At 66.3% G+C, this 56896-nt stretch carries 52 protein-coding genes and 1 tRNA gene (2 of these 53 running past the window's edge); 23 read left to right on the top strand and 30 right to left on the bottom strand.

Going from position 1 to position 56896, the window contains the following annotated elements:
• The 3 genes from AB7F10_RS00815 to AB7F10_RS00805 form a co-directional block, all read right to left on the bottom strand.
• Positions 1 to 443: the start of a M3 family oligoendopeptidase gene (locus AB7F10_RS00815; protein WP_428558217.1), read on the bottom strand. It extends 1489 nt beyond the left edge of the window; 443 of the gene's 1932 nt are visible here — the first part of the coding sequence; its start codon is at positions 441 to 443; its stop codon lies beyond the left edge, outside the window.
• A gap of 75 nt (positions 444 to 518) precedes the next feature.
• Positions 519 to 962 carry a hypothetical protein gene (locus AB7F10_RS00810; RefSeq protein WP_428558218.1) on the bottom strand — a complete coding sequence of 148 codons (444 nt, stop codon included), beginning with the start codon at positions 960 to 962 and terminating at the stop codon, positions 519 to 521.
• Positions 959 to 1294, bottom strand: coding sequence for a helix-turn-helix domain-containing protein (locus tag AB7F10_RS00805; protein ID WP_428558219.1), 336 nt, complete (start codon positions 1292 to 1294; stop codon positions 959 to 961). The genes AB7F10_RS00810 and AB7F10_RS00805 overlap by 4 nt, the downstream gene beginning before the upstream one ends.
• Positions 1295 to 1466: 172 nt before the next feature.
• On the opposite strand from AB7F10_RS00805, the gene AB7F10_RS00800 reads away from it, so the two are divergent.
• From AB7F10_RS00800 to AB7F10_RS00780, 5 genes are all read left to right on the top strand, one after another.
• Entirely contained in the window at positions 1467 to 1802 is a 336-nt protein-coding gene (locus tag AB7F10_RS00800; protein ID WP_428558221.1) for a hypothetical protein, read from the top strand.
• Between the two features lie 84 nt (positions 1803 to 1886).
• Positions 1887 to 2570, top strand: a complete 684-nt coding sequence (locus tag AB7F10_RS00795; RefSeq protein ID WP_428558223.1) for a TerC family protein — start codon at positions 1887 to 1889, stop codon at positions 2568 to 2570.
• Positions 2571 to 2689: 119 nt separating this feature from the next.
• A complete protein-coding gene (locus tag AB7F10_RS00790; RefSeq protein WP_428558225.1) occupies positions 2690 to 4210 on the top strand; it encodes a sigma-54-dependent transcriptional regulator in 1521 nt (506 codons plus the stop codon).
• A 117-nt stretch (positions 4211 to 4327) separates the two neighbouring features.
• Entirely contained in the window at positions 4328 to 6394 is a 2067-nt protein-coding gene (locus tag AB7F10_RS00785) for a L,D-transpeptidase family protein (RefSeq protein ID WP_428558227.1), read from the top strand.
• 214 nt (positions 6395 to 6608) lie between these two features.
• Positions 6609 to 8342 carry a DUF882 domain-containing protein gene (locus AB7F10_RS00780; RefSeq protein ID WP_428558228.1) on the top strand — a complete coding sequence of 578 codons (1734 nt, stop codon included), beginning with the start codon at positions 6609 to 6611 and terminating at the stop codon, positions 8340 to 8342.
• An 11-nt stretch (positions 8343 to 8353) separates the two neighbouring features.
• On the opposite strand, the gene AB7F10_RS00775 is transcribed toward AB7F10_RS00780, so the two are convergent.
• From AB7F10_RS00775 to AB7F10_RS00750, 6 genes are all read right to left on the bottom strand, one after another.
• Complete coding sequence (locus tag AB7F10_RS00775) at positions 8354 to 8629, bottom strand: DUF2312 domain-containing protein (protein WP_428558229.1); 276 nt, start codon at positions 8627 to 8629, stop codon at positions 8354 to 8356.
• Positions 8630 to 8773: 144 nt separating this feature from the next.
• Positions 8774 to 9082 (bottom strand): DUF1244 domain-containing protein, encoded by a 309-nt coding sequence (locus AB7F10_RS00770; RefSeq protein ID WP_428558230.1) that lies wholly within the window; start codon positions 9080 to 9082, stop codon positions 8774 to 8776.
• Between the two features lie 28 nt (positions 9083 to 9110).
• Positions 9111 to 9836: an ABC transporter ATP-binding protein gene (locus AB7F10_RS00765; RefSeq protein ID WP_428558232.1), complete on the bottom strand. Its 726-nt coding sequence runs from the start codon at positions 9834 to 9836 to the stop codon at positions 9111 to 9113.
• Positions 9829 to 11556 carry an ABC transporter permease subunit gene (locus tag AB7F10_RS00760; RefSeq protein ID WP_428558233.1) on the bottom strand — a complete coding sequence of 576 codons (1728 nt, stop codon included), beginning with the start codon at positions 11554 to 11556 and terminating at the stop codon, positions 9829 to 9831. The genes AB7F10_RS00765 and AB7F10_RS00760 overlap by 8 nt, the downstream gene beginning before the upstream one ends.
• A complete protein-coding gene (locus AB7F10_RS00755) occupies positions 11553 to 12431 on the bottom strand; it encodes a branched-chain amino acid ABC transporter permease (RefSeq protein WP_428558235.1) in 879 nt (292 codons plus the stop codon). The genes AB7F10_RS00760 and AB7F10_RS00755 overlap by 4 nt, the downstream gene beginning before the upstream one ends.
• Positions 12432 to 12518: 87 nt before the next feature.
• Positions 12519 to 13727: an amino acid ABC transporter substrate-binding protein gene (locus AB7F10_RS00750; protein WP_428558237.1), complete on the bottom strand. Its 1209-nt coding sequence runs from the start codon at positions 13725 to 13727 to the stop codon at positions 12519 to 12521.
• Between the two features lie 241 nt (positions 13728 to 13968).
• On the opposite strand from AB7F10_RS00750, the gene AB7F10_RS00745 reads away from it, so the two are divergent.
• From AB7F10_RS00745 to pyk, 3 genes are all read left to right on the top strand, one after another.
• Entirely contained in the window at positions 13969 to 15261 is a 1293-nt protein-coding gene (locus AB7F10_RS00745) for a glycerate kinase type-2 family protein (protein WP_428558238.1), read from the top strand.
• 130 nt (positions 15262 to 15391) lie between these two features.
• A complete protein-coding gene (locus AB7F10_RS00740) occupies positions 15392 to 15856 on the top strand; it encodes a DUF1036 domain-containing protein (RefSeq protein ID WP_428558411.1) in 465 nt (154 codons plus the stop codon).
• The gene (gene pyk / locus AB7F10_RS00735; protein WP_428558240.1) at positions 15853 to 17289 is read left to right on the top strand and encodes a pyruvate kinase; all 1437 of its coding nucleotides are present in this window, start codon (positions 15853 to 15855) and stop codon (positions 17287 to 17289) included. The genes AB7F10_RS00740 and pyk overlap by 4 nt, the downstream gene beginning before the upstream one ends.
• Before the next feature lie 99 nt (positions 17290 to 17388).
• Here pyk and AB7F10_RS00730 read toward each other — a convergent pair whose 3' ends face one another.
• Positions 17389 to 18375, bottom strand: a complete 987-nt coding sequence (locus AB7F10_RS00730) for a Bug family tripartite tricarboxylate transporter substrate binding protein (RefSeq protein WP_428558241.1) — start codon at positions 18373 to 18375, stop codon at positions 17389 to 17391.
• Positions 18376 to 18509: 134 nt separating this feature from the next.
• Between AB7F10_RS00730 and AB7F10_RS00725 the strand changes: the two genes are divergently transcribed.
• Positions 18510 to 19388 carry a polysaccharide deacetylase family protein gene (locus AB7F10_RS00725; RefSeq protein WP_428558242.1) on the top strand — a complete coding sequence of 293 codons (879 nt, stop codon included), beginning with the start codon at positions 18510 to 18512 and terminating at the stop codon, positions 19386 to 19388.
• Positions 19389 to 19431: 43 nt separating this feature from the next.
• Here AB7F10_RS00725 and AB7F10_RS00720 read toward each other — a convergent pair whose 3' ends face one another.
• Together AB7F10_RS00720 and ykgO are read right to left on the bottom strand one after the other, a co-directional pair.
• A complete protein-coding gene (locus tag AB7F10_RS00720; protein ID WP_428558243.1) occupies positions 19432 to 20058 on the bottom strand; it encodes a tetratricopeptide repeat protein in 627 nt (208 codons plus the stop codon).
• 87 nt (positions 20059 to 20145) lie between these two features.
• A complete protein-coding gene (gene ykgO, locus AB7F10_RS00715; protein WP_055038661.1) occupies positions 20146 to 20271 on the bottom strand; it encodes a type B 50S ribosomal protein L36 in 126 nt (41 codons plus the stop codon).
• 153 nt (positions 20272 to 20424) lie between these two features.
• Between ykgO and AB7F10_RS00710 the strand changes: the two genes are divergently transcribed.
• The 7 genes from AB7F10_RS00710 (at position 20425) to AB7F10_RS00680 (ending at position 27026) form a co-directional block, all read left to right on the top strand.
• On the top strand, positions 20425 to 21570 hold the full coding sequence (locus AB7F10_RS00710) for a cobalamin-independent methionine synthase II family protein (protein WP_428558244.1): 1146 nt from the start codon (positions 20425 to 20427) through the stop codon (positions 21568 to 21570).
• 76 nt (positions 21571 to 21646) lie between these two features.
• Positions 21647 to 22537, top strand: coding sequence for a glycosyltransferase family 2 protein (locus AB7F10_RS00705; RefSeq protein WP_428558245.1), 891 nt, complete (start codon positions 21647 to 21649; stop codon positions 22535 to 22537).
• Positions 22538 to 22627: 90 nt separating this feature from the next.
• Positions 22628 to 23188 carry a dTDP-4-dehydrorhamnose 3,5-epimerase gene (rfbC, locus tag AB7F10_RS00700; RefSeq protein WP_428558246.1) on the top strand — a complete coding sequence of 187 codons (561 nt, stop codon included), beginning with the start codon at positions 22628 to 22630 and terminating at the stop codon, positions 23186 to 23188.
• A gap of 8 nt (positions 23189 to 23196) precedes the next feature.
• Positions 23197 to 24240 carry a dTDP-glucose 4,6-dehydratase gene (gene rfbB / locus AB7F10_RS00695; RefSeq protein WP_428558412.1) on the top strand — a complete coding sequence of 348 codons (1044 nt, stop codon included), beginning with the start codon at positions 23197 to 23199 and terminating at the stop codon, positions 24238 to 24240.
• Positions 24237 to 25124: a dTDP-4-dehydrorhamnose reductase gene (gene rfbD, locus AB7F10_RS00690; RefSeq protein ID WP_428558247.1), complete on the top strand. Its 888-nt coding sequence runs from the start codon at positions 24237 to 24239 to the stop codon at positions 25122 to 25124. The genes rfbB and rfbD overlap by 4 nt, the downstream gene beginning before the upstream one ends.
• 5 nt (positions 25125 to 25129) lie before the next feature.
• Positions 25130 to 26017 carry a glucose-1-phosphate thymidylyltransferase RfbA gene (gene rfbA, locus AB7F10_RS00685; RefSeq protein WP_428558248.1) on the top strand — a complete coding sequence of 296 codons (888 nt, stop codon included), beginning with the start codon at positions 25130 to 25132 and terminating at the stop codon, positions 26015 to 26017.
• Between the two features lies 1 nt (position 26018).
• The gene (locus AB7F10_RS00680) at positions 26019 to 27026 is read left to right on the top strand and encodes an NAD-dependent epimerase (RefSeq protein ID WP_428558249.1); all 1008 of its coding nucleotides are present in this window, start codon (positions 26019 to 26021) and stop codon (positions 27024 to 27026) included.
• Between the two features lie 13 nt (positions 27027 to 27039).
• Here the strand turns inward: AB7F10_RS00680 and AB7F10_RS00675 are convergent.
• Both AB7F10_RS00675 and cpdR read right to left on the bottom strand, forming a co-directional pair.
• A tRNA-Val gene (locus tag AB7F10_RS00675) sits at positions 27040 to 27114 on the bottom strand.
• 118 nt (positions 27115 to 27232) lie between these two features.
• Complete coding sequence (gene cpdR, locus AB7F10_RS00670) at positions 27233 to 27592, bottom strand: cell cycle two-component system response regulator CpdR (RefSeq protein ID WP_428558413.1); 360 nt, start codon at positions 27590 to 27592, stop codon at positions 27233 to 27235.
• 246 nt (positions 27593 to 27838) lie between these two features.
• On the opposite strand from cpdR, the gene AB7F10_RS00665 reads away from it, so the two are divergent.
• Together AB7F10_RS00665 and hisN are read left to right on the top strand one after the other, a co-directional pair.
• Entirely contained in the window at positions 27839 to 28726 is an 888-nt protein-coding gene (locus tag AB7F10_RS00665) for an N-formylglutamate amidohydrolase (RefSeq protein WP_428558414.1), read from the top strand.
• A gap of 373 nt (positions 28727 to 29099) precedes the next feature.
• A complete protein-coding gene (gene hisN, locus AB7F10_RS00660) occupies positions 29100 to 29882 on the top strand; it encodes a histidinol-phosphatase (RefSeq protein ID WP_428558250.1) in 783 nt (260 codons plus the stop codon).
• Between the two features lie 22 nt (positions 29883 to 29904).
• On the opposite strand, the gene AB7F10_RS00655 is transcribed toward hisN, so the two are convergent.
• Positions 29905 to 30849, bottom strand: a complete 945-nt coding sequence (locus AB7F10_RS00655; protein WP_428558251.1) for an alpha/beta fold hydrolase — start codon at positions 30847 to 30849, stop codon at positions 29905 to 29907.
• A 265-nt stretch (positions 30850 to 31114) separates the two neighbouring features.
• Here AB7F10_RS00655 and AB7F10_RS00650 point away from each other — a divergent pair, with 265 nt between their 5' ends.
• The gene (locus AB7F10_RS00650) at positions 31115 to 31576 is read left to right on the top strand and encodes an Hsp20 family protein (protein ID WP_428558252.1); all 462 of its coding nucleotides are present in this window, start codon (positions 31115 to 31117) and stop codon (positions 31574 to 31576) included.
• A gap of 214 nt (positions 31577 to 31790) precedes the next feature.
• On the opposite strand, the gene AB7F10_RS00645 is transcribed toward AB7F10_RS00650, so the two are convergent.
• Together AB7F10_RS00645 and AB7F10_RS00640 are read right to left on the bottom strand one after the other, a co-directional pair.
• A complete protein-coding gene (locus AB7F10_RS00645) occupies positions 31791 to 32642 on the bottom strand; it encodes a hypothetical protein (protein ID WP_428558253.1) in 852 nt (283 codons plus the stop codon).
• Between the two features lie 34 nt (positions 32643 to 32676).
• Positions 32677 to 33405, bottom strand: coding sequence for a DoxX family protein (locus AB7F10_RS00640; protein WP_428558254.1), 729 nt, complete (start codon positions 33403 to 33405; stop codon positions 32677 to 32679).
• 549 nt (positions 33406 to 33954) lie between these two features.
• Between AB7F10_RS00640 and gltB the strand changes: the two genes are divergently transcribed.
• Together gltB and AB7F10_RS00630 are read left to right on the top strand one after the other, a co-directional pair.
• Positions 33955 to 38631, top strand: coding sequence for a glutamate synthase large subunit (gene gltB / locus AB7F10_RS00635; RefSeq protein ID WP_428558415.1), 4677 nt, complete (start codon positions 33955 to 33957; stop codon positions 38629 to 38631).
• 3 nt (positions 38632 to 38634) lie between these two features.
• Complete coding sequence (locus AB7F10_RS00630) at positions 38635 to 40077, top strand: glutamate synthase subunit beta (protein ID WP_428558255.1); 1443 nt, start codon at positions 38635 to 38637, stop codon at positions 40075 to 40077.
• Positions 40078 to 40234: 157 nt separating this feature from the next.
• Here the strand turns inward: AB7F10_RS00630 and AB7F10_RS00625 are convergent, their stop codons facing one another.
• Together AB7F10_RS00625 and AB7F10_RS00620 are read right to left on the bottom strand one after the other, a co-directional pair.
• On the bottom strand, positions 40235 to 41899 hold the full coding sequence (locus AB7F10_RS00625) for an SGNH/GDSL hydrolase family protein (RefSeq protein WP_428558256.1): 1665 nt from the start codon (positions 41897 to 41899) through the stop codon (positions 40235 to 40237).
• Between the two features lie 178 nt (positions 41900 to 42077).
• A complete protein-coding gene (locus AB7F10_RS00620; RefSeq protein ID WP_428558257.1) occupies positions 42078 to 43385 on the bottom strand; it encodes a lytic murein transglycosylase in 1308 nt (435 codons plus the stop codon).
• A gap of 170 nt (positions 43386 to 43555) precedes the next feature.
• Between AB7F10_RS00620 and galU the strand changes: the two genes are divergently transcribed.
• Positions 43556 to 44437 carry a UTP--glucose-1-phosphate uridylyltransferase GalU gene (gene galU / locus AB7F10_RS00615; RefSeq protein ID WP_428558258.1) on the top strand — a complete coding sequence of 294 codons (882 nt, stop codon included), beginning with the start codon at positions 43556 to 43558 and terminating at the stop codon, positions 44435 to 44437.
• Positions 44438 to 44561: 124 nt separating this feature from the next.
• Here the strand turns inward: galU and AB7F10_RS00610 are convergent, their stop codons facing one another.
• Positions 44562 to 46193 (bottom strand): outer membrane beta-barrel protein, encoded by a 1632-nt coding sequence (locus AB7F10_RS00610; RefSeq protein ID WP_428558259.1) that lies wholly within the window; start codon positions 46191 to 46193, stop codon positions 44562 to 44564.
• Between the two features lie 309 nt (positions 46194 to 46502).
• Between AB7F10_RS00610 and AB7F10_RS00605 the strand changes: the two genes are divergently transcribed.
• A complete protein-coding gene (locus tag AB7F10_RS00605) occupies positions 46503 to 47522 on the top strand; it encodes a KpsF/GutQ family sugar-phosphate isomerase (protein ID WP_428558260.1) in 1020 nt (339 codons plus the stop codon).
• 81 nt (positions 47523 to 47603) lie between these two features.
• Here AB7F10_RS00605 and AB7F10_RS00600 read toward each other — a convergent pair whose 3' ends face one another.
• The 10 genes from AB7F10_RS00600 to AB7F10_RS00555 form a co-directional block, all read right to left on the bottom strand.
• Positions 47604 to 48047: an NfeD family protein gene (locus AB7F10_RS00600; RefSeq protein WP_428558416.1), complete on the bottom strand. Its 444-nt coding sequence runs from the start codon at positions 48045 to 48047 to the stop codon at positions 47604 to 47606.
• The gene (locus tag AB7F10_RS00595) at positions 48047 to 49018 is read right to left on the bottom strand and encodes an SPFH domain-containing protein (RefSeq protein WP_428558261.1); all 972 of its coding nucleotides are present in this window, start codon (positions 49016 to 49018) and stop codon (positions 48047 to 48049) included. Before AB7F10_RS00595 ends, AB7F10_RS00600 begins: the two co-directional genes overlap by 1 nt.
• A 126-nt stretch (positions 49019 to 49144) precedes the next feature.
• The gene (gene hemH, locus AB7F10_RS00590; RefSeq protein ID WP_428558262.1) at positions 49145 to 50182 is read right to left on the bottom strand and encodes a ferrochelatase; all 1038 of its coding nucleotides are present in this window, start codon (positions 50180 to 50182) and stop codon (positions 49145 to 49147) included.
• Positions 50183 to 50230: 48 nt separating this feature from the next.
• Positions 50231 to 51463 carry a phenylacetate--CoA ligase family protein gene (locus AB7F10_RS00585; protein WP_428558264.1) on the bottom strand — a complete coding sequence of 411 codons (1233 nt, stop codon included), beginning with the start codon at positions 51461 to 51463 and terminating at the stop codon, positions 50231 to 50233.
• A 65-nt stretch (positions 51464 to 51528) separates the two neighbouring features.
• Entirely contained in the window at positions 51529 to 52383 is an 855-nt protein-coding gene (locus tag AB7F10_RS00580; RefSeq protein ID WP_428558265.1) for an ABC transporter ATP-binding protein, read from the bottom strand.
• Between the two features lie 80 nt (positions 52384 to 52463).
• Positions 52464 to 53798, bottom strand: coding sequence for an ABC transporter substrate-binding protein (locus AB7F10_RS00575; RefSeq protein ID WP_428558266.1), 1335 nt, complete (start codon positions 53796 to 53798; stop codon positions 52464 to 52466).
• A gap of 130 nt (positions 53799 to 53928) precedes the next feature.
• Positions 53929 to 55005: a branched-chain amino acid ABC transporter permease gene (locus AB7F10_RS00570; RefSeq protein ID WP_428558267.1), complete on the bottom strand. Its 1077-nt coding sequence runs from the start codon at positions 55003 to 55005 to the stop codon at positions 53929 to 53931.
• Between the two features lie 85 nt (positions 55006 to 55090).
• Positions 55091 to 56047 (bottom strand): branched-chain amino acid ABC transporter permease, encoded by a 957-nt coding sequence (locus AB7F10_RS00565; protein ID WP_428558268.1) that lies wholly within the window; start codon positions 56045 to 56047, stop codon positions 55091 to 55093.
• 10 nt (positions 56048 to 56057) lie between these two features.
• Positions 56058 to 56858: an ABC transporter ATP-binding protein gene (locus AB7F10_RS00560; protein ID WP_428558270.1), complete on the bottom strand. Its 801-nt coding sequence runs from the start codon at positions 56856 to 56858 to the stop codon at positions 56058 to 56060.
• Positions 56855 to 56896, bottom strand: the final stretch of a protein-coding gene (locus tag AB7F10_RS00555) for an AMP-binding protein (protein WP_428558271.1). 1977 nt of this gene lie beyond the right edge of the window; the window shows 42 of its 2019 coding nt (coding positions 1978-2019); its start codon lies off the right edge, out of view; the stop codon is at positions 56855 to 56857. Before AB7F10_RS00555 ends, AB7F10_RS00560 begins: the two co-directional genes overlap by 4 nt.

Genomic DNA, 56896 nt, shown 5'->3' with positions numbered 1-56896 from the left:
TCCTGCACGTCACCATAGAACTTGGCGCGCGCGGGGTCCGTCGTGTTGCCGGCATAGAGCAGCGAAGCATAGGAAATGAGCCGGCCCAACAGATCGTCGATCGCCTCATAGCGCTGCACGGCTTCCGCGAGCGAGCCCGGATTGTTGACGGCGAGATCGGCGAGCTTGCCCTTGTAGTCGCGCTCGAAGGCGGCGCAGTCGGCGTCGGCCTTGTCGAGATCGGCAGTCAGCGCCGGCGAGTCCATCGCCGGATAGAGATCCGTCAGGTTCCACTCGGGAAGACCGGAAAGCTTGCCCGTCTTCGCAGACGTCTTTGTCGATACCTTGCGCGCCGGCTTGTGGCTCGGCTTGCGGGCGGCGGTGCTGGCGGACTTCTTCGCGGCTTTGCGGGCGGTGGCGGGCGACATTGAATCCTTTGGCGGCTGACGCGAGCGGGAATCCATAGGAGCAATATGACAACATAAACACAGCGCCACGCCCGGCAACCGCCGGGGACGCCGCCTGTGCAGAGCGTCAGTTCAGATCAAAGCCGCCAATTGCGGCGCAACGTGGGACACCGCTTCGAGCGGTTCGGCCATCACCGGCTCGACCTTCTCCTCGAAGGTTTCCTTCGCCGCCACCCAGACGGCGACCAGGCGGGCGAGGATCGCCGCCTTGCGGCGCGACAGCGCACCCTTCACCTGTTCGGCTAGCACCTCGAGCGCATCGTGCTCGAACAGGATGTGCCCGCGGCCGTCCTCCAGCACATAGTTGCGGCCAAGCCGCGAGATGCAGAGGAAACACTCCTGCTCCGGCGCGGGGCCGAGCACGTAAAGCTGCGGATCGCCGGCTTCGGTCTGGCCGTGCGCGCAGCCCGACAGGTCGCCGCGCGTGATCGGTCCGGCGCAGGCATCGGCCACCGCGCGGAGTTCGGCCGGCAGCCAGCCGGCCTGATCGCGCACCGGAAACGGGATGACGCTCACTTTTTCACCTCGAACAGCAGCCGGTGCATTTCCGGCTCATAGAAGGACAGGAGCTTGCGGGCGAATTCGGACGGATTTTGGCCGAGCGCGCGCGCCCAGGCTTCCATCTGATCGGTCGGCACGCGGCCGAAGCCGTTCTCCACCTGCGAAATGAACGTGTAGTAGCGAAGCGCCAGTTGCTGGGCGAGTTCGATCTGCGAGAGGCCCGCGGCGGCGCGCAGTTCCTTGAGCCAGGCGCCGGCTTCCCGGCGCTGGGGGTCGGATTTCGGCGGCTTGGTGCTGAGCTGCATCTTGGCCTTGACCTGCATGACGATCCACCGACGCGCCGGCACGCGCCGCGCGCCGGCTTGATTTCGCCCCGGTTCGGGACTATGTTTCAGAGTTACGAAACTAGTGAAACTGAATTCCAATTCCTGCGTTTCATCGTAACAAAATTCAGCCGCCGCGATAAGCCCCCAAGCCCCCAGCGGCGGCCGCCAGCAGGAGCGGACAGGAGAAGCGGACATGCCCAACCGGCAGACCATCCGGCACCCCGCACCCCGCAACGCCGCGGTGGTGTCCCCGCATATGGCGCTGGCGGTCATGGTCTCGATCGCGGCAACGCCGATCCTGCTGGCCTTCGCTCTGGTGCCCCGCATCGCCGTCCTGCCGGCGATCAGCTTCGCCGCGCTCGCGATGGCGGCCATCGCCGCCCTCGCGGCCTGGCTGCGCCGGGCGCCCCGTCACGGCGTGAAGGTGACGCTCTGGGACGTCGCGGGCGCCCTCGTCCTGATCGGCTGCGCGGCGGCGATGCTGACCGAAGCGGAACACCTCACGGAACTGTTCACGACGACCCACTAACGCAACGCCGTCCCAAGACCGGGCCCCTCTGGCAGCCACTGGCTGCGATGTCGGCTGGGACGCTGAACCTAAAAGGCCCGGTAAATGCTCGACCTCGTCACCTCGCAAGCTTTGATGGCCTTCTTCCAGGTCATCATGATCGACCTCGTGCTGGCCGGCGACAACGCCATCGTCATCGGCCTCGCCGCCGCCGGCCTGCCGGCCGAGCAGCGCGCCCGCGCGATCCTGGTCGGCATCGCCGCCGCGACCGTGATGCGCATCGGCTTCGCCGCCGCGACCACGCAGCTTCTGCAGATCGTCGGGCTGCTGCTCGCCGGCGGCATCCTGCTGCTGTGGGTCTGCTGGAAGATGTGGCGCGAACTGCGCACCGCGCCGCAGGCCGAGCTTGAAGCTGCCGAGGCGGTGACCGGCGTCGACATCAACGCCGACGGCACCATCGCCGCGCATGGCCCCGGCCCGCGCAAGACCTTCGGCCAGGCCGCGTTGCAGATCCTGATCGCGGATATCTCGATGTCGCTCGACAACGTGCTCGCGGTGGCCGGCGCTGCGCGCGAGCACCCTTATGTGCTGGTGTTCGGCCTCGTGCTCTCGATTGCGCTGATGGGCATCGCGGCGAATTTCATCGCCGGGCTGCTGCACCGGCATCGCTGGATCGCCTATGTCGGCCTCGCCATCATTCTCTATGTCGCAGTCGACATGATCTGGCGCGGATGGATCGACGTGCACCCGGTGGTCGTCGGCCTGCTCGCACAACTTCAGACGCCCTGACGCGACGGCGGCGCGCTTCCTTCCTGCCCGCTGCCCCGGCGCTCCCGTTTAAGGGGGCGTTAAGGCCGATCGGCGACAGTGCACCAAATCGGCACAGTTGCGTCCGGGGGAAGTGGTGCATGTCTGAAGTCGTGTTGGTGGTGGACGACGATCCCGTCCAGCGGCGTCTCATCGAAAACATGGTGCAGCGTTTCGGCTACCGGCCGGTCACCGCCGCGGGCGGCGACGAGGCGGTGGCCCTGCTCACCGGCTCCGACGCGCAGCCGATCGACTGCGTCATCCTCGACATGGTGATGCCCGACCTCGACGGCCTCGGCGTGCTGGCGCGCATGCGCGACGCCGGCCTCGCGATCCCGGTCATCGTGCAAACCGCGCATGGCGGCCTCGACAACGTCGTTTCGACGATGCGCGCCGGCGCGACCGACTTCGTGGTGAAGCCCGCCAGCGCCGAACGGCTTCAGGTTTCGCTGCGCAACGCGCTCACCGGCAAGGCGCTCGCCGGCGAACTCCAGCGCATCAAGCGCAGCCGCGACGGCACGCTTACCTTCAGCGACGTCATCACCCGCGCGCCGCGCATGAAGGCGACGCTCGCCGGCGCGACGAAAGCCGCCGGCTCCGACATTCCCGTGCTGATCGAAGGCGAGTCCGGCGTCGGCAAGGAATTGATCGCCCGCGCGATCCACGGCTCCAGCGCGCGGCGGGCCAAGCCCTTCGTCGCCGTCAATTGCGGCGCGCTGCCGGAGAACCTCGTCGAGTCGATCCTGTTCGGCCACGAGAAAGGCGCCTTCACCGGCGCGACCGAGCGGCACACGGGCAAGTTCATCGAGGCCGACGGCGGCACGCTGTTCCTCGACGAGATCGGCGAACTGCCGCTCGCCGCGCAGGTGAAGCTCTTGCGCGCGCTGCAGGAAGGCGAAGTCGAGCCGGTCGGCGCCAAACGCCCGGTGAAGGTCGAGGTGCGCATCGTCTCCGCGACCAACCGCGACCTGATCGCCGACGTGAAGGCCGGACGTTTCCGCGAAGACCTGTTCTATCGCCTGCATGTGTTCCCGATCGCAGTGCCGCCGCTGCGCGAGCGGCCCGAGGATATCCCCGAGCTCGCGCGCCACTTCGCGGCGCGGTTCGCAGCCGAGGAAGGCAAGCGCATCTCGGCGATCAGCACCGAGGCGCTGGCGCTGCTCGCGCAATACCGTTGGCCCGGCAACGTGCGGCAGATCGAAAATGCGGTGTTCCGCGCCGTGGTGCTGGCCGACGGCGAAACGCTCGGCGTCAACGAATTCCCGCACGTCGCGGCGCAGCTCGGCGACGACCGCGGCGTGCCGATGATGGGCGCGAACGCGGCAGCGCAATCCTTAACGGCGCTGGTGCCCGGCGACGCGTTGCCGGTCGAGCCGCCCGCGTTAACGTTTCCGACCTCGACGCTGAAATTAACCGGCGCCGACGGCCATGTCCGTGCACTCGACGAGATCGAGCGGGACGTCATCCGTTACGCCATATCGCATTACCGCGGGCAGATGTCGGAAGTCGCGCGACGGCTCAAGTTCGGCCGCTCGACGCTTTATCGCAAGCTCGAAGGCCTCGGCCTGCGCGACGAACATCCCGAAGACGCCGAAACCGGGCACGAGCGCTGGGCGGATTAACCAGTTCACGATCTCCGTTAGGCGTAAACGAAACTCTCCCGCGAAAGTGATCGAACGCGCGCGCCTTCGGCCGCATAATGCGCCGCGAAAACGCTTTCGTGTGTGGAGTTTCTTGTAATGCGTATCGTGCGGATCAACCGGCTGCTCGCCGGTACTGCGATGGTCGTGGCGTTCTACGGCCCGGCCGCGGAATTGCTCGCGCAGTCGACCTCGGTGCGGTCGATGGCGCCGCCGCCGCCGACCGTGCAGGTTCCGATCCATCGCAACATCGTGCAGTCGCCGCCGGAGCCGCGCCACCGCGCGCAGCGTCCCGCCGCAACGCGCGACGACGCGCCGGCCGCGCGCGCGCAAGTGAATACGCCGCCGATGCCGCCGGCCCGCGCACAGGCCGACACGCCGCTGCCGCCCGCGCGCGCCCAGATCGGACAAACTGCCGAACCGCAACGCGCCGCCGAACCGGCCGCGCCGCCCCAGGCGCATGCCGCGCCGGTCGTCGCGCCCGTGCAGGCGAATAACGCCGACGCCAACAGCAACGGCCTCGGCATCAAGGAAGCGATCGGCAAGCTGTTCGGCGCGAGCGACGCGCAGATCAGCGAGCAGTTGCGCGCGCAGGTCAGCGGCAAGGCGCTCGAGCGCCAGGTGTCTCACGCGCCGGAGCGCGCCGCGATGGAGAAGTTCTATGCCGCGCGCAACTACGCGCCGCTGTGGATCAAGGACGGCGCGCTGACGCCGCGCGCGCGCGACGTCATCGCCCGGCTGAAGAACGCCCGCGCCGATGGCCTCGATCCCGCCGACTATCAGGCGCCGGACTTCGCCGCGCTCGACAGCGCCGGAGCGCTCGCCTCCGGCGACATCAAGCTCACCGCCGACGTGCTGGAATTCGCGCGGCACCTGCAGAGCGGCCGCGTCTCGCCGCGCCGCGTGCTCGCCGAAGTGGACTATGGCGATCACACGCCGGACCCGGCCGACATTCTGAAGAAAGTGTCGGACAGCCGCGACATCAATGCGACGCTCGAAAGCTTCAACCCGCCGCATGACGGCTTCCGCCAGCTCAAGGCGAAGCTCGCGGGCCTCTCCGCGATGGCGAGCGCCGGCGACGCGGACGACCGCATTCCGTCCGGCCCGCTGCTCAAGCCCGGCATGAAGGACGCCCGCGTTCCGGCGCTGCGGCAGAAGCTGCGTACGCCGGGCAAGGCCGGCGACACTACCTATGACAAGCGGCTCGCCTATGCCGTGAAGCTCGAACAGCAGCGCGCCGGCCTCGCCGCCAACGCGATGGTCGACGGCAAGACGCTCGCCGCCATCAACGGACCGAATGTGAGCCAGCAGGTCGATATCGTCGCCGCCAACATGGAGCGCTGGCGCTGGCTGCCGCGTGACCTCGGCAAGACCTATGTGATGGTCAACATTCCCGACTATTCGCTGAAGGTCGTGCGCGGCAACGAGATCGTGTGGCGCACCAAGATCGTGGCCGGCAAGCCGAACACGCAGACGCCGCTGACCTCCGGGCCGATGCACGACGTCATCGTGAACCCGTCCTGGTATGTGCCGCAGTCGATCATCAACAACGAACTGCTGCCGCTCTACGAGAGCGACCCGAAGATCTTCGAGCGCATGGGCCTCGAGGTGAAGCGCGGCCCGGACGGCCATATCAACGTGGTGCAGCCGCCGGGCGCGGCCAACGCGCTCGGCCGCATCAAGTTCGCGTTCCACAACAAGTTCCAGGTCTATCTGCACGACACGCCGGAGAAGCGCCTGTTCTCGCACGAGCGCCGCGCCTTCAGTCACGGCTGCATGCGCGTGGAAGACCCGACCAAGTTCGGCGAGGTGATCCTGTCGCTCGCGATGAGCGGGCCGATGCCGGACTCGCGGCAGATCAACCAGATGTTCGGCCACGAGGAAAAGAGCTTCAAGCTGCAGCAGCGGCCGATGGTCCACCTGACCTATCAGACCGCTTTCGTCGACGACGCCGGCAAGCTGGAACTGCGCAACGACGTCTACGGCTTCGACCAGCGCATCCACACGATCCTGACCAGCAGCGAACGCAAGATCGCCGACGTTGCCCCGCCGCAGGAGGCAAAGCAGGATCTCGCGCAGGTGCGCACCACGCAGGACGCGCTGCGGCGCGTCGAGCGGCGCGAGGCCGGAAACCCGTTCGTGTTCTTCGAGCGGCTGTTCCGCTGATCTAGCAGGCTTGCCACAATCCCCGGACCGCCCCGCCCGCACCCGCCGGCGGGGCGTTTCGCTTCATGCGTATTTTTGCCACACTGGTTGCCATAATCGCCAAACCGGCTGAGGGCGACCGCTAAGTGCGCGTTAACCCATCCGGACAAGACTGCATTTTCACGGCTGCCGGGAACGGCGGCAGGGGACGTTGCCATCATCCCGGAACTCGGCAGTGCTCGGTAGTCACGCGCGCTCGTTCAGCCTCTTGTCGCGCCTTTACGGATCGTCGCGTCTCGCGACGATCGGACGCTGCACGGGCATCGCGGTTGCGCTGATGGCGGCCGGCGGCAGCTCGTTGCAGATCGCGAGCGCCGAGAGCGACACCCGCACCCTCTCGTTCCACAACGTCCACACCGGCGAAGACCTCACCGTCACCTTCAAGCGCAACGGCCGCTACGACGAGGCCGCGCTGAAGCGTCTCAACTGGTATCTGCGCGACTGGCGCAAGTCCGAAGACGTGAAGATGGACCCCCATTTGTTCGATCTGCTGTGGGTGGCCTACCAAGAGACCGGCGCGACCCAGCCGATCAACGTGATCTGCGGCTACCGCTCGCCGTCCACCAACGCGATGCTGCGCGCCCGCTCGAGCGGCGTCGCGCAGGGCAGCCTGCACACCCACGGCCAGGCGCTCGACTTCTTCATTCCCGGCGTGCCGCTGGCGAAAATCCGCGAGGTCGGGCTGAAGATGCAGCGCGGCGGCGTCGGGTTCTATCCGACCTCCGGCTCGCCGTTCGTCCATCTCGACACCGGCACGATTCGTCACTGGCCGCGCATGACGCGCGAGCAACTCGTCAAGGTATTCCCGAACGAGCGTACCGTGCATGTGCCCTCCGACGGCAAGCCGCTTGCCGGATTTGCGCTGGCGCTCGCCGATGTCGAGCGGCAGGGCCGCGCGCCCTCGAACGTGCTGCTGGCGAACGCGCGCGATGCCGGCGCGATCGACGAGGATGATGTGGCGACCGCCACGACGCTGGCGGCGAACTCCGCCACGCCGGAAGCCAAGGTCGACAAGCCGAAAGGCTCGACGCTGCTGGCGAGCTTCTTCGGTTTCAAGCCGGGGACGGACGCGGCCGGCAAGACGAAGACCGACCTGACGAAGACCGACCTGACGAAGACCGACCTGGCGAACACCGACCCCGCCAGGACCAATCCAGCCAAGGCCGGACCGAAGGCCAACGACAAGATTCCGATGCCGCTCGCCCGCGTCCAGACGGCGAGCCTGACCGCGCCGACGCCGGTGCCGGTCGAGCGCATCGTGCCCGTGCCGAAGATGCGGCCCGGCGCGACGACGCAGCTTGCGAGCGTGACACCTACAGCGATGCCGCGCACGCGCCCCGCGGCGGCGCCGGTCGCGGTCGCGGCCGTCACCGCCGGCGATCTGTTCGCCGAGCGCGGATTATGGACCTCGATCGCGCAAGACAAGGCCAACCAGCTGGCCGATCAGATGACCACCGCAAGCACCGGTCCGGTGCTCGCCTATGCCTCGCCCGACGAGGCGCAGCCGCCGCGGCACGCCGCGACCCGCGCGGCGCCGATGGGCAAGGTTGAGACCAGAATCGAAACCGCGTCGCTGGCGCCAATCCACATCTCGGCGCCACCTGCTCCCGCACCGGCCGCGACGGCGGCAAAGCTCGGGCAGATCGGCGAGCGCTTCGACGACCCGTGGATGCGCGGCATCGTCATGACACCGAGCGTGCGTGGCTTCATGACGACGGCCCAGATGGTCCGCCGCGACAACCGCACGCTGCAGCCGATGATGCGCAAGCCCGACAGTTCAGTGCTGATGGCGTTCGGCGACGATCCGCATCACGGCATGACGACCGACCGCTTCAGCGGCCAGGCCGTCGTTTTCCTCGCCACCGCGACGTTCCGGCTGCGGACCACCGCGGCACTGACGATTCGCTAGTTTCCCGCGAGCTAGTTCAGCATCCCCAGCGCGTGCATGTAGGTCTCGAGCACGGCCTCTTCCTCCCGCCGCTCGTTGACGTCCTGCTTGCGCAGGCGCACCACGGTGCGCAGCGCCTTGACGTCGTAGCCGTTGCCCTTGGCCTCGGCATAGACATCCTTGATGTCGTCGGAGGTCGCCTTCTTTTCTTCCTCAAGGCGCTCGATGCGTTCGACAAAGGCCTTGAGTTGCTCCTTGGCGAAGCGGGTCGTCGACTCTTCCTGGGCGGCAGCGGCGGTGGCGGGCATTGCAGTCTCCTCGATACTCGTCGTCACGGACGAACGCGCGAGCGGCCCGGTCGCCGCTCCTGTCATACGAGGATTTCCCTGCGCAGGGGCCTTCCGGTCAAGGCCGCGCCCGCGTCATTCCCGTCATTCACAGCCGGCAAATTCTCAGTGGCCGGTGCTTGATTTCTGGAAGGCGGCCTTCTGCTCCGGCGTCGCCTCTTTCTGGTGCTTGGCGCGCCACTGGTCGTAGGGCTCGCCATAGACGATCTCGCGGCTTTCGTCCTTGGTCATGGGCAGGCCTTTGGCGTCGGCGGCGTCCTTCATCCAGTTCGACAGGCAATTGCGGCAGAAACCGGCGAGATTCATCAGGTCGATGTTCTGCACGTCGGTGCGCGTTCGCAGGTGCTCGACCAAGCGGCGGTATACGGCTGCTTCCAGCTCGGTACGGGTCTTGTCGTCCAGCGTGTCGGTCATGGATCGTCTCCGTTGAGACGGAATCTAATCAGCCGGGGCGCGCTTCGCCAGCACCCAGATAGGCCCGCTGCACCGCCGGATCGGCGGCGAGTTCGGCGGCCGTGCCTGCGCCGACAATGCGTCCCTGCTCGATCAGATAGCCGCGGTCGGCGATTTTCAGGCTCTGCTTGGCGTTCTGTTCGACCAGCAGGATGCCGGTTCCGGCGGCGCGGACCCGCGTCAGGATCTGGAACACTTCCTTGTACATGATGGGCGACAGCCCCAGCGACGGCTCGTCGAGCAGGAGAATGTCGGGCGCCGACATCAGCGCGCGGCCGATCGCCACCATCTGCTGCTCGCCGCCCGACATGGTGCGCACCGTTTGCGCGAGCCGCTCCGACAGCCGCGGAAACAGCGCCAGCACCGAGGCGAGATTGGCGGCCTCGCCGGCGCGGGCGCGCTTCGGGAACGCGCCGAGCATCAGGTTCTCGCGCACGGTCAATTCGCCGAAAATGCCGCGGCCTTCCGGCACCAGCGCGATGCCGGCCTCGACAATATCGTGCGGCTTCACCATCGCGAGATCGCGGCCGTTCATGACGATGCGCGCGCCGGGCGCGGGGCGGACGCCGCCGCCGATTGCCTTCAGGAGCGTGGTCTTGCCCGCTCCGTTGGCGCCGAGGATGACGACGATCTCGCCCGCGCGCACGTCGAGCGCGACGCTTTCCAGCGCGCGATGCTGGCCGTAGGAGGCGGAGAGGTTTTTGACCTCAAGCATCGTCGTCTCCGAGATAGGCGCGGATCACCTCGCGGTCCGCCAGCACCGCGGCGGGCGTACCCTCCGCGATCTTGCGGCCGGTGTTCATCACCACGCAGCGGTCGCACAGCGAACGGATCGCATCCATCACATGCTCGACGATGACGATGGTGAGGCCCTGGTCGCGCAGCGACTTCACCAGCGCGATGCCCTCGTGCAGCTCGGACGGGTTCAGGCCGGCGAGCCACTCGTCGAGCAGCAGCACGTCCGGCGCGAGCGCCAGCGCGCGGGCGAGTTCCAGCCGCTTCTGGTCGATGTAAGTGAGTTGCCCCGCCGGCAGCGCGGCGGCAGCCCCAAGCCCCACCCGCTCCAGCAGCGCGCGTGCCTGCGTCGCAGCCGTCTCGCCCCAGCGCGGCGGATCGTGGAAGACGAGGCCGGTGAGCACGTTGTCGAGGCAGCTCGACGCGCCGAGCACGCGCACCAACTGGAAGGTGCGCGCGACGCCAAGCTGCGCGATGCGGTGCGGGGCCGCATTCGAGATGGTCGCGCCCTTGAGGCGGATGGCGCCCTCGTCGGGCGCGAGCGCCCCGGAGACGAGATTGAGCGCCGTGGTCTTGCCGGAGCCGTTGGGGCCGATCAGGCCGAGGATCTCGCCGCGCTTCAGGGTGAAGCTCAGGCCGTCGACCGCGGTGAGGCCGCCGAAGCGGCGGCGCACGTTCTCGACCTCGAGAAGCGTCTCGCGTTCCGCGCCGGCGCGCGCAAGCGGGCGCGGCCAGATGAAGCGGGTAACGGCCTCCGCCGCGCCCGACAGACGCGGCACCAGCGTGCGGGCCTTCAGCGCTGCGACGTGGCGCTCCAGCAGGCCGGTGACACCCTCAGGCAGCGCATAGACGATCAGGATGAACACCGCGCCGAGCAGGATGCTGAAATAGCTCGGGAAGTAGATCGTCAAGAACTCGAACAGCAGCACCAGCGGCACCACGCCGAGCAGCGGGCCGAACAGCCGCCCCGCGCCGCCGAGCAGCGCCATGATGACGACTTCAAAAGAGATGACCGGATTGAACGCGATGTTGGGGTCGATATAGGTCCAGCGCGGCGCCATGATCGCACCGGTCAGCGTCATGAAGACCGCGCTGACCGCAAACAACGCGAGCTTGGCGCGCGTGGCGTCGATGCCGCAGTGACGCGCCACCGTCTCGTCCTGCCCGATGACGCGCACCGCGAGGCCGAGCCGCGAGCGGCCGATCGCCCAGCCGGCCGCGAACACCGCGACCGCGAGCGCCAGCAGCCGCCAGTAGATGTCCGCCGCGGTGACGTCCATGAAGACGTAGCGGCCGACCGAACCGGCGATGTTCACCTCGCTCCACGTCACGAGCTGACGGATCATCTCGGCGAGGCCGAAACTGAAGATGACGAAATAGATGCCGGACAGCCGCAACGTCGACAGACCGACCACCAGCGCGACGACGAGGCCGACCAGCGCGGCGCACACAAGCACCAGCGGCCACGGCATCAGTTCCGCCAGCACAGCAGTCGTGTAGGCGCCAATGCCGAAAAAGGCGGCGCTGGCGAGCGAGATGTAATGCGTCGGCCCGGAGAACAGCGCCCAGCTGGTCGCCAGCACGGCGAAATACAGAAGGCTGATACCGAGCGCGAGATGGTAACCGCCGGCAAACAACGGCACCGCGGCGAGTGCGGCGACGACGACAAGGCCGGCAATAATCGCGGCGATGCGGTTCATCGCGCAGGCCTGCCGAACAGGCCGGTCGGCCGCCACAGCAGCACCGAGAGGAAGATCGCGTAGGTAACGGCGAGCGTCAGGCCGGGATCGACCAGCCGCGCCACCGCTGTTTCCGCGACGCCGAGCACGAGGCCGGCGACCAGCGCGCCGAGCATGTTGCCGACGCCGCCCATGATGACGACGATCAGCGCCTTCATGGTGAAGACGACGCCCATCACCGCGCTAAACGTCAGAAACATGCTGACCAGCACGCCGCCCGCGGCGACGATGGCGCCGCCGGCCGCGAAGGCCAATGCGGAGGCCGCGTGCATGTCGATGCCGACCAGCTGCGCCGCCGCCGGATTGACCGCGATGGCGCGCAGCGCGGTGCCGTAGCGCGTGCGGGTGAGCAGGAGATAAAGACCGAGGCCGATGACGAGCGCGACGACCAGCGCGATGATGCGGTTCAGCGCCAGCGTGGTGCCGAGGATGTGGACCGGCACCGACAGATACGAATAGCTCTGCAACTGGCCGCCGAAGGCGATCAGCATCACGCCCTGGATGACGAACAGCAGGCCGAACGTGGCGAGGATGCTGTCGACCTCGAGCATCGCGGCGTTGCGGGCGCGGCGCACCAGCGGCATCAGCACGACGCGGAATAACAGCCAGTTGACGGCGAAGCCCGCCGGAACGACGAGGATCAGGCCGAGCAAGGGACTGACGGACAGGCCGGCATAGAGAAACAGCGCGCCGAACGCCGACGCGATCAGGCACTCGCCATAGGACAAATTCATGATGCGCGCGATGCCGTACTGGAGCGTCAGCCCCAGCGCGATCAGCGCGTACATGCCGCCGAGCACCAGCCCGGAAAGAAGAATGTCGAGAGCGAGCGTCATTGGGCGAACATCATGATGCCGGAGCCCGTAAAATCGCGCGCCGCCCGCCCGGTCCCGGACGGACGGACGGCGCAGGACGATCTTACGTTACTTCCAGGCCGGCTTCGGCACCATGACGGGCTTGGCGCCCGCCTTGTCGAGCGGCGCGACGCCGAAGAAGTCGGCGCCCTGCCACTGGCCGACGGCCCAGATGTTCTTGCTGAGGCCGTTTTCCAGCTTGATCTTGCCGATGATGGTGTCGAAGGAGCCGGTGTTGATCTCCTTGGTCACCGCGGCGCGGTCGAGCTTGCCGACGCGCTCGATCGCCTGCTGGAGCACCTGAAGGCTGGCGTAGGTGATCGGGCTCGCCCAGCGGTCGGGCTCCTTCCCCATCACCTCCTTGTGGTGCTTGATGTACCATTTGACGCCTTCGAGCGAGGCATCCGAACCGCCGATGCCCATCACGCCTTCCGCACCCGCGCCGTACTTGCCCTTGTAGATCGGGAACGCGGTGCCGACGCCGACGAAGAACACTTTCGGGTTGAAGGCGAGAACCTTCGACGCATCGGTGATCGCGAAGGTGTCCGGCGGATAGCTGAAGGCGAGCAGCACGTCCGGATTGGCCGCCTGCGCGTCCTTCAGGACCGGCTGCATGTCCTGCGAGCCGAACGGATAGGACTTGTCGTAGACGATGTCGAAGCCGGCCTTCTTCAGGCCCGCACGCGCGGCGCCCGACATCTCGATGCCGAACTGGTCGGCGACGCTGATCATCGCGATCTTGTTGCCGATCTTGCCGTCCTTCTTGATCTTCTCGAAGGTCGCGACGATGCCGTCGACGATCTCCGACGGCAGGCCGAGCCAGAACGTCAGGCCGGGCCAGCGCTTGTGCAACTCTTCCGCCTTGTTGGTGTTGGCGGTGACGGCGAGTTGCGGATAGCCGAGCTTGTGGAAGATCGGCGCGGCGGCGAGGTTCATGCCGGTCGACCACGGCGGCAGGATGAAATCCACCTTGTCCTGCGTCGCCAGACGCTCGACCGCCTTGATCATCTCTTCGGAGTTCGAGCGGTCATCGTATTCGATGACCTCGATCTTCATCTTCTTGCCGCCGACATTGATGCCGCCGGCGTCGTTCACGTCCTTCACCCACACCTGATAGTTCGGCAGCGTCGTGATCCCTGCGCCCGGCGCGAACGGTCCGGTCTTGGAAATCGCCCAGCCGATCTTGATGGTGTCCTGCGCCTGCGCGGCGCCGGCGAGCGTAGCCGCGGCGGCCGCGATAGCGAGCGTGCGAAGTAGCGCGGAAACGGTGATCCGCATCGACATTCTCCTCCCTGTTTTTTTGCCGGCGAGCAGCCGGATGCCATCGAACGATGCCGGTGCTTCCGACATGCGCCGCCGTCGAGTGGGCATTGCAACCCACGCCGTCCGAACCGCACGTCAGAAGCAGAATGTTTGTGTCGCCCCCGGCACGAAACACATTCAATTTCCCGCCGGCCCCCGGCCGGCAGCGCTGCAATATAAGCAAGTTTTTTGAACGTTGGGCAGTTAAGATCGCGACATGGAATCGCAGACACACACCCGCACGTTTCTCGAACGACTTTTCCGCACCGCAACCGCCGCGGCGCACCCATCGACATGCCTGCAATCACATTTGCCGCCGCCGCCATCAGGAAAATTGATTGTACTGGCTGCGGGAAAGGCCGCCGGCTCGATGATTGAGGAAACCGAAAGGTTTTATGTCCAACAAAATCGTTTGAGATCAAACAATCTGATCGGCATCGCGGTCGCCCGTCACGGCTATGGCCGGCCGACGCAGGTCATTAAAATGGTCGAGGCCGGCCACCCGGTTCCCGACGCCGCGGGGCTCGAGGCCACCAACACCGCGCTGGCGCTGGCCGACAGCGCAACCGCCGACGATCTCGTTCTCGTCCTGATGTCGGGCGGCGCTTCCGCCAACTGGATCGCGCCGGCCGACGGGCTGACCTTTGCCGACAAGCAGGCGGTGACGCGCGCGCTGCTGCGCTCCGGCGCCAATATCGGCGAGATCAACACCGTGCGGAAACACCTGTCGCGCATCAAGGGCGGCCGGCTCGCCCGTCACGCGCAGCCGGCGCGCGTCGTCACGCTCGCGATCTCCGACGTGCCGCGCGATGAACCCTCCGCGATCGGCTCCGGTCCGACCGTTCCGGACCCGACCATGCTCGCCGAAGCACGCGCCATCGTCGCGCGCTACAAACTCGACTTACCGGAGAGCGTCACGCGCGCGCTGAACGATCCGGCCAACGAGACGCCGAAGCCCGGCGATCCGATTTTCCAGAACACCTCCTTCACGCTCATCGCGCGGCCGGCCGACGCGCTCGCCGCCGCCGAGCGCGAAGCACGCGCTGCGGGTTACGAGTGCATCATGCTCGGCGACCGCATCGAAGGCGAAGCGCGCGAGGTGGCAAACGAGCATGCACGGCTCGCGCGCGATCTGCTGGCGCAGCGCAAGCGCGCGGTCATCATGTCCGGCGGCGAACTCACCGTGACGATCAGGGGCAAGGGCCGCGGCGGGCCGAACCAGGAATATGCGCTCGCGCTCGCGCTCGCGCTCGACGGCACGCCGCTCGCGGCGATCGCCGGCGACACCGACGGCACCGACGGCGGCGGCGGCGACGCCTCCGACCCCGCCGGCGCCTATGTCGACGGTACGACGGCCTCCCGCGCCCGCAAGGCCGGCCTCGATCCTGCCGCCTTTCTGGCCGACAACGATTCCACCGGGTTTTTCGGCAAGTTGGGCGACTTGCTGACGCCGGGCCCGACCTTTACCAACGTCAATGACTTTCGCGCCATTGTCGTCGATCCGGCCTAACGCTTGATTTGACCTCGTCCTCCCGATTCGTACCCTGCCGCCCGTGACCGCCAGCCGCACAGCCCCTGCCCGCTTGCCGCATCTTCGCGCGGCGGCGCATGGCGTCGCGCTTGCGGCGCTCTCAGCCGTCATGCTGTGCGCCGGCGCGCAGCCGGCGGCGGCCGACTTCCGCATGTGCAACAACACTGCGAGCCGCGTCGGCGTCGCGCTCGGCCACAAGGACTCCGAGGGCTGGATCACCGAAGGCTGGTGGAACATCCCGCCCCGCTCCTGCGAGACGCTGCTGCGCGGCCCGCTGGTCGCGCGCTACTATTACATCTACTCGGTCGACTACGACCGCGGCGGCGAGTGGTCCGGCAAGGCCTTCATGTGCTCGCGCGACAAGGAATTCACCATCCGGGGTATCGAGAATTGCCTCGCGCGCGGTTATGATCGCACGGGATTTTTTGAAGTCGACACCCGCGAACAGCGATCCTGGACCGTGCAATTGACCGAATCCGCAGAATCCTCGCCGGATACGCCGCCGCTCTCGCGTGGACCCGGCACCCCGCCCCCTAATCCGCCGAACGGCCAGAACAGAAATCAATCGAAATGAGACGTTTGCGGCGCGCGAAGATCGTGGCGACACTCGGGCCCGCCTCCGGCAACGCCGAGATGATCGGCCGGCTGTTCGCGGCCGGCGCCGACGTCTTCCGCATCAACATGAGCCACACTTCGCATGAGCGCATGCGCGAGCTGGTCGGCTTCATCCGCGCCGTCGAGCGCGAGCAGGGCCGGCCGGTCGGCATCCTCGTCGATCTGCAGGGGCCGAAGCTGCGGCTCGGCACCTTCGGCGGCGGCTCCGCGATGGTGGCGAAAGGCGCGAGCTTCACGCTCGACGCCGACACCGCGCCGGGCGACGCGAGCCGCGTTCACCTGCCGCACCCGGAAATCCTTCACGCGGCGAAGCCCGGCCACACATTATTGCTAGACGACGGCAAGGTGCGGCTGACCGTCACCGCGGCCGACGACAGCAAGATCGTCACCCGCGTCGAGGTCGGCGGCAAGCTGTCGGACCGCAAGGGCGTCAGCCTGCCCGACACCACCGTCGGCTTCTCGGCGCTCGCCGACAAGGATCGTTCCGATCTCGGTGCCGCGCTCGACACCGGCGTCGACTGGATCGCGCTCTCCTTCATCCAGCGGCCGGACGACATCGCGGAGGCCAAGAAGATCATCCGCGGCCGCGCTGCGGTGATGGCCAAAATCGAGAAGCCGCAGGCTGTCACCCGCCTCGCGGAAATCCTCGAAATCACCGACGCGCTGATGGTGGCGCGCGGCGATCTCGGCGTCGAGATGCCGCTCGAGAAAGTGCCGGGCGTGCAGAAGATGATGACGCGCATGGCCCGCAAGGCCGGCAAGCCGGTCGTCGTCGCGACGCAGATGCTGGAATCGATGATCACATCGCCGGTGCCGACGCGCGCCGAGGTGTCGGACGTCGCCACCGCGATCTATGAGGGCGCCGACGCGGTGATGCTGTCGGCGGAATCCGCCGCCGGGCAATACCCGGTCGAGGCGGTCGCCACCATGAACCGCATCGCGGAAGAAACCGAAAGCGACCCGAACTATCGCTCGATCCTCACCGCGCAGCGCACCGAGCCGGAGGCGACCGGCGCCGACGCCATCGCCGACGCGGTGCGCCAGATCGCGGAAACGCTGTCGCTGTCGGCCATCGTGTGCTGGACCGGATCGGGTTCGACCGGCATGCGGGTAGCGCGCGAGCGGCCCGCCTCCCCCGTCATCGCGCTGTCGCCGAAGATCGAGACGGGGCGGCGGCTGTCGCTGGTGTGGGGCGTGCATTGCGTCGTGACGGAAGACGCGCACGACCTCGACGACATGGTGCTGCGCGCCTGCCGCATCGCGTTCCGCGAAGGCTTCGCCAAGGCCGGCGACCGCGTCATCATCGCCGCCGGCGTGCCGCTCGGCACGCCGGGCGCGACTAACATGCTGCGCATCGCCTTTGTCGGCGACGACAGCGAGGGCGACGTCTAGAACCTTCCGGCTTTGATAAAATCAAAGCCGGGGTTCTAGTTTTTGTTTGTCGCGTTTTCTTAACGCGAACCGGTACCCACTTCGCTTGAAAACGCTCCGTCAGGTCGGCTCGAGACCCGCGGCCTTGATGATCGGCGCCAGCCGCTTGCGTTCGGCCTCGAGATAGCTGCGGGCAAAGGCCGGCGTTGCATCGGTCTGCGCCTCGAGGCCCGCGGCCTCCAAAGCCTTGGCGAACTTCTCGTCCTTGAGCGCTTGGCCCGTCGCGGCCGCGAGCTTGGCGACGATGGGCTCCGGCGTGCCGGCCGGCGCCACGACGCCCGCGGTGAGCTGCACCACCAGCCCCGGCAGCGTTGCGCTGGCCGCCGGAATTTCCGGCGCCGCCCTGAGCGGGCGCGGCGCGCACACGGCGAGAATGCGGATCTTGCCGGCGCGGTGGAAACCGAGCACCGGCCCGGTCACGTTCGGCGTCATCATCGGCAGCGTGCCCGCGACCAGATCGTTGAGCCCGGGCCCCGCGCCGCGATACGGCACATGGGTGATGGCGGGCGCACCGATGAGCTGCTTGAACAATTCGCCGGCGAGATGGGTGACGGTGCCCACGCCGGCCGAGCCATAGGACAGCGTCTTCTGGTTCGCCTTGGCGTAAGCGATGAACTCCTCGAAGGTTTTCACCGGCACGCTGGAATGAACGACGATCGCCGTCGACGAGGTCGCAACCATCGACACCGGCGTGAAATCCTTGACGGGATCGTAGGCCAGATTTTTCTTGATGTAGGGCGCGATCACCAGATTGCTGGTGTCGCCGAACAGCAGCTTGTAGCCGTCCGGCGTGCTGCGCGCGACCGCGGCCGCGCCGATGATGCCGCCGCCGCCGCCGACATTCTCGACGACGACGGTGCCGATCGAATCCTTGACAGCATTGCCCCAGTGACGCCCGACCGCGTCGACCACGCCGCCGGCGGCGTAAGGCACGACGAGATGAACGTTGCTCTGCGGATAATTCGACTGCGCGAAGGCGCTTGCGCCCGGCAACACCTGCGACGCGGCGAAGGCGCCGCCAAGTCCGACGAATTGTCTGCGATCCATCTTGTTCCTCTCCTGCCGGTCCGCAATCCTGCGCAGCGCCGTGCGATGTTTTTGTTTGACTTTGGTGATTGGCTCCACCGATATCATGCGCGCTGTTCGCGCTCAATGTTGGGCCGGTGGGAGGAGATTTTCACGTGGCAACAAAACCCGCTTCCTCGTCCGGTTTCGCATGGCCGAATGGCGCGCGCATCGCCGTCGTCGTCACCTGCCTCTGGGAGAACTGGTCCGGCGACAAGGGGCCGCCCTTTTCGGTGCAGACCACATCGCTGAAGCCCGGCACGCACGACCGCGCGGCGATGACCTGGGGCCATTACGGCACGCGCAGCGGCGTGTGGCGCCTGCTGAAGATTCTCGACGCCAACAAGGTTCCGGCAACCTTCGTCGCCAACGCGCAGTCGCTCGAACTGTCACCGGCCGCAGCGAAGCAGGCGTTGAAATCGGGTCACGAAATCGCGGCGCATTCCTACACGCAGGATGCGCTGATGGCCTATCTGTCGCCCGACGAAGAGCGCGCCATCATCAAGAAGTGCATCGATACCTTCAAGACGGTGACCGGCACGGCGCCGAAGGGCTGGCTCAGCCCGGTGCTGGCGCCGACCGCGCATACCGAGGAGCTGATCGCGGAAGCAGGTTTTCTCTGGTACGGCGACTACAACAACATCGACCTGCCGTTCTGCGTCGAGACCAAGAGCGGCCCGCTGGTCGCGCTGCCGCACACCGACTTCGCCGACCATCGCGTGCTGCGCGCCAATCCGCGCGACTGGTTCGAGGTACACAAGGACACGTTCGACTATCTCTATGCCAACGAGCCGACCTCGTTCCTCAACATTACGCTGCACGCGCATTTCGGCGGCCGTCCGCTGATGGCGGCGCAGTTCGACGCCATCCTGAAATACATCAAGGGCTTTGCCGACGTCTGGATCGTCCGGCACGACGAGATGGCGGACTGGGTGAAGGCGAACGGGATCGCGGAATGGACCAACGCGCAGCGGTTCTATCCGGCGAAAGCGTGAGCCGAGCGGCGTGAGTCGAGCGGCGTGACGCGCAAGCGCGCGATCAGATATCGCGACCCTCGACCTTTTCCTGCAGCTTCTTGATCTGGTCGGGGATGCGTTCCATCCGCGGATAGACCTCGACCGCGCGGCGATAGGCTTCGAGTGCGTGCTTGTCGTCGCCGAACTCTTCCAGGATCATGCCGAGGCCCGACAGCGCGCCGAAATGGCGCGGCTCCAGCCGCAGCACCTGGCTGATATCGGCCAGCGACTTGCCGTAGTCCTTCTGCAGAAAATAGATCGTCGCGCGCCGGTTCCAGGCTTCGACATAGTCCGGCTTGATGACGACGATGGCGTCCAAGAGCTTCAGCGCGAGATCGATGTCCTTGCCTTCGTAGGCCTGCCGCGCCCGCGCCATCAGCAGGTCGGCGGTGTCGCTGCGCGAAACGAACCACAGCGCCCAGATACGCTGCTCGATCGCCTTGGCGGTGGTGTCGTCCGGCGCGATCTTGAGCGCCTCGAACAGGAAATCGAGGTTCTTGGTGGGGTCGCCCTTCTGCGCCTTGGGGAGCTTGGCGGGCGGCTCGACGAAGCCTCCCGTCTCGGCCAGAACCGGCGCAGCCCACAAGGCCGCGGCGAGCGCCACGGCAACGGCCCCAGCCCGGCTGGAGAGCGGGAATCGGAAAAGCATGAGCCGGAGTCTAACGGCTCCGGCCCGGACGGAAAAGACGGCGCTGGCGTCAAATGGGCGTGAAAACACGCCCTTTTTCGGCCGTTTTTAGCCCTGACGGGCCTTGAAACGGCGCTGGGTCTTGTTGATGACGTAGACTCGGCCCTTGCGGCGCACGAGGCGGTTGTCGCGATGGCGACCACGCAGGGATTTCAAAGAGTTACGGACTTTCATCGGTTCGCTCGCGAATTCGGGATTGCCGGGGTTTCTAAGGACCGGGGCGGCCTCTGTCAATGTAAGGGGTCCGCCGGCCCGAAATTCGTGCCCAACCGTGGTTAGCGGGCCGCTGCGGCCTTAATCTTCGCCACCGATAACCGGGGGACCGCCGTGCCGCACAGTACCGACCGATTTCTGACCACCCATACCGGCAGCCTGCCGCGGCCCGAGGGCCTGATCCGCACGATGTACGCCAAGGAAAGCGGCGTGCCGGTCGATCCGGCAGCACTCGCCGCGCAGATCCGCGACGCGGTGGCCGGCGTGGTGCGGCGGCAGGCCGAGGCCGGCGTCGATCTCATCAACGACGGCGAGATGTCGAAGCCGAGCTACGCGACCTATGTGAAGGACCGCCTCGCCGGCTTCGGCGGCACCGGCAACACCTTCGTCTATCAGGATCTCGCCGCCTTCCCGAAACTGCAGGACAAAGTGTTCGGCGATCCCGGCCGCTCGCGGCGCAAGACGCCGGCCTGCAACGCGCCGATTACCGTGCGCGACGCGCAAGCCGCGGTGACCGACGCGAAAAACCTGAAGGACGCGCTCGCCGGCGTGAAGCACAGCGGCGGCTTCATGAGCGCGGCCTCGCCCGGCGTGGTCGCCCTGTTCTTTCGCAACGATCACTATCCAAGCCAGGAAAAATATCTCGGCGCCATCGCCGACGCGATGCGCGCGGAATACAAGGCGGTGACCGACGCCGGCTTCGTGCTGCAGATCGATTGCCCGGACCTCGCGATGGGACGGCACATTCAATACGCCGACCTCGACCTGAAAGATTTCCGCAAGCGCATCGCGCTGCATGTCGAGGTGCTCAACCACGCGCTCGACGGCATTCCGCCGGAGCAGCTTCGTATTCATCTGTGCTGGGGCAATTATGAAGGTCCACACCATTTCGACGTGCCGCTCGCCGACATCGTCGACATCGCGTTCAAGGCACGGCCCTCCGCGATCTCGCTGGAAGCCGCGAACCCGCGCCACGCCCATGAGTGGCAGGTGTTCGAGACGGTGAAGCTGCCGGACGGCAAGGTGCTGATCCCCGGCGTGATCGAGTCGAAGTCGAACTTCATCGAGCACCCGGAGGTGATCGCGCAGCGCATCGCGCGCTATGCGAACCTCGTCGGACGCGAGAACGTCATCGCCGGCTCGGACTGCGGCTACGGCACCTGGGTCGGCCAGGCGGCGGTCGATCCCGACGTGGTGTTCGCCAAGCTCAAGGCGATGGCCGACGGCGCGGCGCTGGCAAGCAAGCGGTTCTGGAAATAGCGGCAGGCCGCGCCCGGCTTGCCTTATCAACCGAGTTCCGCCAGACAGGACCGCAGGCCGCGCCGGACGCTCCCCCATGTTCAGCATCGTCATCCCGACCTGGAACAATCTCGACTACCTGAAGCTGTGCGTCGCCAGCATCAGGGAGCATTCGGCGCACGACCACGAGATCATCGTCCACGTCAACGACAACAGCGACGGCACGCTCGACTGGGTTCGCGCGGAGGGCCTCAAGCACACCCACGCGCGCGACAATGTCGGCGTCTGCATCGCGGTGAACCTCGCCGCCGCGCAGGCGAGCCGCGACTGGCTGCTTTACATGAACGACGACATGGTGTGCTGCCCCGGCTGGGACACCGCGCTGATCGAGGCGACGCGCGCGCACCGCGACCCGTTCGCCATGTTCTTCTCAACGCTGATCGAGCCGGAAGACACCGGCAACCCGCTGGTCGTCGTCCGCAATCACGGCCGCACGCCGGACGACTTCGACCGCGCCGCCCTGCTCGCTCAGTGCAACACCCCGGCCCGCCCGGACCTGTTCGGCAAGGGGGCGCAGCCGACGCTGGTGCGGCGCGACGCCTGGCACATGGTCGGCGGCTACAGCCTCGAATTCGGACCCGGCATGAGCAGCGACGACGACCTGCTGATGAAATTCTGGGTGGCCGGCGGCCGGCACTTCCAGATCGTCGGGGCGAGCCGCCTCTATCATTTCGCCTGCCGCAGCACCAAGCGCGTCCGCCGCAACCACGGCGGCCGCACCTTCGTGATGAAGTGGGGCATCACGCAAAAGGAATTCAAGCGCCGCTTCCTCGAAGCCGGCGCGGCGGCGGGCGGCCCCGGCCTGCCGCGCTCGACCGCGCTCGGCCGGATGCGGCGGATCGCCTACGCGCTGAACGACTATCCGCTCGGCGATCTCGCTGCCTGGGACCCTGCGCCGGGTAACCATATCGCCGGCGACAAGGACTGACGGCGCCGGTTTGCGGCAAAATTGCCGTCGCGGCAGCGCCGGAAACGCTATAAATCCCTGCACCGACGAAGGACCGGGTCCGGGCCACCGATGAAGCTTGCCGTTACTGCGCTTGCCATTCCCGACGTGAAGCTGATCTCAGCGCCGCGGTTTTCCGACGCGCGCGGCCACTTCGCGGAGACCTATGCGCGCGCGGATTTCGTCGCGGCCGGCCTTGCGACCGACTTCGTGCAAGACAACCAGGCCGCCTCGCGCACCGCCGGCACGGTGCGCGGCCTGCATTTCCAGACCCCGCCGCATGCGCAGGCCAAGCTCGTGCGCGTGCTGCGCGGGCGCATCTTCGACGTCGCCCTCGACATCCGCCGCGGTTCGCCGAGCTTCGGCCGGCACGTCGCGGTGACACTCGACAGCGAGGCGGGCCAGCAATTGTTCGTGCCGGTCGGCTTCGCGCACGGCTATTGCACGCTCGAGCCCGATACCGAGGTGCTCTACAAGGTCGACAGCAGCTACGCTCCGACACATGAGCGCGGCGTCTTGTGGAGCGACCCGGCGCTCGGCATCGCCTGGCCGGTCGATGTCGCGGCGGCTTCCATCGCAGATCGGGACAAGACGCTGCCGACGCTCGCGGCGCTGCAGGATACGTTCGCATGACGGCCGGGATGCGCATTCTCGTCACCGGCGGCGCGGGCTTCATCGGCTCCGCGATCTGCCGCCAGCTCGTCGCCGGCGGCGCCTTCGTCGTCAACGTGGACAAGCTGACCTATGCGGCCAACCTGCGCTCGCTCGACTCGGTTTCCGGCAATTCCAATTACGTGCTGGAGAAGGCCGACATCTGCGACAGCAAGGCGCTCGACGCGATCTTCGCCAAATACAAGCCGACCGCCGTGCTGCATGCCGCCGCCGAAAGCCATGTCGACCGCTCGATAGACGGTCCGGCGGCTTTCGTCGAGACCAATCTGATCGGCACCTATCAGATGCTCGAAGCGGCGCGCAGTTATGCCGCCGGCCTCGGGCAGCCGGAGCGCGATGCGTTCCGCTTCGTGCATGTCTCGACCGACGAGGTTTACGGCTCGCTCGGCAGCGACGGCCAGTTCCACGAAGACACCCGCTACGATCCGAGTTCGCCCTATTCCGCCACCAAGGCGGGCAGCGACCACCTCGTGCGTGCCTGGCATCGCACCTACGGCCTGCCGGCGATCATCGCCAACTGTTCGAACAATTACGGGCCGTATCAGTTTCCCGAGAAGCTGATCCCGCTGATGATCCTTAACGCGACACATGGTTTGCCGCTGCCGGTCTACGGCAAGGGCGCGAATGTGCGCGACTGGCTCTATGTCGAGGACCACGCGCGCGGCCTGATCACGCTGCTGCAAAAGGGCCGTCTCGGGGAAAGCTACAACTTCGGCGGCGACAGTGAGCGCACCAACCTCACGGTGGTCGAGACGATCTGCGACATCATCGACCGCCTGCAGCCGGGCGCGCAGCCGCGGCGCAAGCTGATCACCTTCGTCACCGACCGTCCCGGCCACGACGCGCGCTATGCGATGGACGCGAGCAAGGTGCGGCGCGAACTCGGCTGGTCGCCGTCGCTCGACTTCGAGACCGGGCTCGAGCGCACCATCGCCTGGTATCTCGCCAATGCCGAATGGTGGAAGCCGCTGCGCGAGCGCGTCTATGGCGGCGAACGTCTCGGGCTGAAATGAACAAGAGCGGCCCCATCCTGGTGGTCGGCCGAGAGGGGCAGGTCGCGCGTTGCCTCGCCGAGCGCGCCGCCGCGCGCGGTGCCGACCTCGTGCTGCGCGGCCGGCCCGACCTCGATCTGATCAATCCCGCCTCGGTCGACGCGGCGGTCGCTGCCGTCAGGCCGCGCGCCATCGTCAACGCCGCAGCCTTCACGGCGGTCGACAAGGCGGAGAGCGAGGAAGCTTCAGCCTTCGCCGTCAACGAGACCGGCGCGTGGCTCCTGGCCACCGCCGCCGCCCGCATTGGCGTGCCGTTCGTTCACCTCTCGACCGACTACGTGTTCGACGGACGAAAGCCCTCGCCTTACGTCGAGGACGACGCCACCGCCCCGCTCGGTGCCTACGGACGCTCCAAGCTCGCCGGCGAGGTCGCGGTGCGCGCGGCCTACCCCGCCGCCAATATCCTGCGCACCGCGTGGGTCTATAGCGCAGGCGGCACCAATTTCGTGCGCACCATGCTGCGGCTCGCGGCCGAGCGGCCGGTTGTGCGCGTGGTCGACGATCAGACCGGCAATCCGACCTCGGCGCTCGACCTTGCCGACGCCATCCTGACGGTGCTGGAAGGCCCGAAACGCGGCGGCAAGCTCTATCACGTCGCCGGGCGCGGCGAGACGACATGGTACGGCTTCGCCAAGGCGATCTTCGATGGCTGGGCACGGCGCGGCCGGGCGGTGCCGCAACTCGAGGCGATCACGACCGCCGAGTACAAGACGGCGGCGCCGCGCCCAGCCAATTCCCGGCTCGATTGCGCGAAGATCGAACGCGAGCTTGGCATCCGCCTGCCGGACTGGCAGACATCGCTTGAGGCCTGCCTCGACCGGCTGGCCGAAGCAGGAGATCGGTGACGGCGATGACGACGAAAAAGGGCATCGTGCTCGCCGGCGGCTCCGGCACCCGCCTCTATCCGATCACCCGCGCGGCCAGTAAACAGCTGCTGCCGGTCTACGACAAGCCGATGATCTATTATCCGCTGTCGACGCTGATGCTCGCCGGCATCCGCGACGTGCTGATCATCACCACGCCGGAAGACGCCGACCAGTTCCGCCGCCTGCTCGGCGACGGCAGGCAATGGGGCATCAAGATTTCCTACGCCGTACAGCCGCGGCCGGAAGGTCTCGCACAGGCTTTCATCATCGGCGCGGATTTCATCGGCAGCGACAATGTCGCGCTGGTGCTCGGCGACAACATCTTCTTCGGCCACGGTTTGCCCGAGATGCTGCGCGCGGCCGCCGCGCGCAAAACCGGCGCGAGCGTGTTCGCCTATCAGGTCAGCGACCCGCAGCGCTACGGCGTCGTCTCGTTCGACAAGACCGGCAAGGCGCTGACGCTCGAGGAAAAGCCGGACGCGCCGCGCTCCAGCTGGGCGGTGACCGGCGTCTACTTCTACGACAGCGACGTGGTGCGGCTCGCCAAGTCGCTGAAGCCATCGAAGCGCGGCGAACTCGAAATCACCGATCTCAACCGGCTCTATCTCGACGCCGGTAAGCTTGCCGTCGAGCGCATGGGGCGCGGCTTTGCCTGGCTCGACACCGGCACCTTCGAGTCGCTCCTGTCCGCCTCGAGCTTCGTGCAGACGCTGGAACAGCGCCAGGGCGTGAAAATCGCCTGCCTCGAGGAAATCGCCTACCGGATGGGCCTGATCGGCAAGGACGACCTGCTGCGCATCGCGCGCGAGATGCAGAAGAGCGGCTACGGCGAGTATCTGCGCGCGGTCGCCGCCGAGTCCGATCAGGCCTGACATGACCATTCTGGTGACAGGAGCCGCCGGCTTCATCGGCTTCCACACCGCCCAAAGGCTGCTGGCGCGCGGCGACACCGTGGCCGGCGTCGACAATATCAATGCCTATTACGATCCAACGCTGAAGGAAGATCGGCTCGCACAGTTGCGCGGAGCCGCCAATTTCACGTTCGTGAAAGGCGATCTTGCCGACCGCGCATTCGTGGATGCGCTGTTCGCCGAACACAAGCCGGCCCGCGTCATCCACCTCGCGGCGCAGCCCGGCGTGCGCTACAGCCTCGAGAACCCGCGCGCCTATATCGACTCCAATATCGTCGGCTTTCTCAACATTCTCGAAGGCTGCCGCGCGCATAAGGTCGAGCACCTCGTCTATGCGTCGTCGAGCTCGGTCTATGGCGCGAACACCGCGATGCCCTTCAGCGTGCATCAGAACGTCGACCATCCGCTGAGCCTCTACGGCGCGAGCAAGAAGGCCAACGAACTGATGGCGCACAGCTACGCGCATCTCTACCGGCTGCCGGTAACGGGCCTACGCTTCTTCACCGTCTACGGGCCGTGGGGCCGACCCGACATGGCGCCATTCATCTTCACGCGGAAAATTCTCGCCGGCGAGCCGATCGACGTCTTCAACAACGGCGATCACAGCCGCGACTTCACTTACATCGACGACATCGTCGAAGGCGTGGTGCGCTGCTGCGACCGTGTGGCAACGCCCGAGCCGCATTGGCGCGGCGACGCGCCGGACCCCGCGACCTCGGCGGCGCCGTACCGGCTCTACAACATCGGCAATCACACGCCGGTGCCGCTGCTCGATTTCATCGCCTGTATCGAGAAAGCGACCGGCAAGACGGCGAAGAAAAACATGCTGCCGATGCAGCCCGGCGACGTGAAGGACACCTTCGCGGATATCGGGGCGCTGCAGGCCGATGTCGGCTTCGAGCCGAAGACGCCGATCGCGGACGGCGTTGCGCGCTTCGTCGAATGGTATCGGGGATATTATCGGATCTAGCAGCGAGGCCAGATGGTGGGCGCGACAGGGATCGAACCTGTGACCCCTACCATGTCAAGGTAGTGCTCTTCCGCTGAGCTACGCGCCCGAACCGGGACGGTTCTTATCGACTGGCACCGGGCGAGGCAAGCCGCCCGGGACAACGAGCAAAATCAGCCTTTATTTGCGCGTGATCCGATCCGAAAACCGGCTCCCGCTTTTCGGGATCACGCAGCGAGCATCTTCTGGACCTCGTTGACGAGATCCCGCAGGTGCACGGGCTTCGAGAGCACCTTGGCGTGCTTCGGCGCGGTCGAATCCGCGTTGAGCGCCACGGCGGCGAAGCCGGTGATGAACATGATCTTGATGTCGGGGTCGAGTTCGGACGCCCGGCGGGCCAGTTCGATGCCGTCCATTTCCGGCATCACGATGTCGGTCAGCAGCATCTCGTAGGGCTCCTCGCGGAGCCGCTGATAGGCCGACAGGCCGTTGTCGTAGGAGGTCACATCAAAACCGGCATTCTGGAGCGCCTTGACCAAAAAGCGCCGCATATCGGTGTCGTCTTCGGCCAGCAGGATTTTCGGCATGTCCGGCACTACGTCCCCCAACAACTTCATGTCCCCGGCCTTGCAGCCGTCTTGAGAGCGCCCATAAAGCGGGCCGCGGGTAAATATCGGGTGAAACCCCTGTCGCAGCTTGGCTTTCGCCGACCCATATGGACAATAGATGGTATAGCTGGGCCGGAAAGGCCCGTTCCACGCGGATTTCCGCCTGGCCAGCGCGGTCCGGAGTCCCGGTGAAGCCGAGCCCTGGTGAAAAGGCCCCTGCAGCCGATGCGTGACGCCCCGGACGAGCTTGACCCCCCATTCGAGGTTCTCGAGCCGGAAACCTGTGCCGGGCCGATCCTGTTCAACTCGCCCCATTCGGGCGCGATCTATCCGCGGGAATTCCTGGCGCAGTGCCGGCTCGATCTCGGCATCCTGCGCCGGTCCGAGGACACCTTCGTCGATGAGCTGTTCGCCGGAGTGGTCGGCCGCGGCTACCCGCTGATGCGGGCGCATTTCCCGCGCTGCTACGTCGACGTCAACCGCGAGCCTTACGAGCTTGACCCGCGCATGTTCGACGGGCGGCTCCCCTCCTTCGCCAACACGCGCTCGATGCGGGTCGCCGGCGGGCTCGGCACCCTCGCCCGCGTGGTCGGCGAGGCGCAGGAAATCTACGGCGGCCGCATCCCGGTCGACGATGCGTTGAAGCGCATCGACATGCTCTACAAGCCCTACCACCGCGCGCTGCGGCGGCTGTTCACGCGGCTGCATCGCGACTACGGCGCGGCGGTGCTGGTGGACTGCCATTCGATGCCGTCGACCGCGGGCGGGCGCGACGACCGGCCCCGGCCGGAATTCGTGCTGGGCGACCGTTACGGCACGAGTTGCACCGGCGTTGTGATCGATTGCCTCGAGGAAGCGCTGCGCGGCCTCGGCTACGGCGTCAGCCGCAACAAACCCTATGCCGGCGGCTTCATCACCGAGCATTACGGCAATCCGGTCGCCGGGCTTCACGCCGTGCAGGTCGAGATTAACCGGGCGCTTTACATGGACGAGCGGCGCTTCGAGCGCGCCACCGGCTTTGCGGCGCTGGCCGCCGACCTGGAGACCGCCGCCAGCCGGCTGGGCGACATCCCGCTCGAGGAACTGCGGCCTTACCGGGCAGCGGCGGAATAAGCCGCAGCTTCGGGAGCACGTTTTTGTTTTCGGCATGTTCTTGTCCGAAAACCGGTACCCACTTTTCGGGAACATGCCGTAAAAAAAGGACCGCTTGCGGGTGGCAAGCGGTCCAAGTCTAGGGAGGAAACGCCCAAGGAGGGCAACGGTAGCTCTCGCTACCGCATTGCAACAATCTAGATTGCGACGCACAAAAATCAAGTGAGAATCGCGCAAATCACATGCTTACAGCGCATGGCTCAATGCATGTTTTGCAGTACGCACGCGGCGGGATGACGCAGTTCCGCCTCTTTTCTCCTCGGTTGGCGCATAACTCGGCAGCGGTTGCCCCGCGGCCGAGGGTCCGATACCTCCAGTCCGGCAGCAGGTGAACATGACGGCGGTCGATTTCGCGACATTCGTAGAAGACCTCGCGTCCGCCTCCGGTGAGGCGATCCTGCCGTTTTTCCGCACCAGCCTGTCGGTCGACAACAAGCGGGCCGGCGGGTTCGATCCCGTCACCGAGGCCGACCGCGCCGCCGAGGCGACGATGCGCCGGCTGATCAAGAACAGCTTTCCCGGCCACGGCGTGATCGGGGAGGAATACGGCGCCGAGCACGACGACGCCGAGTATGTCTGGGTGCTCGACCCGATCGACGGCACCAAATCCTTCATCAACGGCATGCCGACCTGGGGCACGCTGATCGGCCTGATGCGGTTCGGCGAACCGGTGTTCGGCATGATGCACCAGCCGTTCATGCGCGAACGCTTCACCGGCGACGGCGGCGCGGCGCGCTACCAGGGGCCGGCGGGACCGCGCGACCTGCGGGTGCGCCCCTGCGCGTCGCTTGGCGAGGCGCTGCTCGGCACGACCAGCCCGCTCCTGATGAACGCCAGCGACCGCGCGCGGTTCGGCAAGGTCGAGAGCCAGGTGAAACTCTCGCGCTACGGCGGCGACTGTTACGCCTATTGCATGCTGGCCGCCGGCCACAGTGATCTCATCATCGAAACGGAACTCAAGCCCTACGACATCCTGCCGCTGATCCCGATCATCACCGGCGCGGGCGGCATCGTGACGACATGGGAGAACGGCCCCGCGCACCACGGCGGGCGCATCGTCGCTGCCGGCGACAAGCGCGTGCATGCGCAGGCGCTGGCGATGCTCAACGACGGCTGATCGCTTTTTCTTCGGGACGATCTCAGTAAAGCGGCGTGCCGGGCACGAAGGCGTCGAACGCCGCCCAGAACTGCCTGCGGTACTGATCCTGCTCCTGAAGGATTTCGTGCCGGCTGCCTGGCAAAATCAGATGAGAGCCGGCAAGCAGATTGTCCGCGAAGGTCTCGATCGCGGAGGTCGAAACCACCTGGTCGTGTCCCGCCGCCACCATCAGGATCGGCTGGCGGATCGAACCGGCATAGGCGGGGTCTTCGAATTTCGCGGTCGCGCGTAACAGCGCGCTGACCCAGTTCACCGTCGGCCCGCCAAGCGCAAGACGCGGCTCGGCCTCGAGCACCGCGACCGTGCGCGCGAAGCGCACCGGATCGGAGGTCAGCACGTTGCCGATGAAATTCTCGCGTCCCGGCGGATTGGGACTGCCGCCCGGAATGTAGGCGTTGCCGCGACCCATCAGCCGCATCATCATCAGGATCGGACGGGCGTAACGCACGAGCCCCGACTTCGGCAGGCCGATCAGCGGCGCGCTCAACACCACGCGGTCGAACCAGCGGCGGCCGTCGTAGCAGGCGCGCAGGATGATGGCGCCCGCCATCGAATGCGCCAGCGCATAGATCGGCGGCGGACAATCCGGCAGCACGATCTGTTCCATGAAGGCGTCGAGATCGACGCCGTATTGATAGAAGTCGCGGACGTAACCCTTGCGGCGGTCGCCGAGCCCACGGTCGGACAGGCCCTGACCGCGCCAGTCGAGCGCAGCGACAGCGAAGCCGCGTGAACGCAGGTCGCGCACCGTCTCGAAATACTTCTCGATGAATTCGCCGCGTCCCGGAAACACGCAGACCGTGCCCTTGCGGCCCGGCGGCGGCGCCCAGCGCGCATAACGCAGCGTGACATCGTCCGGCGTTTTGATCGCGCCGACGACGACATCCTCAGGCACCGGATTGGCGGGAATCGAGACGAGATCCATGCGGACGACGGCGGACCAGTTGAGCTGCGGGCGGCGCGTGTCGCGTTATAGCAGGGCGTCCGCGCCACTCAATTCGCGGCCGTCGCAATTGACGCTAACCGGCTGTTTTTCAGGGCTTTTTCCACCGCCTTGAAGTGCCGGAATGCGCTTCCCATATGGATTTTGCGCAGGCCAATGGTGGCTGCGCACGGGATGCGTCCGGTTCGGCCTGATGGCGAACACGGCCTCTGTCCCGCTTCATGTCGCTCACTTGGAGGATATGCCAATGCGCACTTTCGACCTTTCCCCGCTCTATCGCTCGACCGTCGGTTTCGACCGGCTGTTCGACACCATCGACCGTGTCGGTCTCGATGCCGCGCCGGGCTACCCGCCCTACAACATCGAGCGTACCGACGAGAACAACTACCGCGTCTCGGTCGCGGTCGCCGGCTTCAGCGAGAATGAACTCTCGATCGAGGCCAAAGAGAACACCCTGACCATCAAGGGCGAGAAGCACCAGAAGCAGGAGAAATCCGAAGGCGAGACGCTCTACCAGGGCATCGCTTCGCGCGCCTTCGAGCGCGTCTTCCAGCTCGCCGACCACGTCCAGGTCAAGGGCGCGACGCTCGAGAACGGCCTCCTGCATGTGGACCTCGTCCGCGAGATCCCCGAGGCGAAGAAGCCGCGCCAGATTCCGATCGGCAACGGCGCCGGCAAAGCCAACGTGATCGACGCCAAAGCCGCGTAACTTTTGGCCGCGTAACTTCGGTTGCGGACTTTGGCGGCGTGACTGGTCGCCGCGTATGGCTGCCCCTCCGCGCGGTGACATGACGACCGGCCTGTCGCTTTCCCCCGGGCGGCAGGCCGGGTCGCCGCTCACGTCGGCAAGTTGAATCTCCAAACGCGAAGCGCCCCGGATGCCCCGGGGCGCTTTTGCATTTGAATCTCGAAATCCGAAACGATCAGTGCGCCGCCGGCGGATCGGCGGTGATGCCTTCCGGCGGTGTGTCGTTGTCCGGCGCAATCGGCGCGACGGCGGACGAGATGTCGGCCGAGGCCTGTGCATCTTCCGCCGCCGTCGCTGCAACTGGCGGTACTGCGGCATCCTTCGGCGCGTCGAATTTCTCGGCCGACTGCCAGCGCGGCGTCGCGGGCGGCGGCGGCACGTCCACCTTCGGCGTCACCGGCTCGGGCGGGATCGCCAGCACCGACCGCTTCGCCTTCACCTCGGCCGGCGAGACAGGCGACGGAACGGAGCGCGCGGCGGCGCGGGACGGTGTCTCGATGCGACGCGACTGTTGATAGGGCTTGCGGCGGGGTTCACGCCCCCGATCCTGAAGCTGCGGAACATCGCGATGGCGGCGGCGCGGCGCAACGGCCGGCGGCGTCTCGTCATCCTCGTCCGTCATGGACGCGCGATCGTCGTCATCCGGCAGGCTTGTGCGCACATCGCCGGCTTGCGGAATATGGATGATGCGGGGCCCGGCGCCGCCATGTACGGCATATTGCGCCGCATAGACCGGCGCGGTCTGCACCGGGATCGCCGACACGATGTCGCCGAACAGCGCATCGGCGACGATGCGCAATCGGGTGCCGCGCGGATCGATGGCGTGCGTCACGAAGATGTCATGGCCGCGCCTGATCGGACCGATCGGCGTCAAGCCGGAGCGGCGCAACGTCGTCTCGACATCCTCGGCCGACACGCGCTCGCCGTCCTGCGAACGGGCATAGCGCGCCGGATCGGCATTGCCCGGCCAGACGAGCAGCGCCACCAGCGCCGCCACGCATGCCGCGAAGGCCAGAAGTTTCGTCACGACGCTGCTCCCCTCCCCAGAAACCGCGGCGGCGCTAGCGCCGCGTGACGTAACGCACGATGTGATCGACCGACAGTTCGCCGGGTCCGCGCGTCATCAGCACGATCAGGATCGCGCCCCAGTAGATGTGCGCGGTCCACAGCTCGTTCGGCAGGACGTAGAGCTGCAGCAGCGCGGTGATGAGCAGCAGGCCGAGCGCGGCGAAGCGCGTCGCGAGGCCGAGCACCAAGAGGATCGGCAGCACGAACTGCGCGTAGGTCACGACATAAGCGGCGGCGGCCGGCGGCAGCGGCATCGAGGCGTAGCTCGACATGAACATGCTGAAGGCCTCGGGCCGCAGCTGCGCCGGCAGCGTCACCGACAGGTTGTAGTCGTAGAGGTTCAGCGGAATCTGCGGGCCGAACACCTTGGCCTGGCCGGCGGTGAAGAACACGAAGGCCATCAGCGCCCGCAGGCCCAGCGCGACCAGCGCGTAAGGCACGAACGAACAGGCCGACACAAAGCTTTCGACGAAGGCGGAGACCAGCGTGCGGTAACGCCTGGGGCGCATATGGCGCTCGGCGCGCTTGGCGATCTTCGCCGTCTTGCCATAGGTGGCGGCGAGCGCGGCCTTCACGGCCGGCGAGCGTTCGGGCATCGCGCCGCGCCCCGCAAGGCCGGCGGCGACGGCCGGCGGCGCGAGGCTCGCGAGGCGGTCCGACAACCGCATCGACGGCGCATCTGAAACTTCCGGAATCCCGTTGGCGACGGTGTGATCGCTCATGGTGGCAACTCCCTGTCTTTGGACCACCATAGCCAAGGCATCCCTCGCCGCCCGGACTTCCCGTTTCGAGGGTTAGCGGGCACGGTTAAACGGTAAACCGCCGCAGCCTGCCGGCAGGCCGCCACGCAATGCCGTGTCGCTGCCGGGCCGGCGCCCGCGGTGGCCGTTGCGCGGCGAGCAACAGCCGCGCAACAAATTGTCGACCGAAAGCAAATTCGGCATGGACCGCGCTTGTGCAGCCGGGCAAAATTTGGCATGGTTCTATAGGACAGTAGTACTGTCCTATAGTGCATCGCGTCATGCCGGCATCACCTGAACTTGCGTCACCCGACACAGGTGGCGGCTGGGCGCGGAACCGGGGCAACGCTCCGGAACGGGAGGCGACCGGCGGCGGCATGTCAGGTCCGCGGCGGTTGCCCTTCACGCGAACGGTTCGGTATCGGGCCACGGCCGCCAGAGTGGCGCTGCGGACAAGAACGGTGCGCCACGATGAAGGGCGCAGGGCGAGGCAGGATGAGCAAGCGCAAGGCACAGGACGAACGGACGGCCATGCTGACCGCGGCGGATTTCCGCGACAGCGCCGATCCCGGCACGCCTGACGCGCACGGCCTGTTCGACCCCGCGCTCAACCAGGATTCCTGCGGCGTCGGCTTCATCGCCGACATCAAGGGCAAGAAGTCGCACGGCCTGATCGAGGACGGCCTGCGCATCCTCTGCAACCTCGAGCACCGCGGCGCGGTCGGCGCGGACCCGCGCATGGGCGACGGCGCCGGCATCCTGGTGCAGATCCCGCACAAGTTTTTCGCGCGCAAGGCGGCCGAGCTCGGCTTCGCGCTGCCGAAGGCCGGCGACTACGGCGTCGGCCACCTGTTCATGCCGCGCGACAACGAGTGGCGCGAGATCATCCGCGACATCTATGCCGACGTGATCGCCCGCGAGGGCCTCACTTTGCTCGGCTGGCGCGAGGTGCCGACCGACAATTCATCGCTCGGCGAATCGGTGAAGCCGACCGAGCCCGTGCACATGCAGGTGTTCATCGGCAAGGGCCGCAAGAAGCTGACCGAGTCCGACTTCGAACGCCGGCTCTATATTCTGCGCAAGGCGATCTCCAACGCGATCTACCGCCAGCGCGAACGGCGCGTCTCCGGCTATTATCCCGCGTCGATCTCCTGCCGCACCATCGTCTACAAGGGCATGTTCCTCGCCGATCAACTCGGCAGCTACTATCCCGACCTGAGCGAGCCGGATTTCGAGAGCGCGATCGCGCTGATCCACCAGCGCTTCTCGACCAACACGATGCCGACGTGGTCGCTCGCGCATCCATTCCGCCTCGTCGCGCACAACGGCGAAATCAACACGCTGCGCGGCAACGTGAACTGGATGGCGGCGCGCCAGGCGTCGGTCGCCTCGCCACTGTTCGGCGCCGACATCAACAAGCTGTGGCCGGTGTCCTACGAAGGCCAGTCCGACACCGCCTGCTTCGACAACGCGCTCGAATTCCTCATGCAGGGCGGCTACTCGCTCGCCCATGCGATGATGATGATGATTCCGGAAGCCTGGGCCGGCAATCCGCTGATGGATGACAAGCGCCGCGCCTTCTACGAATACAACGCCGCGCTGATGGAGCCGTGGGACGGCCCGGCCGCGGTCGCCTTCACCAACGGCCGCCAGATCGGCGCGACGCTCGACCGCAACGGTCTGCGCCCGGCGCGCTATTTCCTGACGCGCGACAACCGCATCATCATGGCCTCGGAAATGGGCGTGCTGCCGATCGACGAGAAGAACATCGTCAAGAAGTGGCGGCTGCAGCCCGGCAAGATGCTGCTGGTCGATCTCGACGAAGGCCGGCTGATTCCGGACGAGGAACTCAAGAGCACGCTGGCGCGCAGCCATCCCTACCGGGAGTGGCTGGAGCGCACGCAGATCGTGCTGGAAGAGTTGCCCGAGGCGTCGAACCACGCGCCGCTGTCGAACCTGACCCTGCTCGATCGCCAGCAGACCTTCGGCTACACGCAGGAAGACATCAAAATCCTGATGACGCCGATGGGCGCCAATGGCGAGGAAGCCATCGGATCGATGGGCAACGACACGCCGATCTCGGCGCTGTCGGACAAGCCGAAGCCGCTGTTTACCTACTTCAAGCAGAACTTCGCGCAGGTGACGAACCCGCCGATCGATCCGATCCGCGAGGAGCTCGTCATGAGCCTCGTCTCGATCATCGGGCCGCGGCCGAACCTGTTCGACCTCGAGGGCGTATCGAAATCGCGCCGCCTCGAGGTGCGCCAGCCGATCCTGACCAATTCCGATCTCGAGAAGATCCGCGCGATCTCCGAGATGAGCGGCGACCATTTCAAGTCGCAGACGCTCGACATCACCTTCCCGGCCGATCACGGCGCGACCGGCATGAGCTTCGCCATCGACCAGCTCTGCGAGCGGGCCGAGGAAGAAGTGCGCACCGGCGCCAACATTCTCGTGCTGTCCGACCGCAAGGCCGGGCCGGACCGGATTCCGATCCCCTCGCTGCTCGCCTGCGCCTCGGTGCATCATCACCTGATCCGCAAGGGCTTGCGCACCTCGGTCGGCCTCGTCGTGGAGTCGGGCGAACCGCGCGAGGTGCATCACTTCGCGTGCCTGGCCGGTTACGGCGCCGAGGCGGTGAACCCCTATCTCGCCTTCGAGACGCTGCTCGCGATGAAGGACGAGCTGCCGCAGAAGCTCGACGACAAGGAAGTCGTCAAGCGCTACATCAAGTCGATCGGCAAGGGACTTTTGAAGGTGATGTCCAAGATGGGCATCTCGACCTACCAGTCCTATTGCGGCGCGCAGATCTTCGACGCGGTCGGCCTCAAGCAGTCCTTCGTCGACAAGTATTTCACCGGCACCCACACCCGCATCGAGGGCGTCGATCTCGCGCAGGTCGCCGAGGAAACCGTGCGGCGCCACCGCGCGGCCTTCTCCGACGCGCCGATCTACCGCACCATGCTCGACGTCGGCGGCGATTACGCCGTGCGCGTGCGCGGCGAAGACCATGTGTGGACGGCGCAGACCGTGTCGCGGCTCCAGCACGCGGTGCGCGGCGACCTCAAGGACAAGAACTCGCAGGATCACTACCGCGCCTATGCGCAGATCGTGAACGAGCAGAGCGAACGCCTGCTGACGATCCGCGGCATGTTCCGCATCAAGGGCGCCGACGAAGACGGCCGCAAGGCCATCCCGCTCGATCAGGTCGAGCCGGCGGCTTCCATCGTGCGGCGCTTTTCGACCGGCGCGATGAGCTACGGCTCGATCTCGCGCGAGGCGCACACCACGCTCGCCATCGCGATGAACCGGATCGGCGGCAAGTCGAACACCGGCGAAGGCGGCGAAGAGTCCGACCGCTTCAAGCCGCTGCCGAACGGCGACTCGATGCGCTCGGCGATCAAGCAGGTCGCCTCCGGCCGCTTCGGCGTCACCACCGAATATCTCGTCAATTCCGACGTGATGCAGATCAAGATGGCGCAGGGCGCCAAGCCCGGCGAAGGCGGCCAGCTGCCCGGCCACAAGGTGGACAAGACCATCGCCAAGGTGCGCCACTCGACGCCCGGCGTCGGCCTGATCTCGCCGCCGCCGCATCACGACATTTATTCGATCGAAGACCTCGCCCAGCTGATCTTCGACCTGAAGAACGTCAACCCGGCGGCCGACGTCTCGGTGAAGCTCGTCTCCGAAGTCGGCGTCGGCACCGTCGCCGCCGGCGTCTCCAAGGCGCGCGCCGACCACGTGACCATCGCGGGTTACGAGGGCGGCACCGGCGCCTCCCCCCTCACCTCGATCAAGCATGCCGGCTCCCCGTGGGAGATCGGCCTGGCCGAGACGCACCAGACGCTCGTCGCCAACCGCCTGCGCGGCCGCATCGCGGTGCAGGTCGACGGCGGCCTGCGCACCGGGCGCGACGTGGTGATCGGCGCGCTGCTCGGCGCCGACGAATTCGGCTTCGCGACCGCGCCCCTGATCGCGGCCGGCTGCATCATGATGCGCAAGTGCCACCTCAACACCTGCCCGGTCGGCGTCGCGACGCAGGACCCGGTGCTGCGCAAGCGCTTCCGCGGCCAGCCCGAGCACGTCATCAACTATTTCTTCTACGTCGCCGAGGAAGTGCGCGCGCTGATGGCCGAGCTCGGCTACGCCAGGTTCGACGACATGATCGGCCAGATGCAGATGCTCGACCGCCGCAAGCTGGTCGAGCACTGGAAGGCGCGCGGCCTCGATTTCTCCAAGCTGTTCATGAAGCCGCCCGCCGAGGCCGGCACCAACATCTTCAAGTGCGAGCCGCAGGACCACAAGATCGCGACCGTGCTCGACCGCAAGCTGATCGCGGAGGCGCAGTCGGCGCTCGACCGCGGCGCGCCGGTCCGCCTGCAGGCCGCGATCCGCAACACCGACCGCACCGCCGGCGCGATGCTGTCCGGCGAGGTCGCCAAGCGTTACGGCCACACCGGCCTGCCGGACAACACGATCCATGTCCGCTTTACCGGCACCGCCGGGCAGAGCTTCGGCGCATGGCTCGCGCACGGCGTCACCTTCGAGCTCGAGGGCGACGGCAACGACTATGTCGGCAAGGGCCTGTCGGGCGGCCGTATCGTCATCCGCCCGCCGGCGGAATCGGGCGTCGTGCCGGAAGAGTCGATCATCGTCGGCAACACCGTGCTGTACGGCGCGATCGCCGGTGAGTGCTATTTCCGCGGCGTTGCCGGCGAACGCTTCGCCGTGCGCAACTCCGGCGCCACCGCCGTCATCGAAGGGGCGGGCGACCACGCCTGCGAATACATGACCGGCGGCATCGTCGTCGTGCTCGGCCAGACCGGACGCAACTTCGCGGCGGGCATGTCGGGCGGCATCGCCTACGTCCTCGACGAGGACGGTTCCTTCGAGACCCGCTGCAACATGGCGATGGTCGAACTCGAGCCGATCCCCGAAGAAGCCGAGGTCGCCGAACGCGAATTCGGCCAGGACCTCGAGTCGCACGGCCGTGTCGACATCGAAGACCTGACCTCGGGCGACACCGAGCGGCTGCGCCGGCTGATCGCCAACCATGCGCGCTACACGGGCTCCAAGCGCGCCGAGCATATTCTCGCCAACTGGGCAACCTATCGCCCGATGTTCCGTAAAGTGATGCCGGTTGAATTCCGTCGCGCGCTCGCGGAACTGGCCAAGGAAAAGGCCGCCGCGATGCAGGCGGCGGAGTAATCGATGGGCAAGATCACCGGCTTTCTCGAAATCGAACGCGAAGACCGCGACTACGCTCCGGTCGAGGAGCGTATCAAGAACTATCGCGAATTCGTCATCGCTCCGCCCGAGGACAACGTGCGCAAGCAGGCGGCGCGCTGCATGGACTGCGGCGTGCCCTATTGCCACGGCACGGTGAATATTGCCGGCGCGCCGACCGGCTGCCCGGTCAACAACCAGATCCCGGACTGGAACGACCTCGTCTATCGCGGCAACTGGGACGAAGCTGCGCGCAATCTGCACTCGACCAACAATTTCCCGGAAGTGACCGGCCGCATCTGCCCGGCGCCGTGCGAAGCGTCCTGCACGCTCAACATCGACGACAACCCGGTCACCATCAAGTCGATCGAATGCGCGATCGCCGACCGCGCCATCGCGCAGGGCCTCAAGCCCGACGCGCCCGCGAAGAAGACCGGCCGGAAAGTCGCCGTGGTCGGCTCAGGGCCGGCCGGCATGGCCTGCGCGCAGCAGCTCGCGCGCGCCGGCCACGACGTCCACCTCTACGAACGCTGGGCCAAGGCCGGCGGCCTGATGCGCTACGGCATCCCGGACTTCAAGATGGAGAAGGTCCACGTCGACCGCCGCGTCGCGCAGATGGAGGCCGAGGGCGTCACCTTCCATTACAACGCTCATGTCGGCGTCACGCTCCCGGTCGAGCAACTCGTCAAGGATTACGATGCGGTGGCGCTGACCGGCGGCGCGGAAAAGCCGCGCGACCTGCCGATCCCGGGCCGCGATCTCAAGGGCATCCATTTCGCGATGGATTTCCTGCCGCAGCAGAACCGCCGCGTCGGCGGCGAGCCGCTCGGCGACATCGAGCCCATTCTCGCGACCGGCAAAAAGGTCGTCGTGATCGGCGGCGGCGACACCGGCTCCGACTGCATCGGCACCTCGATCCGCCAGGGCGCGGTGTCGGTGACGAATTTCGAGATCATGCCGCAGCCGCCCGAGCACGAAAACAAGATGATGACGTGGCCGGACTGGCCGCTGAAGCTGCGTATTTCGTCGAGCCACGAGGAAGGCGCGACCCGCGAATTCGCGGTGCTGACGCAGAAGTTCACCGGCGAGAACGGCCAGGTGAAGACGCTGCATTGCGTGCATGTCGACGCGCAGATGAAGCCGGTGCCCGGCAGCGAATTCGAGATCGAGGCCGATCTCGTGCTGCTGGCGATGGGTTTCGTGCACCCGGTGCATGAGGGCATGGTGAAGTCGCTCTCGCTCGCGCTCGACCAGCGTGGCAACGTCAAGGCCGACACAAATGCTTATGCGACCTCGGCCGACAAGGTGTTCGCCGCCGGCGACATGCGCCGCGGCCAGTCGCTTGTCGTGTGGGCGATCCGCGAGGGCCGCCAGTGCGCCCACGCGATCGACAAATTCCTGATGGGAACGACGACGCTGCCGCGGTAATTGGCACTTCGTATAAGAAGCAAAAAAAGCTGTCATCGCCCGCGCAGGCGGGCGATCCAGTAAACACAGCTTATCAGTTGATTACTGGATGCCCCGCCTTCGCGGGGCATGACATCAAAGGAATGGGAAGCGCGGCGCTAACGAGCAGCGCCTTCGTTTACCGGAAAATCCCCAGACCGAACAAACCGCCGTCATTCCGGCGCGGCGGCGGCGGACGCCGCTGTTGCTGCGCCTGAACCTGCGCCGGCGGACGCGGCGCGGCCTGCTGGCCGGCGGGATGCGTGGCGGACGGATGCGGCGCGGCCGGCCGGGCCTGTGCCGGCTTCTGCTGAGGTTGCTCTGCCGCGGGCGCACGCGACACGCTGCGCTCCGGTTTGGCTTCAGGCTTCGCCGGCTTTGCGGCCGGCGTGGCGGCAGGCTTTGCCGGCGCGGGCGGCGGCGTGGTCGCGCGGGCGGCCGCCGCCGTCGGCGACAACTGCTCGGTGCCGGTGCTCTGGCGCGGCCATGTGAAATCGTCGGCGCGGCCGCGCGGCGGCCTGATCGCCTCGCCCTTCACCAGCACGCGAGTCGCCGTCGCGTCGGAATGCACCGGCCGCGTGGTGTTGCCGCCGGCGAGTTCTTCCGTTCCACCCCGCCGCGCGGTCAGCGGTACCACCGGACCCGCGAGCGGGCGCTCGGCCGGACCGAGATTGGCGTCCGGCACGACACCGCCGCCGGACGGTAGCGCCACCGGCAGCGCACGGTTGCTCATGAAGCGGCGCAGATCGCGCTCGACATAGTGTGCGAGCTTGCGCGCGCCCGACTTGGTGAAATGCACGCCGTCGCCGGAGCGCAGGCGCCGCGTCTGACCCTCGAAGTCCGGGCCGAAGGTGGTGTATTTGCCGCCCTCGTCGACGAAGCCGTCCCACACATCGACATAGGTGATGCCGGCCTTCTCGGCGCGGGCGCGGACCAGATCGTTGAGATACTGCACATTGGCAGTCGACTTGGTGCCGCGGATCGGCGGCAGGCCGACCCAGAGCACCGGCACGCCGCGGCTCTTGAGCGCGGCGATGGTGTCGTCGATGCGCTTGCCGTAGACCTGCTCCCAGCGCTCGGACCGGAACTCGACGACTCCGCGCGGCATCGCTTTCGGGCGACGTTCCGGCACCGCGATCTGGTCCTCCTCGTCGTCGTTGCTCGCGCCCGGCGCGTTCTCGTCGTTCGGATCGGACGCGGCCTGTTCCTTCTCGTCCTTCTTTTCTTCTTTTTCCTTGGCGGCCTTTTCGGCGGCCTTCTGGATCTGGCTTTCGCGGATGTTCTGGCGGTCGTTGATGCCGAGCATCATCACGACATAGTCGGTCTTCTCCTGCGCGAGCGTATCGCGCACCACGCTCCACCAGTCGAGATCGCTGCGCGCATCGTAGCGCAGCAGGCCCGAGCCGATCTTGCCCTTGCGGACGATGCCGATCTCCGGCGAATCCTCGAACGCATCCTCGAGCCCGTAGGCGAGCCAGTCCGCCATCGAGTCGCCGAACACGGTGACCGTGAGCGTCGGCGTGGTGTCGCTTTTCTTGGCCGCCGGCGGACGCACGGCCGACGGCGCGGCCTCGGACGGCGCGCTGCGATTGGTTTCGTAATAAGGCACGCTGCGGCCACCGCCGAACAGCTGGTCGAAGAACCCGCCCTGGCGCACGCGGCGTTCGCGGAAGAATTGCGCATCGGCCGGCGTCGAGAACACGCCGCTGACCGCGAGCACGCCGGCAAATTCCAGCGCGCCGACCGTCAGCACGAGCGCCAGCGTCCGCAGGAACGAGGCGTGTTTGGCCGCAGGACTTTTCATCGAAACCGGTCCTCGGAAACCGGCAAGGCCGGCTTCGTTGCCACTAAAATGTTCCCGCGTGATCTTACCCGAAAATCGGTACCCACTTTCGGGGATCATGCTCTATGGGCCAATAGGCCCCGAAAATGTCAACTTGAAGGATGTTTCCCGGTTGAAGAAGGCTTGCCGGGCGGTTCGGTTAACGCCCGCGCAGCCGTTCGAGCACGCTGGTCGAGGCAAAACCGTCGGGAATCCGACCCGTCTTGATCTGGAAATCGCGGATCGCCGCGCGGGTGCGGCCGCCGAGCTGGCCGTCCGGCTCGCCGACGTCGAAGCCGTGCCGCTCCAGAAGCTGCTGGAGTTCGAGCCGCTCGGCGCGGCTGAGCACCCGCTCGTAACGCGGCCAGTTCTGCACCAGCGGCTCGCCGCCGCGCAGCCGGTCCGCCAGATGACCGATCGCCAGCGCGTAAGACTCCGCCGGATTGTAGCGCAGGATGACGCGGAAGTTGCGCAGCATCAGGAAGCCCGGTCCCTGAACGCCGGCCGGAACCAGCAGATAGGCCTTGTCGTGCAGACGCGGAAACGGCTTGCCGTCCGGCCGCGCGATGCCGTGACGCTGCCACTCGGCGAGCGTGAGCTGCCGGCGGTCCTCCGCCAGCATGAAGTTCAGCGTGGTCGGCAGCACGACCTCGTAGCCCCAGGTTTCTCCGGTCGTCCAGCCGTTGCGGTGCAGCTTGTTGGCGGTCGAGGCGATGATGTCGGCGATCGAGTCGACGGTGTCGCGGCGGCCGTCGCGGTCGAAATCGACGGCGTAGCGTTTGAACGCCGTCGGCATGAACTGCGTCGGGCCGAACGCGCCAGCCCAGGAGCCGTTGAAGTGATCGGGACGAATGTCGCCGTGATGCAGGATCTCGAGCGCGGAAAGGAACTCGCCGCGGAAATAACCTTGCCGGCGGCCGACGCAGGCGAGCGTCGCCGTCGAACGCAGCACCGGACGATTGCCGGCAATCGCGCCGTAATTGGTTTCGACGCCCCAGATGGCGGCGATGATGTAGCGGTCGACGCCGTAGGTCTTCTCCACCGCATCGAAGACGGCGCGGTGCTGGTCGAGCATCGCGCGGCCCTTCTCGATGCGCGCGTCGGTCACCAGGATATCGAGGTAATCCCAGATCGCCTTGGTGAACTCTGGCTGGCTGTCCAGCAGATCCATGATCTTGAGATCGGGCGTCAGCCCGCGGGTGAAGCGATCGAAGCTCGCCCGCGAGATATTCCGCTTGGCGGCCTCCGGCCACATCCGCGCGATGCAGTTCGGGAAATCGGCGGTGGCGGCGCGGATGGCGTCGGCAGTCATCTCGGGGTGACCGGAGGCGCCGGGCTCGCCGCTCCAGTCGGCCGAATCACGCGCCAGCAGCGCCTGAATCGAGCCGGTCTGCTGCGCCGCCGCGGGGGCGCTCAACAGCGTCGCCGCGAGGGCGAGAATAAGGTGATTTCCGCGTGTTTTCGCCATAGCGTATCTGGCGTCCCGTCCGTACCCGTCCTTGACCCAGAGGTGCCTCGATAACGTTTCAGCGACGTTAACAGGCTCCGGTCCATAATGTCCCGGAGCTTCTGCCCGCCTCCCCGCGCCGTCGCGCGGACCATTTTTACGCCACGAATTATCGGCCTTACTCGATCATCATGCCCAAAATACGCAAAGCCATCTTTCCCGTCGCCGGCCTTGGAACCCGCTTTCTGCCCGCCACCAAGGCGATGCCCAAGGAGATGCTGCCAGTCGTCGACCGGCCGCTGATCCAGCACGTCGTCGACGAGGCGCGCGGCGCCGGGATCGAGCATTTCATCTTCGTCACCGGCCGCAACAAGAGCGTCATCGAAGATCACTTCGACCGCCAGTTCGAACTGGAGGTGACGCTCAACGAGCGCGGCAAGAAGAACGATCTCGCGCTGCTGTCGCACGATCTGCCGGAAGCGGGTTCCGCAAGCTTCACCCGCCAGCAGTCGCCGCTCGGCCTCGGCCATGCGGTGTGGTGCGCGCGCGAACTGGTCGGCCGCGAGCCCTTCGCCCTGCTGCTGCCCGACGTGCTGGTGCAGCACGATCCCGGCTGCCTCGCCCAGATGATCGCGGCCGCGGGCGCGCTCGAGGAGCGCGCCAATATCGTCGCGGTTGAGGAAGTGCCGAAAGACCGCGTCCATATGTATGGCGTGGTCGGCGTCGGGCCGAGCAAGGGCAAGGCGTTCGGCATCACGCAGATGGTCGAAAAACCGAAAGCCGCCGACGCGCCATCCAACCTCGCCATCACCGGACGCTATATCCTGCAACCGGAAATCTTCGACGTTCTGGAGAAGCAGAGCACAGGCGCCGGCGGCGAGATTCAGTTGACCGACGCCATGCTGGCGCTGGCGAAATCGCAGCCGTTCTACGGGCTGAAGTTCGAAGGCCGCAGCTTCGACTGCGGCTCCAAGATCGGCTTCCTCGCCGCCAACATGTCCTATGCGCTGGAACGCGACGACCTCAGCGCCGCGATGCGCGAGGAAATGCAGCGGCTGATGGGCGGCAAGTAGGTCTGGGTTATCGTCATGGCCGGGCTTGTCCCGGCCATCCACGTCTTTGATACAATTAAAGAAGCAAGACGTGGATGCCCGGCACAAGGCCGGGCATGACAGATTAACCGCGGACTTTTCACATCTAGTACTGCAGGCGCAGGCCGATCAGGAAGATGTCGGAGGTATAGTCGTTGCCGCCGACGTTGGAGCGCAACCACTCGCGCCGCGCCTCGCCTTTCAACTGGACCATGTGGTTGAGCTTGTAGGTCAGCCCGACGCCGGCCAGATAGCGCTTGTCCTCGCGCGAGGAGCCGACATAGTCGTCGAGCCCGAAGCCGAGCTTCACCGTGCCGATCAGCCACTGCTGGAAGGCGTGATCGACCTGCACGCCGACGTCGCGATAGAGTATGCCGGATACGCCGGTCACCGTGGTCTCGCCGACGGTCGAGGCGCCGGTCAGCTTCACGGTCGTGAGCGCGGACGCCGTCCAGACCAGCGAGGCGTTGCCGATCAGACCTTTGAGATTTTCGAGCTGCGGATCGTCATATTCGCGGCGCGTATAGCCGACTGCGATCTCGCCGGTCAGCACCCGCGACAGTTCGAACGTCGTGCCGATCTTGCCGGTCAGGCCGTTGGAGTCGCGGTTGAAGCCGGAGGCGTCGGGCACGATGTCGTGCTTGCGGGTGTCGGCGCCCGCTTCGATGAACGGTTTCACGCCCGGCACGTACTCGTAAGCCGCGCGCAGCGTGCCGCCATACTGGTTGTAGTTACGGTCTTCGTTGCTTGCGGTGGTGCCGTCGGTGAGCTTGGAGTCCTGATAGGTCGTGCGCTCGGCGTCGCCCTTGAGCGTGAATTCGAGCCGGTTGAAGCTTTTGGTCAGCCCGGCCGACCCGCCGAAGGTGTGATAGGTCGGCAGCTTCGACAGATCCGCCTGAAGATTGGGACTGCCGGGATTGTCGGTCGAGATCAGCGAGCGGATGCCAAGCTCGACATGGGTGTCGTGACGCACGTCGATGCGCCCATCCGCCTTGCCGCTGAAGTATGGCCGGCTCAGCGTCGGCGTGGTGTCGGGATTGTAGCCGGTGTAGCTGCCGCGCAATTCGCTCTTGAACTCGTGCCGCGACCAGTCCGACTGCGTGCGCAGTTCCGGCGCGACCGTCCATAGCGCCGCACCCTTGCCGCCGGACACCTGGCCGGGATTGCTGTTGTGACCGCCGATCAGCTCGACCGCCGGATAATAGGTCATGCTGCCCTTGCGCAGACCAAGCGGCGCGTAAGGATCGTCCTCGACATGCTTGCGCTTTTTCGGCTGCGTATAGATCGGACCGAAGCCGACCGGCGGCTGGCCCGGACGCCCCGACGCTGAAGCATATGCGGCATCCGCGCGATCCTGCGGGCGGCGGCCGATCGGACCCGTCTCGGTGACCCGGCCGAGCGGCGGATCGTTGCGCGCCGGTGAAACCGTCTTCGCTGTCTTCCTTTTCGATTTGGCTTTTGCGCCAACCTTGCCGTTGCGCGCGTCGTCGTCCGCGCCGCGCTGGAACGACCGCGTGTTGTCGCGCCCGGTGTTCGTCGCGTCGAAGCCGGTTGCGCCGGCGCCGTTCGGGATGTTGTCAAGCGGACGCAAGCCCGGCGTGCTGCGCGTCGTTTCGGCCTGCGCTTTTTTCACGGCGGTGCTGCCGGTCCGATCGGGCCGTTCGAAGCGCGAGGTTTCTTTCGGATCCTGGTCGGGCAATACCTTCGCGCCGGGGATCGCGCCGGTCGTCTGCGCCAACACCGGCGCGGACCACAGCGCGCACGCGAGCAGTACCGCACCGAGGCGGCGGAGTGCAGCGCAGGCGGGACGACGACGCGGCAAGTTCCGGGAACCTTCCTGTGGACGGCCGTGCACGCGCCAACGGACCCGCGACCCGCGGTTTTGCCGCGGAACGGGCCGTTAGCTTTGGTTAACGGAGTTAAAACCGTTATGGTTAATGAGACGTTGACCGGGGGAGCCCGGATCGCTAGAGCGCGGCTTCCGTGCTATTCCACGCAGCGTTGGAGCCCGCTTCCGGCCCCGCCTAGTCCCGAGTTACAGGCCAGAATGCCCACGCAGAACCCAAAAGCCGCCGCCATGACCGACCCCAGCGGGCAGGATGCCGCCCTGATCGCGTCCGCCGTCCGGACCCTCGGCCTCGAAGCCGACGGGCTGAACGCGCTGTCCGCGGCGCTGCGCGACGGCCTCGGCCGCTCCTTCATCGCCGCCGTCGGCGTCATCCGCGCCGCGAGCGGCCGCGTGGTCGTGACCGGCATGGGCAAGTCCGGCCATATCGGCCGCAAGATCGCGGCGACGCTGGCCTCGACCGGCACGCCCGCCTTCTTCGTCCACGCCGGCGACGCCGGCCACGGCGACCTCGGCATGATCGCGCCGGAAAAGGATGTGCTGCTGGCGCTGTCGTGGTCCGGCGAGACCGCCGAACTGAAAAGCCTCATCGAATATGCGAGCCGCCACAACGTGCCGGTGATCGCGGTGACCGCGCAGACCGGCTCGACGCTCGGCAAGGCCGCCGACGTGGTGCTGACGCTGCCGGACGCCCGCGAAGCCTGCCCGCACAATCTCGCGCCGACCACCTCCTCGCTGATGCAGCTTGCGATCGGCGACGCGCTGGCGATCGCGCTGCTCGAAAGCCGCGGCTTCACGCCGACCGACTTCGGCATGCTGCATCCGGCGGGCCGGCTCGGCGCGATGCTGAAATTCGCCCGCGAGCTGATGCATGCCGGCGAGACGATGCCGCTGAAGCCGCTCGGCACCAAGATGTCGGACGCCGTCGTGGAGATGACCGCGAAGGGCCTCGGCTGCGTCGGCATTCTCGACGCGCACGGCATGCTGGTCGGCATCATCACCGACGGCGACCTGCGCCGCCACATGGAGCCGGGCCTGCTCGACCGCAAGGTCGACGAGGTGATGACGCGCAATCCGAAAACCGTGCGCCCCGATCAGCTCGCGACCGAAGTGCTGGAAATGCTCAACGCCGCGAAGATCACCACGCTGTTCGTCGCGGAAGGCCGCAAGCCGATCGGCGTGCTGCACATGCACGACCTGCTGCGCGCGGGCGTCGCGTAGTTTTATTTGCGCATGATCTTATCCGAAAACCGGCCGAAGCCGGCATAGGCCGATTCACGCTTTTCGGGATCGTGCGCTGAATTACTCCGGCGCGACCGTCAGCGTCGCGCCGTCCGCCCGCACGACTTTCACCTTGCCGCCGCCCGGACTGTCCGGCCCCTGCACGCGCCACACCGTGTCGTCGATACGCACGGTGCCGAAGCCGTTGACGATCGGCGTTTCGAGCGTAAAGACGCGGCCGACCAGCGCCTCGGTGCGGCGGTTGAGGAACGTATGATCGGAGGCGTCGTCCGGCTGCCGGCCGATCCTCCGGTAGAGCGGCACGGCGGCGACCGCGAACACCGCGAAAGCGATGAACTGGGCCTGCCAGCCCCAATCGATCAGCAGCGACACGATGCCGACCAGAAAGGCGGCGAGGCCGAGCCACAGCAGGAACGCGCCCGGCGCGAACACCTCCGCGATCGTCAGCACCACGCCGGCGATGAACCACGACCAGACGCCGAGCGTTTCGATGATGCTCATGATCAGCCCCGATCGGCCGGCGGACGGCCGACCGGCGGCACTGCCGTGCCGGGCGTCTGGTTCGGACCGTAGGTGGCGCGGGCAAGTTCGGTGATGCCGGCGAGCGAACCGAGGATGCCGGTCGCTTCCATCGGCAGCATGACGATCTTCTGGTTCGGCGCCCTGGCGATTTCGCCGAACGCCTGGAGATATTTCTCGGCGACGAAATAATTCAGCGCCGCGATGTCGCCCTTCGACACCGCCTCGCTGACCATCGTTGTCGCCTTGGCCTCGGCCTCCGCCATGCGCTCGCGGCCCTCGGCCTCGCGGAACGCCGCCTCCCGGCGGCCTTCGGCCTCGAGGATCTGCGCCTGCTTCTCGCCCTCGGCGCGCAGGATCGCGGACTGGCGCTGGCCTTCGGCGGTGAGGATTTCCGCGCGCTTCTCGCGCTCGGCTTTCATCTGGCGGTTCATCGAGGCGACGAGATCGGCCGGCGGAACGATGTCCTTGATCTCGATGCGGTTGACCTTGACGCCCCAGGCCGACACGGCGGCATCGACGACATGCAGCAGCCGTTCGTTGATGATATCGCGATGGGAGAGGATCTGGTCGAGGTCCATCCCGCCCATCACCGAGCGGATGTTGGTCATGGTCAGCTTGAGGATCGCTTCATCGAGCATGGCGACCTCGTAGCTCGCCTTGGCGGCGTCGAACACCTGGAAGAAGGCGACGCCATCGACGGTGACGGTCGCGTTGTCCTTGGTGATGACCTCCTGCTGCGGAACGTCGATCACCTGCTCCATGATGTTCATCTTGCGGCCGATGCGATCGACGATCGGGATGATCAGGTTCAGCCCCGGCGTCAGCGTCCGCGTGTAGCGGCCGAACCGCTCGACCGTCCAGGTGAAGCCCTGCGGCACGGTCTTGACGCCGCTGATGACGATGACGATGGCGAGGAAGACGACAAGCAATATGACGATGTCAAACGGCGACATTGAACGCTCCGGGGTGAAAACGCAGCGGATATTCTGGATGGCAAACCAGCCAGCGGCAAGACGATGCCGCGGGTCCGCAACAACTCAATGAAAACGCCGGGTTAAGTCGCGCTCCGAAAAGCCGGCCTAGATCCAGCCCGACAGTTCGCGCACCGCGACACGGCGGATCACGCTCATGCCGTCGTCGCTGTCGTTGAGGCAGGGGATGAACGCGAAATTGCGGCCGCCGGCCTTCCTGAAGATCTCGGCGTTTTCCATCGCGATCTCCTCCAGCGTCTCGAGGCAATCGGTGGTGAAGCCTGGCGTCACCACCGCGATATTCTTGACGCCCTTCTTCGCCAGCGCGCGCACCGTCTCGTCGGTATAGGGCTTGAGCCATTCGCGCGGGCCGAAGCGCGACTGGAAGGTGAGCAGCAGATTGTCGTCGGTGCGGCGCAGCCGCTCGCGCAACAGCCGCACCGTTTCGATGCACTGGCGCTGATAGGGGTCGCCCTTGCGGACATAGTCTTCCGGCATGCCGTGGAACGACGCGATCAGCACCTCCGGCACGAATGTCAGGCCGGACAGCTCGTTCTGCACGGAACTGGCGATCGCGTCGATATAAACGCGATCGTCGAACCACGGCGGCGCGATGCGCACCGAGGGCTGCCAGCGCATTGTCTTCAAGGCGTCGAACACCTTGTCGCAGACGGTCGCCGTGGTGGCGGCGGCATATTGCGGATAGAGCGGAATGACGAGGATGCGGTCGCAGCCGGCCTGCTGCATCGCCGCGAGCCGCGACGGGATCGACGGATTGCCGTAGCGCATCGCCCAGTCGACCGTAACGCGCGGGTCGGCCGACATGGCGCGGCCGAGCTTTTCGGCCTGCGCGCGGGTGACGGTCTTCAGCGGGCTTTCGTTGCGCTCGCGGTTCCAGATCTTGTCGTAATCACGGCCCTTGCGGCCGGGCCGGAAAGTCAGGACGATGAGGTTGAGCACCAGCCACCAAATGACCGGGTTCTCCTCGATCACGCGGCGGTCCGACAGGAACTCCTTGAGATAGCGCCGCATCGAGGAATAGTCGGTGGCGTCCGGCGTGCCGAGATTGACCAGCAGCACGCCGATGCGGCGGCGCTGCGGCGCGGCGGGATCGGCAGTTGCGCGGGAGACGTCGGCGTCGCTCATGCCGGCTATCAGCGGCAAAGCAGGCGGCGCGTCAAGGGCCGGACTGTCTCAGTTGACCGGCCGCTCATCGGCGATCACCTTGCCGTCGTTCGGCAACGCACCGGGCGCAACCAGTTGCACCGCGCCGCGCACCTTGGCGACCGACTGCAGCGTCTCGGCGACCGCAGCGTCGAGCCCCGCGGCGGGCGCGGCGCATTCCGCCATCAGCGTCATGGCGTCCTGCTCGTTGGCGCGGCTGACGACAAGCCGCAGCCGCGTCAGTTCCGGGTGACGCCGGGCGATCTCCGCGACCTGCTCCGGCCGCACGAACATGCCCTTGACCTTGGCGGTCTGGTCGGCGCGGCCCATCCAGCCCTCGATGCGTATGTTGCTGCGCCCGCAGGGCGATGCACCCGGCAGTACGGCGGAGAGGTCGCCAGTCGCAAGGCGGATCATCGGATAATCGGGATTGAAGGTGGTGACCACCACCTCGCCGACTTCGCCCTCGGCCACGGGATCGCCGGTGCCGGGCCGTACGATTTCGACGATGACGTTTTCGTTGACGATCAGCCCTTCCCGCGCCTCGCTCTCATAGGCGATCACGCCGGGCTCCGCGACCGCATAGCATTGCAGCACCGCGACGCCGCGGCGGCCAAGCTCGTCGCGCAGCGTGGCCGGCAGCGCCGCACCGGAGACAAGCGCGCGCTTGAAGGACGAGGCGTCCCTGCCGAGCTTCTCGGCAGCGTCGAGCAGGATCTTGAGGAAGTCGGGCGTGCCGACATAGCCGGACGGCCTGAACTGCGCGACCGCCTCGACCTGCTGCTCGGTGTTGCCGACGCCACCGGGAATGACCGAGCAGCCGAGCGCGAAGGCGCCCTCTTCCAGAATGTAGGCGCCGGGCGTCAGGTGATAGGAAAACGAATTGTGCACCACGTCGCCGTCGCGGAAGCCCGCCGCATGAAGCGCGCGGGCGCAGTTGCCGAAATCGCGGCCCGCGCCCTGCGGTTCGAACAGCGGACCGGGCGACATCTGCAGGCGCCGGGCCTTGCCTGGCGCCGTGGTGTTGAAGCCGCCGAACGGCGGGCTGGATTTTTGCAGCGCCAGCAATTCGGACTTGCGCAGCAGCGGCAGCGCCGCGAGCGCCTTGCGTGAGGTGACGCCCGCAGGATCGACGCCCGCGAGGTGCTTCGCCCAGCCCGGCGCGGTGACCGCATGCGCGATCTGCTTCGGCAACTGCGCGAACAATTCGCGCTCGCGCGCCGCCGGGTCGCGGGTTTCGAGGGCGTCGTAGAAATCGGACATCGCTTAATTTTTCTTGCGCATGATCTTGTCCGAAAACCGGTTTCCACTTTTCGGGATCATGCGCTTTACGCCAGCCAGCGCTTGCGGCGGCGATAATGTTTGCCTTCGCGGAACGACTTTCGCTTGCCGCCGGAGACGCCGAGGTAGAACTCCTTGACGTCCTCGTTCTCGGCCAACGCCCTGGCCTCGCCGTCCATCACCACGCGGCCATTTTCGAGAATGTAGCCGTAGCGCGCATATTTCAGCGCCATGTTGGTGTTCTGCTCGGCGAGCAGGAAGGACACACCCTCCTTTTCGTTCAGGCTCTTCACGATGCCGAAGATCTCCTCGACGATCTGCGGGGCAAGGCCCATCGACGGCTCGTCGAGCAGGATCATCTTCGGCTTCGCCATCATGGCGCGGCCGACAGCGCACATCTGCTGCTCGCCGCCCGAGGTGTAGCCGGCAAGCGAATTGCGGCGCTCCTTCAGGCGCGGGAAATAGCCGTAGACCATCTCCATGTCGGCGCGGATCGCCGCGCGGCCGTCCTTGCGCGTGAACGCGCCGGTGAGCAAATTCTCCTCGATGGTGAGATGGCCGAAGCAATGGCGGCCCTCCATCACCTGGATGCAGCCGCGCCGCACCAGTTCGTTGGGCGACAGCGATTGCACCTTGTCGCTTTCGAATTCGATCGAGCCCTTGGTGACCTCGCCGCGCTCGGCATGCAGCAGGTTCGAGATCGCCTTCAGCGTCGTGGTCTTGCCCGCGCCGTTCGCGCCAAGCAGCGCGACGATGCCGCCGCGCGGCACCTGCAGCGAGACGCCCTTGAGAACGAGAATGACGTGATCGTAGATCACTTCGATATTGTTGACCGACAGAATCGTTTCACCCGCCGGAACCGGCGCGCTGCCGACATGCTGATGTGTCTCGGCGACGCTCATGGGATATCCTCCGATCCTTCCGGGAAAGTCCCGCCCGCGGAGCGAGGCCGCGGGCGGGCTTGTCGTTCAGGCTGCGAGAGTTACGACGCCTTGTCGCACTTCTCGGTGCGCTTCGGCCAGCCGGTATTCTTGGTGACATAGTCCTTGGCCGCGGACTCGAGCAGCGGCTGAACCATTTCCTTCATCGGCTGGATGTAGTCGGAGACCTTCACCCACTTCTCGCCGTCCCACTGCTGCATGTAAGCGGCGTTGTGTCCGCTGTGGTTCGTGCAGGAGAGACCGGTGAGCGGCGCGGCGAAGCCCGGGAAGCCGAGTTCCTTCCAGCGCGCCTCGCTGATGTTGAGCGTCTCGAGGCCGCGACGGACATCCTCGCCGTTGACGACCTTCTTGCCCGTCAGCTTCTGCGCGTTGCGGATCGCCTCGGCGACCAGCACGACGTTATAGACGCCGCGGTTGTAGAAGGTGTCGGCGAACTTGTCCTTGTCGACCTGGCTCTTGCCCTTGTCCACGACGTGCTTCTTGATGTCCTGGATCGCGGGATAGTTCGAGCCGAGGCCGGAGAAGTTCAGGGCGAGATAGCCCTTGGCCGCCTTGCCGCCGCCGCGGGCGTCGTCATCCGAGCCCGACCACCACACGCCGACGAAGTGATCCATCGGGTAGCCGTTTTCGGCGGCGCGCTTCACGGCCGTCGGGTTCATGGCGCCCCAGCCCCACATGATCATCCAGGCCGGACGATCACGGCGGACGGCGAGCCACTGCGCCGACTGGTCCTGCATTTCCTTGCCGGCCACCGAGTATTCCTTGACGGTGAAGCCGTACTTCTTGGCGTACTCATGCAGCAGCGGGAGCGGTTCGCGGCCGTAGCCGCTCTCCAGGAAGATGAAGCCGACGGTCTTGCCCTTGAGCTTCTCGAGGCCGCCTTCCTTGCCGCCGATATAGCGGAAGATCATCGACAGGCCGTCCCAGTAGGTCGCCGGCGGATTGAAGATCCACGGAAAGTCGTTGCCGACCGCCGCCGCCGACAGGCCATAGGCCATCGAGAGCACGGGGATCTTGTCGACCGCCGCCTTCGGGATGAGCTGCAGCGTGATGCCGGTCGAGAACGGATTGACGACCGTCGGGTTCTTGCCCTTCACCTGCTCCCAGCATTCGACGCCCTTCTTGGTGTCGTAGCCGGTTTCGCACTCCTCGATGTTCAGCTTCACGCCGCCGATGCCGCCGTCGCGCTCGTTGAGCATCGACAGGTAATCGTGCATGCCGTTGGCGATCGGAATGCCCGAATTCGCGAATGGCCCGGTCCGGTAGGTGAACAGCGGAACGTAGATTTCATCGGCCGCCTGCGCCTTGCTGGCAAGGACGGCCGTCCCCACCAGACCGGCGCAAGCCAGCGCCGTCATCAACTGTCTTGCCTTCATTGTTTCCTCCCTTTCGACGCCGGCCTTCGTTGGACCGGCAGTTCCCTTGCGACGGTCTCCTTCGGGACACCGTCAACCCGCGGTCACGCATACCCGGCGTCGCCGCGGGAATTGCCCATATCCTGCCCCATTAATAGGGAAACGGCCACACCCTCAGTTTTTGCTTCGCAACCTGCCATAAACGCGCAAGTCCGGCCGGCTCGACAATCAGGAAGAAGACGATCAACGCGCCGACCGTCATGAAGGTAATGTGCTCGACGGTGGCGGCATGGATCGGCAGGCCAAGCTCGGGCGGCACGATGCGCAGAATGATCGGCAGGATGAAGATCAGCGCCGCGCCCAGATAGGAGCCGAGAATGCTGCCGAGCCCGCCGATGATCACCATGAACAAGACGAAAAAGCTCTGGTTGATCGAGAAGGTCGTGGCTTCCGCGCCGCCGTACCAGAGAAACACCAGCAGCGCGCCGGCGACGCCGCAGTAGAACGACGACACCGCGAAGGCCAAGAGCTTGGTCGGCAGCAGCCGGATACCCATCAGCTCGGCGGCGATGTCCATGTCGCGCACCGCCATCCACATGCGGCCGATACGGCCATGCACCAGGTTGGAGGCGATCAACGTCATGACGATGACGATCGTGAGCACGACGAAATAGCGGGTTTCGGCGGTGGCGCGCGGCCCGGTGACGATGATGCCGAACAGCTCGCGCTGCGGCACCTCGATCGCGCCGGAGATATTGTAGTTGTAGAGCCACGGCACGCGAATGAAGCACCATTCGAGGAAGAACTGAGCGGCGAGCGTCGCGATGGCGAGATAGAAGCCCTTGATCCGCACCGCCGGCAAACCGAAGATCGCGCCGACCGCGGCCGACACGAAGCCGGAGGCGATCACCCAGATCAGGATGTTGACGTTCGGGAAGAGGCTGGTGAGCTTGTAGCAGGCATAGGCCCCGACGCCCATGAAGGCGCCGGTGCCGAGCGACAACAGGCCGGCGTAACCGGTGACGAGATTGAGGCCGATCGCCGCCAGCGCAAAGATCAGGAACGGGATCATCACCGCGTTGGTGAGGAAGTCGTTGTTGATCCACGGCACGGCTACATAAGCGGCGACGACGATCAGGATGACGCCGATCCGGTCCTGCAGAATCGGAAAGATCGCCTGATCGCTGACGTAGTTGGTCTTGAACTGGCCGGCCTCGCGGTAAAACATAAAACTTACTCTCTTTTGAGCATGATCTTGTCCGAACCGAAGGTCCGCGCTTGCGAAAACCGGTTTCCACTTTTCGGGATCATGCTCAGACTCGCTCGATGATTTTTTCGCCGAACAGTCCCTGCGGACGGAACAGCAGGAAGATCAGCGCGATCACATAGGCAAACCAGCTGTCGGTGCCGCCGCCGATCAGCGGACCCCAGTAGAATTCCGCAAGCTTCTCGCCGACGCCGATGATAAGGCCGCCGACGATGGCGCCGGGCACCGAGGTGAAGCCGCCGAGGATCAGCACCGGCAGCGCCTTGAGCGCGATGACCTCGAGCGCGAAGGAAACGTCCGACCGCGCGCCCCAGAAGATGCCGGTGACGAGCGCGACGAGGCCGGCGGCGAACCACACGATCACCCAGATCTGCTCCAGCGAGATGCCGACCGACAGCGCCGCCTCGTGGCTGTCGGCGACCGCGCGCAGCGCGCGTCCGATGCGGGTGCGCGAAAAGAACACCGCGAGGCCCGCCACCATAATCGAGGCGATGATGGCGGCGGCGATGTCGAGCTTCTGGATGCCGATGATGCCGCCGAGCGCATGAATGGTGATCGGCCCCTTCGGCAGATAGAGGTCTTCGGTCGGCATCACCTTGGGATCGCCGCCGAACACCAGCTCGCCGAAGCCGATCAGGAAATAAGTGAGGCCGAAGGTCGCCATGAAGAGGATGATGTCGGGCTGGTTGACCAGCGGCCGCAGCATCACCCGCTCGACGCCATAGGCGAGCAGGAACATCACGACGATGGTGAGGACCAGCGCGACGTAAGCCGGCACGCCCTTGTCATGCAGGCCGACCAGCGTCAGCGCCGCGAACACCACCATGATGCCCTGCGCGAAATTGAACACGCCGGAGGCCTTGAAGATCAGCACGAAGCCGAGCGCGATCAGCGCATAGAGCACGCCGCCGACGAGGCCTTCCCACAGCGTCTGCACCAGCAGATCGGGCGCCTGACCCATCTGGACGAAGGGATCGATGAAGATGCCGTAGAGAAGCCCCATCGCCCGTCCCCTAGTGCGCCACGCCGAGATAGGCGTCGATCACCGCCTGATTGCCTTTGACCTCGTCCGGCGTGCCGTCGGCGATCTTCTCGCCATGGTCGAGCACCACCACGCGGTCGGACAGATCCATGACGACGCCCATGTCGTGCTCGATCAGCGCGACGGTGGTGCCGAAATACTCGTTCACGTCGAGCACGAAGCGCGACATGTCTTCCTTTTCCTCGATGTTCATGCCGGCCATCGGCTCGTCGAGCAGCAGCAGCTCCGGCTCCATCGCCAGCGCGCGGCCAAGCTCGACGCGCTTCTGCAGGCCGTAAGGCAGCCGCCCGACCGGCACGCGGCGAATATCCTGGATCTTGAGGAAATCGATGATCTCCTCGACCTTCTTGCGATGCTCGACCTCCTCGGTCATCGCCGGGCCGTAGCGAAACAACTGCCAGAAGAAGTTGCTGTTCATCTTCAGCGAGCGGCCGGCCATGATGTTGTCGAGCGCGCTCATGCCGCGAAACAGCGCGAGGTTCTGGAAGGTGCGCGCGATGCCCCCTTCCGCGGCCTCGTAGGGGCGCATCTTCGCCCGCGTCTTGCCCTTGAAGGTGATGCGGCCGTGCTGCGGATGATAGAAGCCGTTGATGACGTTGAGCATCGACGTCTTGCCGGCGCCGTTGGGGCCGATGATCGCGCGGATCTCGCCCTTGCGGATGTCGAACGACACGCCGTTGATCGCCCGCACGCCGCCAAACGACAGCGAGACGCCTTCCACCGACAGCAGGACTTCGCCGATCGCAGCGCGGCGATCCGGGGGCGCCCTCATGCCGCCTTCTCCAGCGAACCCGAAACCGGCACGGTCTG

This window comes from Pseudolabrys sp. (genome assembly GCF_050250095.1).
Lineage (GTDB): Bacteria > Pseudomonadota > Alphaproteobacteria > Rhizobiales > Xanthobacteraceae > Pseudolabrys.
This window is presented reverse-complemented; position numbering and strand designations above follow the sequence as displayed.

Excerpts from the sequence above, each read along its gene's own strand:
- AB7F10_RS00800 (WP_428558221.1), top strand. The coding sequence starts at position 1,467 with ATGCCCAACCGGCAGACCATCCGGCACCCCGCACCCCGCAACGCCGCG.
- AB7F10_RS00795 (WP_428558223.1), top strand. The coding sequence starts at position 1,887 with ATGCTCGACCTCGTCACCTCGCAAGCTTTGATGGCCTTCTTCCAGGTC.
- AB7F10_RS00790 (WP_428558225.1), top strand. The coding sequence starts at position 2,690 with ATGTCTGAAGTCGTGTTGGTGGTGGACGACGATCCCGTCCAGCGGCGT.
- AB7F10_RS00785 (WP_428558227.1), top strand. The coding sequence starts at position 4,328 with ATGCGTATCGTGCGGATCAACCGGCTGCTCGCCGGTACTGCGATGGTC.
- AB7F10_RS00775 (WP_428558229.1), bottom strand. The coding sequence starts at position 8,629 with ATGCCCGCCACCGCCGCTGCCGCCCAGGAAGAGTCGACGACCCGCTTC.
- AB7F10_RS00770 (WP_428558230.1), bottom strand. The coding sequence starts at position 9,082 with ATGACCGACACGCTGGACGACAAGACCCGTACCGAGCTGGAAGCAGCC.
- AB7F10_RS00765 (WP_428558232.1), bottom strand. The coding sequence starts at position 9,836 with ATGCTTGAGGTCAAAAACCTCTCCGCCTCCTACGGCCAGCATCGCGCG.
- AB7F10_RS00760 (WP_428558233.1), bottom strand. The coding sequence starts at position 11,556 with ATGAACCGCATCGCCGCGATTATTGCCGGCCTTGTCGTCGTCGCCGCA.
- AB7F10_RS00755 (WP_428558235.1), bottom strand. The coding sequence starts at position 12,431 with ATGACGCTCGCTCTCGACATTCTTCTTTCCGGGCTGGTGCTCGGCGGC.
- AB7F10_RS00750 (WP_428558237.1), bottom strand. The coding sequence starts at position 13,727 with ATGCGGATCACCGTTTCCGCGCTACTTCGCACGCTCGCTATCGCGGCC.
- AB7F10_RS00745 (WP_428558238.1), top strand. The coding sequence starts at position 13,969 with ATGGAATCGCAGACACACACCCGCACGTTTCTCGAACGACTTTTCCGC.
- AB7F10_RS00740 (WP_428558411.1), top strand. The coding sequence starts at position 15,392 with ATGCTGTGCGCCGGCGCGCAGCCGGCGGCGGCCGACTTCCGCATGTGC.
- pyk (WP_428558240.1), top strand. The coding sequence starts at position 15,853 with ATGAGACGTTTGCGGCGCGCGAAGATCGTGGCGACACTCGGGCCCGCC.
- AB7F10_RS00730 (WP_428558241.1), bottom strand. The coding sequence starts at position 18,375 with ATGGATCGCAGACAATTCGTCGGACTTGGCGGCGCCTTCGCCGCGTCG.
- AB7F10_RS00720 (WP_428558243.1), bottom strand. The coding sequence starts at position 20,058 with ATGCTTTTCCGATTCCCGCTCTCCAGCCGGGCTGGGGCCGTTGCCGTG.
- ykgO (WP_055038661.1), bottom strand. The coding sequence starts at position 20,271 with ATGAAAGTCCGTAACTCTTTGAAATCCCTGCGTGGTCGCCATCGCGAC.
- AB7F10_RS00705 (WP_428558245.1), top strand. The coding sequence starts at position 21,647 with ATGTTCAGCATCGTCATCCCGACCTGGAACAATCTCGACTACCTGAAG.
- rfbC (WP_428558246.1), top strand. The coding sequence starts at position 22,628 with ATGAAGCTTGCCGTTACTGCGCTTGCCATTCCCGACGTGAAGCTGATC.
- rfbB (WP_428558412.1), top strand. The coding sequence starts at position 23,197 with ATGCGCATTCTCGTCACCGGCGGCGCGGGCTTCATCGGCTCCGCGATC.
- rfbD (WP_428558247.1), top strand. The coding sequence starts at position 24,237 with ATGAACAAGAGCGGCCCCATCCTGGTGGTCGGCCGAGAGGGGCAGGTC.
- rfbA (WP_428558248.1), top strand. The coding sequence starts at position 25,130 with ATGACGACGAAAAAGGGCATCGTGCTCGCCGGCGGCTCCGGCACCCGC.
- AB7F10_RS00680 (WP_428558249.1), top strand. The coding sequence starts at position 26,019 with ATGACCATTCTGGTGACAGGAGCCGCCGGCTTCATCGGCTTCCACACC.
- cpdR (WP_428558413.1), bottom strand. The coding sequence starts at position 27,592 with ATGCCGAAAATCCTGCTGGCCGAAGACGACACCGATATGCGGCGCTTT.
- AB7F10_RS00665 (WP_428558414.1), top strand. The coding sequence starts at position 27,839 with ATGCGTGACGCCCCGGACGAGCTTGACCCCCCATTCGAGGTTCTCGAG.
- hisN (WP_428558250.1), top strand. The coding sequence starts at position 29,100 with ATGACGGCGGTCGATTTCGCGACATTCGTAGAAGACCTCGCGTCCGCC.
- AB7F10_RS00655 (WP_428558251.1), bottom strand. The coding sequence starts at position 30,849 with ATGGATCTCGTCTCGATTCCCGCCAATCCGGTGCCTGAGGATGTCGTC.
- AB7F10_RS00650 (WP_428558252.1), top strand. The coding sequence starts at position 31,115 with ATGCGCACTTTCGACCTTTCCCCGCTCTATCGCTCGACCGTCGGTTTC.
- AB7F10_RS00640 (WP_428558254.1), bottom strand. The coding sequence starts at position 33,405 with ATGAGCGATCACACCGTCGCCAACGGGATTCCGGAAGTTTCAGATGCG.
- gltB (WP_428558415.1), top strand. The coding sequence starts at position 33,955 with ATGCTGACCGCGGCGGATTTCCGCGACAGCGCCGATCCCGGCACGCCT.
- AB7F10_RS00630 (WP_428558255.1), top strand. The coding sequence starts at position 38,635 with ATGGGCAAGATCACCGGCTTTCTCGAAATCGAACGCGAAGACCGCGAC.
- AB7F10_RS00625 (WP_428558256.1), bottom strand. The coding sequence starts at position 41,899 with ATGAAAAGTCCTGCGGCCAAACACGCCTCGTTCCTGCGGACGCTGGCG.
- AB7F10_RS00620 (WP_428558257.1), bottom strand. The coding sequence starts at position 43,385 with ATGGCGAAAACACGCGGAAATCACCTTATTCTCGCCCTCGCGGCGACG.
- galU (WP_428558258.1), top strand. The coding sequence starts at position 43,556 with ATGCCCAAAATACGCAAAGCCATCTTTCCCGTCGCCGGCCTTGGAACC.
- AB7F10_RS00605 (WP_428558260.1), top strand. The coding sequence starts at position 46,503 with ATGCCCACGCAGAACCCAAAAGCCGCCGCCATGACCGACCCCAGCGGG.
- AB7F10_RS00595 (WP_428558261.1), bottom strand. The coding sequence starts at position 49,018 with ATGTCGCCGTTTGACATCGTCATATTGCTTGTCGTCTTCCTCGCCATC.
- hemH (WP_428558262.1), bottom strand. The coding sequence starts at position 50,182 with ATGAGCGACGCCGACGTCTCCCGCGCAACTGCCGATCCCGCCGCGCCG.
- AB7F10_RS00585 (WP_428558264.1), bottom strand. The coding sequence starts at position 51,463 with ATGTCCGATTTCTACGACGCCCTCGAAACCCGCGACCCGGCGGCGCGC.
- AB7F10_RS00580 (WP_428558265.1), bottom strand. The coding sequence starts at position 52,383 with ATGAGCGTCGCCGAGACACATCAGCATGTCGGCAGCGCGCCGGTTCCG.
- AB7F10_RS00575 (WP_428558266.1), bottom strand. The coding sequence starts at position 53,798 with ATGAAGGCAAGACAGTTGATGACGGCGCTGGCTTGCGCCGGTCTGGTG.
- AB7F10_RS00570 (WP_428558267.1), bottom strand. The coding sequence starts at position 55,005 with ATGTTTTACCGCGAGGCCGGCCAGTTCAAGACCAACTACGTCAGCGAT.
- AB7F10_RS00565 (WP_428558268.1), bottom strand. The coding sequence starts at position 56,047 with ATGGGGCTTCTCTACGGCATCTTCATCGATCCCTTCGTCCAGATGGGT.
- AB7F10_RS00560 (WP_428558270.1), bottom strand. The coding sequence starts at position 56,858 with ATGAGGGCGCCCCCGGATCGCCGCGCTGCGATCGGCGAAGTCCTGCTG.